This is a genomic window from Bacillus sp. FSL K6-0073 (assembly GCF_038006085.1).
Classification (GTDB): Bacteria; Bacillota; Bacilli; order Bacillales; family Bacillaceae_G; genus Bacillus_A; species Bacillus_A cereus.
The window spans coordinates 155,001-212,671 of the sequence record NZ_JBBOUN010000001.1 but is presented as its reverse complement, the minus strand read 5'-3'; the positions used below and the strand labels follow the sequence as shown (position 1 = coordinate 212,671).

The following is a 57,671-nucleotide window of genomic DNA, read 5'->3' as shown; positions in this document are numbered from 1 at the left end:
TGAAGAGTACTTAAAATCTCAAGGTGATAAATATGGTTTGGAAACAAATCATTTAATTTACAACGGTGCTTTCACATTAGAGAACTGGAAACATGAACAAAGCTTCCAATTGAAGAAAAACCTTAACTATTGGGATGCTAAAACGGTAAAATTAGAAGAAATCAACTTCAATGTCGTTAAAGATAAGTCTACAGAAGTGAACTTATATGATTCAGGACAAATTGATCGCGTTGCTTTAACTGCAGAGTTTGTTGATAAATATAAGAGCGATCCAAACTTCAAGGAACGCGCTGAAGTCGGCATTCAATTCTTACGACTAAATCAGAAAAATGAAACATTAAAAAATCAACATGCACGCCTTGCTATTAACGGCGCAATGAATAAAAAAGCTTACGTAGAAACAATTTTAAATAACGGCGCTGTTCCAGCTGAAGGAATGGTTCCTGCGAAATTCGCAAAGAGCCCAGAAGGCAACGACTTCCGTAAAGAAAATGGAAATCTAGTCAAGGATGATGTGAAAACAGCGAAAGAAAACTGGAAAAAAGCAAAACAAGAACTTGGTACTGACAAAGTAACAATCGAACTATTAACAAGTGACAATGCTTTAGCTAAAAAGACTGGCGAATATTTAAAAGGTGAATTAGAAAAAAACTTAGACGGATTAACAGTGAATTTAAAACCACAACCACGTAAACAACAGCTAAAACTACTATTAAGTGGAGACTATGAAATTGGTATTGACGGCTGGGGCCCTGACTTCGCTGATCCAATTACATTCTTAGATCTATTTACAACAGATAGTGCTTATAACTTCGATAAATACTCTAACAAAGAGTACGATGAGCTAATTCATAAAGTGAAAACAGATTTAGCTGGCGATGAAAAAGCACGCTTTGAAGCAATGAAGCAAGCTGAAAAAATTCTATTACAAGACGGCGCTGTCGCTCCTTTATACCAACAAGGTCGTTCTTACTTACAACGCTCTTTCATTAAAGGACTTGTAACAACTGACTTCGGTGGTGAGTTTAACTACAAGTGGACAGAAGTTGCAAAGTAACAAAAGTAAAAGGTATCCCATGAAGGATACCTTTTTACTTTTATACAACTTTAACTACAGAGCTTCCTCTTCCCTTTGCCATTCCTTTTATAGCTAAAATCATACCTGCTACTAATTGTATAACCAATACAATAACTAATAATGAAATAATATTTCTTTCTAAACTAACTCCTCCAAATATTATTGTATAATAGCCATTTCCTGCATATATTGCAGGAAATAATTCACCGATTGTTTGATATGTTTTAGAAAGCATTTCATGTGGTACAATTACACCCAAACTTACAAGTTGTAACGATAGTGAGATGATATTGAAAATCATACCTGCATCTCCAAAAACAGTTACAAACATTTGTGTTAATGAAAGAAAGGCGAAGAAGACTATTGTCAATAATCCTCTTTTCCTTCTTTTTGCATTGAACCAAAACTCATCATAAATATAAACACAAACATCAAATATGTTCTCCACGTCAAAGAAGGTATATGCCCTGACCAAAGATAGCTAACTAAATAATTAATTCCCATAATACAAGACGATATTACTAAACTAATACTTATTAGTTTTACATATTTGAGCATATCTTTTCTCCTTGTTTTTTATTTTTCTACTTCTTCAAATTGTAGATTCACTGGCTCTTCTAAAAGTGTTTCATAAAAGTTCTCTGCCAAATCTGTTGAAGGAATTTTTTCATCTACTTCATCAAATCGAATACTATCTAGCCACACACAACCTTCTCCTGATAATAAAACACCAAATGCAATACCAAGTGCTTCTTCTTTTATATCTAATACAACCGAGTACGATTGCCAGTTATTCGTATTTTTAATGGGGCGATTTTGCATATTATCCATAGCGAGCGGTTCTGTATCTTTTCCATCTACTCGCATCCACAATCCTGCCCAATCTCTTACATTTTCACTCTTAATAAATGCTGTAAAACGTAATCTCTTTCCTACATATTTATCCGCTCGGAACATTTGCATTAATGTTGAAAATCCTCCGTGCGTAACATTCTCTTTTGCTTTTATGTATGCAGATACTTTCCCCTGATGGACAACTTCATAATCTAAACCCATCTCATATTCAGCAGGATGACTTCCACTTAAGATCCATCCTTTCGGTATACCTTTTTGCATTGAAACACCCTCTCTTTCTATATAAAATGACTGAAAGTACTTTCGATATTTCTTTGGTGGCAATTGAAACATTCTTTTAAAAGCTCTCGTAAATGCCTCTTGTGAGGAAAAACCGTATTGCACTGCAATATCAATAACAGCTCTCTCCGTTGACACTAAAACTTGCGCAGCATGAGTTAACCTTCTCTTTCGAATATAATCTGTTACACTCATCCCAACATATCTTTGAAAGATGCGATGAAAATGGTACATCGATACTGCACTGTGAGATGCCACTCTTTCTGTTGTAAGCTCCTCATGTAAGTGATTCTCTATATATTCAATTGATTTTTTTATTATCTCTTTATATTCTTCATGCATTTTAGCCCCTCCTCACAACTTCAATTTACCATATACATACAAATCTTTTTTGATTTAAATTGCGGATTAGCCCTTGCAACTACAGAATAATAATTTATTTTCAACACATACATAATTACATGTTTTTGGGAAAAACTTGTATAGAACGAATTTACATAAGGAGGAATTTATAATGAGAATTCTACTATCAGTTTTATTAGCTCTTATGCTAGTACCTGCATTAACAGGATGTAAAGCTCCTGCAAAAGAAGACACAACTTCTAATAAAAAGACGACTGAAGAAGCAAAAAATGAGGCTCCTGCAGATTTAAAACTAAACTTCAATGAATTCGATTTAAAGGCAGACTACCAAGATACAAAGAAAGACTACGAAGCAGACTATAAAAATGTAGCAGCTGATAAGAAAATGGAAGCAAAAATTGAAGATCATAAAGCAGATGTAAAATTAACAGGAGACGAGGCTATCACAAAATTAAGCCCACTCTTACAAGAATTAAAATTTGATAAAAATACTGCTGACCAAGAAGTAATCGATCAAGTAGTGAACGTGTTCAAACTTGATAAAGACTATCAAAAATTTGATTTAGAAGTTGTCTTCTCTGATGGAACGAAAAAAGAATACAAAAGAGAAATAAAATAAAGAGGTAGGCGGTAGTAAGAAGAAAAAATAACCTTGCACAGGCAAGGTTATTTTTTCATTTCTGCTTGAAAACGTTTATAGTATGTTGATGCTGTTGCAAAATTAATTTCTATATCACGAATCAACGATGAATCTTCTTCTTTAGCTAACTTCTGTAATTTTTTCATTGCTTGCTCCGATTCATTCAAGAAACCAACATATACTTCATGTTCTTGCTCTTTCGACTTCGGCACACGAATTTCTTTACGTATATGATCAATATCTTCTAACATGCTCGTTGTTACCTTTTGCACATCTTCTTTATATGTAGCAGTCGTTATTTCCTTACCGCCCTTTTCTTTTGCTACTTCAAATAACTGCAGTGCTTTATTAATTTCTTTATTCATTTTCGTATCGTATTTTTCATGTACTGCACGGTATTCTTTCATCTCTTCTGTTTGTTCTGTAGATTGCTCTACCTTTTCTTTCGGTTCTTTCGTATCTTTATTTCCATTACATCCTGCTAGAAGGAGCATTCCTCCCATTACGGCAATACCCAAAACCTTCTTCATCTCTTCTTCTCCTTTTATCTACAACTATTACTCATTATAGTTTCTTTTATCTCCACTTGTTATTATACCGAGAACATCCTACTTTTTACACTTAAGACGACACCGTAATATATATACCAACATGTTTGTCACAGTATCGTCACTTTATACAAATAATTTTTGCAATGCTTTACTACATCACCTTACAAAACTGTATGAGGTATTTCAAAGAAATGAAAAAAGAACTGATTCAAACATTCCCTTTGAATCAGTTCTTTTTTGTTAAGCCTCTAGATTTTGTTTTTGTTGCAGTTCAAACTGTTTCTCACTTCTTCTGGCCATAAATAGATAACATAACACTGCTCCTACTTCACAAAGCGCAATAACAATACCCATCGGTAATGCTGTATTACTTCCACCGATACCTACTAGCGGAGCAACAAGAGCTCCTGAAATAAACTGTAATAAACCTAATAAAGCTGATGCTGTTCCTGCAGCTTGTTTCTGATTTCTCATCGCTAATGAGAACCCAGTTGTTGATACAACCCCGACACTTGATACAACAAGGAATAACGAACATAAAACACCAATTAAACCTATTCCTAGTACGATTGTCAGTAGTAAAGATAGACCACCAACAGCTGCGATAATAATACCCGCAACAAATAATGTCTTCTCATTCACTTTCCCCGCTAAACGACCCGTTACCTGACTAGCAATAATAATACCGATGCCGTTAATCGCAAAGAATAAACTAAATTGCTGTGGTGATGCTCCGTATATGTTCTGCAACACAAATGGTGAGCCCGAAATGTATGCAAACATTGCCGCTGTTACTAATCCTTGTGACAATGCATATCCCATAAACAGACGGTCCTTTAACAATTTTCCGTACGTCGCCAAAGTCCCTGACAAACCACCCGTTTCTCTTTCTTCAGGAGGTAATGTTTCACGTAATACAAAAGTAGCTGAGATTAACATGAATACGCTAATTGCTCCAAGAACGATGAAAACACCGCGCCACGTTGTAAACTGTAACAATTGCCCCCCAATAATCGGTGCCAAAATAGGTGCTGCTCCGTTTACTAACATAAGCAGTGAGAAAAACTTCGTCATTTCAGAACCTGAGTACATATCTCTTACCATCGCACGTGATATAACAATCCCGGCTGATCCTGAAGCTCCTTGTAGGAAGCGCAATAATACTAATGTCCAAATAGATGGCGCAACAGCACAAAGTAAAGAAGAAGCAACATAAATAATAAGAGCAATAATAAGTGGTTTGCGTCTTCCGTAAATATCACTAATTGAGCCAACAAATAATTGCCCTACTGAAAGCCCAAGTAAACAAGCTGTTAATGTAAGCTGCGCTAGGGATGCACCTGTTTGCAAGTCATCCGTTAACTTCGGTAATGAAGGCAAATACATATCAATAGATAATGGCCCAATTGCCGTAAGTGTCCCTAATACAAGAATCATCCACAACCTGTTTGCCTTTACAGGTTTATATATTTCGTGATTAACTTCATTCACTTTTTCAATTCACCCTTTCCTATACACACTGAATCGTAACAATTATAGTTACATCATAAACATACGTCAAGTACAGTGCATTTTCCTCTTTCATAATGTAAAAAAAGCGATAGAAATTCTACCGCTTTACTTTTTCACATTGCTATTCGTAAATTTAGATACCGAGGCCATCGTCTCTCCCGTATCTAAATATGTAATTTGAATTGGATCTCCTACTTCTGTAAACATAGCATATGGAAATTTCTTCACTGGTATCATAAATACCTTTTGTTCATTCTCTAAAAGTACGTACACGATTGTATTTTCACCAGATTTTTCTTTATATACACGTTGTACAATACCTTCTTTTTGCGCTTCTTTTCCTGTTGAGGTTGGTCTAAATGTATCACCATTACCGCTCATTACGTTTTTATAATTCTCAAGCGCTTCTTTCTGCGAAGAACCTGTCGCAAATATTTTTGCATTAGCAGCATATACAACTGTATGCGCACGTACTAGGCCTCCGTCATCAACAACCGGAATAATCCAAGCTGGTTTACCGTATACGTTATAAATGACAGGCATTGTCCCATGCCATTTCTCTCTCTTAAAGGAATTATCCACTACTTCTGTAGCTGCTGAACCATCCATAATCCCCTTTACTTCTTTTCCATTATAATAATATAGCTTGCCTGTGCGTGCATCTACTAATGAATAGCCTAGAGCTGAATCTACTCCTTCTTTTGGAGAAGTAAAGTCTGTAAAATAATACAGTGTTCCATCTTTACCAAAAATCGGGGTCACGCCTTCTTTCGTTCCCCACTCAGTCGGAATTTTCATATCTGTTTGTGAAAATTTCGTATTCCAAAATCCGTGAATATATTTACCAAAGTACGTATTTAACGTAGATGCAGTCTCATGATTTAATACACCATCAACAAATTTAGGTGCCTTTCCTTTATCATATCTTTTCACTTCACCTGTTTGTGCATCTACTACGACAACACCTTCTACCTCAAATCCAGATCTTCCTGAAATAAATTCACCATACGTCATTGTATAATATGGTTTTCCTTTATCATCAACCTCAAATTTAGGTTTTCCTTTAAAGATTAAATTTGGTTCTGCTTGCCTTACCACACGCTCTAAATTATTACCAAAAAACATGCTTGGCACATATTTCATTTTATAACCGAGGTGCAGTTTCGCTTCCGCATCAGGATTCGTACCTGACATCGTTACATACCCTGGAATTGTCTCAGCTTTACGTGCTTTAAAAAAACCTGAAACTTCAATCGGCGCTACATATAAAGCTTCGCCGTTTACCATTTGTGGCGTTAATTCTCCTAGCTCAAAATAAGCTACTTTTGGAATATCACCAAATACTTTTTTCATCTTATTCTCCGCTGTCTTTGGCGGCACTGTAAACGGCTGGTCATTTTCAGTAAATGGCTCTGAAATATCTTTCTCTACCTTAACAACAGAATCATATTTCTTTTGCGAGATTACTATATCGTGCAAATAACCAAAGTAGCCGTAACTTGCGAGTAAAATAAACATTAGAAGTCCTTTTAATGTACCTTCTAATTTCCCTATTTGATCTTGTGAAAATAAAACAAGCCCAATTAAAATTGCTACTGCAACAGAATAATGAGTAAGAATCGAATCTACTCGATCATCAATTAGCCAAAAGTATTCATAGATTGCAATACCTATCCAAAATAAAACAGGAATAACTAAAATAGATGATTTCTTACCCTTTACAACCTTCTTATCTCCCTTCTTATCCACTGCTCGAAGCTTACTACTACTTCTTGTCCATGGAATCAAAAACAAAGTAAGAATAGCTAAAACTACAAATTTCATCAAAGGCACTGTCCCCTTTTCTTTTGTATTCCCTTTTAGTATAACAAATAAAGGGTATTAAGGTGAAAATAGGAATAGTTATTTTTTTTTACTACTTAATACAATCCCGCTCACTACATATAAAATAGATGCAATATAAAAAATTGTACCAATTGTAAAGAAATCTACTAAATATCCCGTGGCAATAACCGCTACTGCTCCGCCAATGGATGTCCACACATGGTATTTTCCAATCTCATAACCAGCCTTTTCCTGCGCAACCTTTCGTGCTAACGAAGTCTTCTCAGTATTACGCTGCACAGCACCTAAAACGCCCATTACAATTTGAAGAATATACACATGCCAAACTTCCGTGGCAATTGGAAAGCAAAGCATTAAGATTGCCATGGACCAAGCGTATATGATTAATAATTTTTTATCCCCTACTTGATCAGATACCTTTCCCACTAGTGGATATACAAGTGCTGATGTTAAAGCAAATAAGCCATACGCCCAGCCAAATTGCGAGAAGCTATTTCCAACGTTTCGAAGCAATAATATATAAAAAGGAAATACCATACTTCCTGCCATCATGATGATACTTTGCGAAGCCACAAATCTTCTATATGTCATTTCGTATACTCCCTATAAAATAAATTCACAAATCTCTCTTCTGAATCTACTTCCTTCTTTTTCTTGAGAAATTCTTCAATGCGAGGATATGCCCTCTTTAACTGCTCTTTCGTTGGATAAGAATAATACGGCAAATAGTAACTACCATTATGCTTTAAAGTAACATCAATCATCTTTCGAATGACATCCTCTGTTTTCTTTATCTCACTCTCTGAGCGTCCCTGGTTAATCAAAAGAACCAGCGCAAACATATCATCTTTCGCATAGGACAAAACTGCATTTTCATTCTTTTCCACGTAACGAATCGTAATGTTGAGTAAATTAAACTCTTCTTCATTTAATACGTTACGTAAATCATCTATATACTCTGTGAAAGCATCTATAGGCACAAAGTATTCTTGTAACACTTCGGTCCTATTTGGATTTTCATATTCCATAAAAGCACTATCTGATCTCATAACATTATTACGCGTCTCATAATTTCCATCTGTACGTTCAAAATAACCTCTTTGTATATCCCAAAATGTATTCTTTCCCCAATCACTATAACGTGATAAACCAAGTAAAAATTTCGGTGCAGCTATAATATTTTCTTCCTTTAATTCACTGTACTCTTCTCTCATATTTTGATTTTGTGCCAAAGTATAATCTGTCACATACATCTCTTTTAAAAATGAATTTGGAGCAACAGAAATACGCGCTAAGTGCATACGAACATTCTCATCTCTTTTCACTTTCTCTTTGAAATAAGATGCGTATTCTTTATAATCTATCATTCTCGTGTGCATTTCATATAATTCATCATCTGTTAACTTCAGCGTCACATCTAAAATAACTCCAAATAAACCGTAACCCCCAATGACATATGGAAATAACTCTGCATTTTCTTCTCTACTTACATTACGTACCGTGCCATCTGCCATTAACAATCTAAATGAATCTACTGTATCAATCAGTGCCTCATGACGAATATCACGCCCGTGTACATTTACACTTAATGAACCGCCAACAGTAAAAATATTTTGAGACTGCATGACCTGTACCGCAAGGCCATAAGGATTTATTTTCTTCTGAATATCATTCCAGGTGACACCACTTTGAACTGTAATCCGCTTCTTCTCTGGATCAAATTCTAATATTTTATTATATCCTTTCATATCGAGCATCGTGCCATTCGGATAATATGTCTGTCCTCCTTGGCTATGTTGCATGCCTGCAATGGAAATTTTCTCTCCTGAAACTTTTGCATCTCGCACTAATTTTATTAACGAGTGCTCTTCCGTAGCACTTTCAACACGTTTTATTTTTGTCGGAAGCAATTTACCTACATCACTCATAATAGGATGATCAATTTGTTTTTTATACGTATGTACAGACGTTGCAAGCAAAACCGTATATGCGACAATGACCACTGCTATCTTTCTTTTTTTCAAAGGACACTCTCCTTATTAGCAACAAAAAGAGATACCCGTTCTTTCAGGTACCTCTCTTGACAGTGATTACTTTGCTGCTGGCAATTGTATTGGATCAAATTTATCATACGATGTAAACTTTGCATCCGTAATAATGTGCGCTTTATCCTCACCATTGCTACTCATAACCATATCTATCTTTGCTGATTCATATTTAAAATCTTTTGTAATAATATATTCCCCATCTATTTCTTCTATCTTTGCATTTTGGCCTTGTAGCATTTGTTTCTGCTTTTCATCCATACTAGCTAACATACTCTCTGTCTCTTGCCCTTTTAATGCAAACTTCAGCTTATAATTATCTCCACTTTTCTCCATCTTCACTTTATTTAAAATTTCCGATGGAATCTCTAAATTATCTACCATTCCTTGAGTCGCGTTCATTCCGTTAGCATTCAATTGTTCCTCTGGTACAGACATAATTTCACCCGTATTAGGATTTTTTAACTGACCAGCAATTTTGCCACCCACATCATAAACAACAACCTCTGTACCAGAAACATTCATTTCAGAACGAGAATTTTTTTTCTTCGGCTCTAGTTGCATTTTAGCCTTTATTACATTCATCTCTGTTCCTTCAGCCTTTATTCCCACATCATATGTCATCGTTACATTTTCTTCGTTTTTAAAAGCTTCATTCGCTTTATTAAAAACATCCTTCGCTGTTAATTCCTTTTCTTTCTGCACAGCTTCTTTTTTCGGTTCGTCAGTCTTTTTTGTTTTCTCATTACTACACCCTACTCCTAGACCGACTGCAAGTACTAAACTTGAAATTAAAATAAGTTTTTTCATAACGTCCCCTCCTTCCCAAAAATAATATCATCTCTTTTCCTATGAAATCTATATAATTCGTAATATTTATCTTTAAATTTATTTCCTATATAACAACATGTTTGAGAAAAAGTTTAAATATGATGTAAATAATAACAACTCATTTCAGGAGGTCATTATGAAAGCGATTATTTGTACAAAGTACGGACCACCTAATGTTCTCCAGCTTCAAAATGTAGAAAAGCCTAAACCTAAAAAAAATGAAGTATTAGTTAAAATTCACGCAACAAGTGTATCGACTGGAGATTGTAGAATACGTGGCTTTAATAGCCCACTCTTATTTTGGATTCCTATGCGGATCATATTAGGTTTCAGAAAACCGAGAAAACCTATACTTGGCGTAGAGTTATCCGGTGAAATCGAAGACATTGGAACAGATGTAACACAATTTAAAAAAGGAGATCAAGTTTTTGCATTAACAGAACTAAACCTTGGTGGTTATGCGGAATACACATGCGTGCATGAAAGTGGATTAATAGCATTAAAACCTACCAATGTGACATATGAAGAAGCTGCCGTTATTCCTTTCGGCGGAACTTCAGCATTGCACTTCCTTAGAAAAGGACAGATAAAAAAAGGGCAACGAGTACTTATATATGGCGCCTCTGGGTCAGTAGGGACAGCTGCCATACAACTTGCTAAATACTTCGGGGCGACTGTCACAGCCATTTGTAGTAGTTCGAATTTCGATTTAGTAACAACTTTAGGGGCAGACAACGTAATTGATTATATGAAAGAAGATTTTACTAAGCGGGGCGAGCACTACGATATTATATTTGATGCAGTTGGAAAATATAAAAAGTCTCTTTGTACAGATGCATTAATGCCTAATGGAAAATATGTATCTGTGAACGGAATGATGGCAAAGGTCAGTAAAGAAGATATGAACCTGCTAAAACAACTAGCTGAAACAGAAAAGCTAAAACCTGTTATTGATAGAACTTACCGATTAGAAGAAATTGCTGAAGCTCATATATATGTAGAAAAAGGACATAAAAAGGGGAACGTTTCGATTACCTTAAAATAAAATATATTCTGAAAATATTATTGACAATTCTTTTTGTAAGATTTACTATTAGTACCATATTCAAAACTACATACACATACTCTTATCAAGAGTGGCGGAGGGACTGGCCCGATGATGCCCGGCAACCGAGCTTATGACGTATAAGCTAAGGTGCTAATTCCTGCAAAACGAGTTTTCGTTTTGGAAGATAAGAGAGGAATCTATTTCGTCTATTCGGCACCTCTCTTATTTTTGGGAGGTGCTTTTTATTTTGGAACGTATATGAAGGGGGATTTATAGATGAAAAAGGTATTATTAAGCATTGTAAGCGGAGCAGTATTATTATTAGGCGCATGTAGCGTGAGTTCAGATAAAGAGGTAAAAGCATTAGACGAGAAAAAGATTACTGTCGGTGTAACAGGTGGACCACATGAACAAATTTTTGAAAAGGTAAAAGAAGTTGCAGCAAAAGATGGTCTCGAAATTGATATAAAAGTATTTAATGATTATGTAGCGCCAAACGTATCTTTAGATGAAAAAAGCCTTGATGTAAATAGCTACCAAACGAAATCGTATTTAGATGTATTTAAAGCTGAACGCAATATGAAATTAGCTGAAGTATTTTCAACAGTAACATTCCCTATGGGCGTATATTCTAAAGATATAAAAGATGTAAAAGACTTAAAAGAGGGCGACGCAATTGCTGTACCAAATGACCCAACGAATGAACTTCGAGCTTTAAAATTATTTGAAAAAGCAGGGGTTTTAAAAGTTGATCCGAAGGCTACAGAAAAAGCGACTGCAAAAGATGTAATTGAAAATCCAAAAAAATTAAAGATTGTCGAATTAGAGGCATCTCAATTACCAACACAACTAAGTGAAGTGAAAGCAGCTGCTATTAACACAAACTTTGCATTAGGTGCAAAATTAAGTCCAGCGAAAGATTCTATCTTCCGCGAAGGAAAAGATTCACCATATGTGAACTGGGTCGTTGTTCGTACTGAAAATAAAGATGATGCCGTTGTAAATAAATTAAAGAAAGCTTATCAGTCTAAGGAAGTAAAAGAGTTTATCGAGAAAAAATTTGATGGTTCAGTTTTACCATCTTGGTAGGAGCTGACGATAATGATTGAATTACAAAACATATCCAAAGTATTTACAACAAAAAAAGGGAATGTTGAGGCTCTTAAGTCTACTTCCCTTAAAGTAGAAAAAGGCGAGGTATTTGGAATCATTGGGTATAGTGGCGCTGGTAAAAGTACATTGATTCGATGTGTAAATTTATTAGAAAAACCAACGACAGGAAATATCATTGTAAACCAACAAGACTTAACAACATTATCGACAAAAGAACTAGCAAAAGCGAGACAAAGAATCGGAATGATCTTCCAAGGATTCAATTTACTTAAAACTGTTACCGTTTATGAAAATATCGCATTACCGTTACGGCTTGCTGGCATTCCAAAAGCAGAAATTGAAAAAAGAGTAGAAAAGTATTTACGCATTGTCGATCTTTTTAATCGAAAAGATGCGTATCCAAGCGAACTTTCTGGTGGTCAAAAACAGCGTGTTGCAATTGCTCGTGCGCTATCACATGAACCTGAAGTGTTATTAAGTGATGAAGCAACGAGCGCATTAGATCCCGAAACAACCGATTCTATCCTTGATTTGTTATTAAAGATTAACGAAGAAATCGGAATTACGATTTTACTCATTACACATGAAATGAATGTCATCCAGCGTATATGTGACCGCGTTGCTGTTATGGAACATGGATCTGTAGTCGAAAGTGGGACTGTAAAAGATATTTTCACAAACCCACAACATGTAACAACGAAGAAATTTGTAAATAGCGCATTTGCAGCGAAAATTCCAGAAGAGGTACAGAAAGAACTACAAAGTACTGGAGAAATTGTAACACTTTCATTTATTGGCACTACTTCAGGGGAACCTGCCTTAGCCGTTGCCACAAAACGTTTCCAAGTGTATCCGAATATTTTATCCGGTAATATTACGCAGTTAAAACATGAAACATATGGGAAACTAGTCGTTCATATGCAAGGGGAACAAAATGAAATCCACCGTGTTTTATCATTTTTACAAGGGCAAGAAATCATCGTAGAAGGAGGTAGAACAGACTATGGGAAACAAGTCCTTTTTGGATGAATGGGGTAAAGTCATATGGGAAGCAACAATCCAAACATTTCAAATGACATCTATTTCATTACTCATCTCGATCCTTATTGCACTGCCACTTGGCGTCACACTTGTTTTAACGAGACCTGGTGGGCAACGTGAAAATAAAATCATCTATCCTATTCTTAATACAATTATTAATATCATTCGCTCTCTTCCATTTATCATTCTATTATTCTTCATCTTACCTTTTACAAAGTTTCTAATGGGAACGTCCATTGGCGTGCAAGGTGTTATCGTACCGCTTGTCGTCTTCACAGCCCCTTATATCGCACGTTTAATGGAGACAGCTTTACTAGAAGTCGATCGCGGTGTCATTGAAGCCTACCAAGCGATGGGCGTTTCTACTATAAAAATCATTTGGCACGTTATGGTGAAAGAAGCACGTCCCTCCCTTGTACTCGGATTAACAATCGCAACGATCGGCTTAATCGGCGCAACAGCAATGGCTGGCCTTGTAGGTGCTGGCGGGCTAGGGGATTTAGCATACCGCTTCGGACATTTACGCTACGAGCCTGAAGTAATGTATGCAACTGTCTTTATTTTAATTATCCTCGTTCAAGGATTACAGTCTTTAGGGAATGGTGTTGCACGAAGATTGAAGAAAGATTAAAAAAGAAGGCATCTCACCCTGGTGAGATGCCTTCTTTTTTATCTTTTAAATCCACCTTCTGAATGAATAACTTGCCCAGTAATCCACTCGGCTTCTTCACTTACTAGAAATTTAATGAGTCTAGCTGCATCCCTTGGCTCACCAATTCTGCCAAAAGGAAACATCGGCTTTAACCCTTGTTTTATCTCTTCAGTCATCCATCCTGTATCGGTTGGTCCTGGATTAATTGCATTCACTGTTATTCCTAAATGAGCTACCTCTGCTGACAACGTACTAGTAAGAGCATCAATAGCTCCCTTCGTTGTCGCATAAGCTAGTTCTCCTGCCATAGGACCTTGAAATTGCCCCGAAGTAATATTAACAATTCTACCACCAGATTTCTTATCAAATCCCCGAGAAAATTGACTACTTAACAGGGTACTCGCACGAACATTTACCATATAATGCTTATCTAATTCTTCAACAGTCAACGTAGAGAAATCATTATTCGTAGAATATGCTGCATTATTAATTAATATATGAGGGTACCCTAATTGTTCAGTAACTTTATTTATAAGCTCTTTTGGTGCATCATTCTGAGTTAAATCTAACTCCATACTTGATACTTTAACACCGTTTTTTAGTAACTCTTCTTTTAATTGTATTTGTTCATTTTTATCAACGCCCCAAGGCATCTCTTTATCGTAAGCTGTCCAATACGTAAAAAATATATCGTATCCTGATTCAGCTAATTCTTTACAAATCGCTGCCCCTATACCATCTAGACGACTTACCCCTGTAATAACTGCTACTTTATTTTTTAATTGGTTCATCATATACTCCTCCAAGTTTAAAGGACGCATATTTTATATAAGAGATATAAACTTTCCCACAAAAAAGACAGATACATAAAATAGACACCTATCCTTATAAAAGGGATGTACAAGCCAAATATGCATTCCTTGAATGATTTACAGATAACTAAATAAACCCTCGCTTATGAGAGCAAAATTTATCTATCTAGTAGTTTCTAATCATTACAAGTTCATCCACATATTGAGTCTTTGTCTCCTTTACATATATCTCTATTCTTAGTTTATCAAAGCAGATAAAATGTTACAAAAAATAAAACAATTATTCACAACCTATCCTTGTTCACATTCTCTCCATTGTGAATCTTTTCACATTGGATATATAATAAACGTGTAAATACAATATTGGAGGGATTTCAATGGTTATCAATTTTTTAAGAACTGATAAACGTGCTACTTTCATATTATTACTTTTACGGCTTTACATAGGATATACATGGTTCGCTGCTGGGATAGGCAAAGTCTTCGGACAATCTTTTGACGCAAGTGGCTTTCTAAAGGGTGCTATTGCTCAAGCATCAGGGGACCACCCTGCAGTACAAAGTTGGTGGGCAGATTTCCTTCAACATTTTGTCCTTCCAAACGCAGACCTATTTAGCTTTTTAGTTCAATGGGGAGAAATTTTAGTAGGTCTAGGTTTAATTTTAGGCGGATTAACAAAAACAGCTGCATTTTTCGGAATCATAATGAATCTTTCATTTTTATTAAGCGGAACTGTTAGTGTAAACCCAAACCTGCTTATTTTGACTATGTTCATTTTAGTTGCAGGGCAGAACGCTGGACGTATTGGATTAGATGGCTATGTTTTCCCTAAACTTTTCCGTAAAAACAACCACGGAATATATAAATTAAGTAAAACTGCGTAGTAACAATTTACTTTTAAAATATAAATAAGAAAAAGAGCCTGAATATAGGCTCTTTTTCTTATTTATCCTAATTTAAACTTTTAACGAACCACGAAAACCTCTGGCAGCATAGTAAGAGTCTGCTCCATTGTGGTACACGAAAACATGTCCAAAGCGATAATCGCAAAATAGAGCACCACCAAGCTCTCTAATATCTGAAGGTGTTTGTACCCAACTCGATGATTTCATATCAAAATCTCCAAGTTGTTGCAATTCCCGATATTGTTCTTCCGTTAATAGTTCAATGCCCATAGCATTGGCAACATCAATAGCGTTATTTTCTGGTTTATGCTTTTTTCTTGATTCTAACGCTTCAAGATCATAACAAAGACTTCTGCGGCCTTTAGGACTCTCCTTTGAACAATCATAGAAAGTATATTCGTCCTTTTCTTCATCATAACCAATAACATCCGGCTCACCACCAGTTACTTCCATTTCGTTAAGTGACCATAATTTTTCAGCATTAGCTTCTATCTTCGCTTCAACTTTAGCCCATTCAAGACCTTCATGGCGGTTCATGTTTTTCTCAAAACGAGCTTGCAATACTTTCAATAACTCTTCACGTTTTTCTACTAATAAGTCATTTTTATTTCCTGTCATATTAGTCCTCCCTGATATATGTACTGATAGTAGTTTAAGTATATATTTTATAATAAATCATCTCAATATGAAGACCGTTTCAATCATATATCTTGTACAAACATCTATTACAAAGTCCTAAAACCCTCCATACTCTCTTCAAGCATATAGTGTGAAAACCACATCAAGTTCTGCTTCATAATAGCCACATGAACTCCTGGTTGGTCAGAACTATATGCCATTCCTTTAAATATAATTAATTCTGTATCAACTTCCATATCCATTAATCCTTGATATAGATCATATGCATTTGTAATTGGAATTCTTGCATCCTTTTCCCCATGTTGAATTAAGGTAGGCGTACAAGCTGATTTAATATACGTCATAGGTGATGTCTTCGTATATATATCTGGATCATTCCATGGAGTATTTCCTAAATACATTCTAATAAAGTAAGGTATATCTGTATTTACATAATGGGTACTCCAGTTAGTTATTCCACCGCCAACTGAAATAGCTTTAAACCTTCTACTAAATGTAGAACAGAAAGCTGATACATATCCACCGTTGCTCCATCCCATAACTCCTACTCTATCTTTATCTACTATCCCTTGATCAACTAGTTTATCAACTCCTGATATAACATCGTCGTAGTCAGCAATCCCCTGTTTTCTATAGTTAGCTTTTAAAAATTCATTACCATAACCTGAACTTCCTCTGTAATTTGGCTCTAAAACGATAAAGCCTTTTTCAACAAACTGTTCAATCGGATATTTCTCATTGAAGCAGTCTGAAAATATCGGAAAAGATGCCCAAGCCGGACCACCGTGAATTACTACTAATAAAGGATATTTTTTATTAGTGTCAAACTCTACTGGCGTTGATAAAACACCTTCTATTTCAAGACCATCACTACTTTTCCATGAGATGATTTCCCTGTTACTTTTAAGTTTCCCTTTGAAAAAGCTATTTTCATCCGTTATTTTTTTATCGTCTAAATAGATTTCAAAGGTTTCATTTGTTATAGCCTTATTATAGGTTATATGATCTCCATCCTTTGTTATAGAGGCATCCATTATAAAGCCATCTGCCTTGTCGCTTAATGCTTCCACAGTGCCATCTTCAGCTAGTAATCCAATACGATAATTCGTTTTATCCTGCCATCTAATTAAAATTCCTTTAGCTGTCCACTGTAATGGCATAACTGTACTATCAAAGTTTGTTAGAGGCTGAATTACCTCTCCAGTATTCATATCATATATCTCTAACGTACTATCTTGTATATGGTTTCTATAGTAATCCTTCTCTCTTATGCTTGCTGTGTAACATATTTTACTGCCGTCAGGAGAAAAGCAAACACTCCCTCCCAACAACTTATCCACATTCAGCTTTTGTAGCTCTCCAGCTTTAATATGGAGTATGTATAGATCTCCATTTATATAATCTGCCATATTTGAGCTTGGTGTCGCCATAAATACAACCTTTTTACCATCATTTGAAATATCAAATTCATGGATATGAAAATCCTTACCATCCGTTAATTGATAAACAACTCTGTTCTCGTGTTCATCTGTATCACTTTGTATCACCTTTTCTATTTCAATGTAATATAAACAATTATTCTGGTGTTCCTTACCTATATGTTGAAAATCTCCATATAGGTCCTTACGTTTCTTTATCTCTTCACATTCTTTTGACTGCGTAACATAATAAAGACCCTTGCCAGTAGGACCCCATTTGAATGTACTGACTCCTTCTTTCTCATCAGTAATTTGAACCTCTCTATAATCATCTAGTGACTTAACAAATATCTGATTTCCCCCATCACCAACTGGACTAAGATATGCGATACACCTAGCATCTGGAGACCATAATGGGTGTGTACTATCTATATCACCATTTGATAATGGGTAACTCTGCTTCTTATCTTTTTCATATATCCATACATGATTCCTATATATATTGTCTTTCCAATCAGCCGTCTTCTTAACAAATGATACGTTTTTACCATCATCACTTATGTTTGTACTTGATACGGTTGGTAATGAAATAATCTCTTCTATACTTAAATATGTTTTTGCTTTCACTTTCATATAATAAGCCCCCTTGTAATGTCCATGAATCTACCGTCTCTTCTTGTCGTAATAAAGGAAATTGTTCACGGATACTTAAAATAGTAACGGAAAATTCAGATAAATAAAAGTGAATCCGATAAAGTAAAACTTTAATCTATAGGGCTCTTTCCGCTTATCAATTTTAGATGTTCTTTTTCGACACAAAAATACCCCTTTTAGATACAAATTTGTAAATTTATTTTAAAGCTATAACTATATGTTGGTTTGGAATAAAATTTGATAAAAATGAAGTCATAAATCTTTATTTAACAACAAAAAAATCCATTTTGAAAAAGCGATTGATCAAAATAGAATTACTCTTTTTAACTAAGTATGAGATTTTTATAAAAAAATTTTAATCAAAACTCACTTAGAATCTTTACTTGAAGAATAAAGCTTCGCATCTTTTTTGTAAACATCGTTAAACTAAGATAAATTTTGACTGCATCTGTAATTAATTGTAAAATATTATACATAGAAAGGTATTATAAAATAAATATAGAAGGGGTATGTTTTTTAGTTTTAAAGGGGCTAAAGCACATCTATTTTATGTTTTTAGAGGGAGAATTGAAAAATCATATGAAGAATTTCAAAAAGAGTACAGGTAAAATTTTACTAGCATCCGGATTAGTAGTTTCTATGTCAGCTTGTAGTGTAACTAGTTTATTTGGAGAAAAAGAAAAAACAAATGCTGAATCTGGTAAACAAGAAAGTAAAGAAACTAAGACAGAAGGTAAATCATCTGAAACAAAGGAAAAATCAACTAACTCAAAAGAAGAAAGTAAAGATGTTAAGATGATTATGGTTTTACCTGAGGATTACCCACAACTTATGGTAGACATTGAAGAAGACTTATTAAGACGTCTAGATTACTATGATGCTTCTGTGAGGGATAATAAAAAGGGAAGTAAGTCAAATGAAGAGGTACGAGATAGTATTAAAGACTTAGATAAAGTATTTAATAAAATAGAGCGTATAGATGCACCAGGAAAATACAAGGAAGATCATAAGGAAATTGTAAAAGCTGTTCAAAAGTTAAAAGAATCTTTCAAAGAAGTATCGAAGTTATTTGATTACTCTAAAACACTTAAAGATACGGATGATGCAATCATAGATAAAGCAAACAATAAATTAGATGAAGCAAAACGCATTTGGAAACCTGTATTTGATAAGTTAAAAGCGGAAGCTAAGGGTGGTTCAACAACTACTTCTACAACAAGTGGTACTAGTTCTTCTAACTCACCGAGTTTATCTAGTGGTAATACAGTTAAAACATACAGTACCCAAGATACAACTGGTATATTCAAAGGAAAAATTGATACACCAGACGAGGATTCCGCTAAGTTTAAGAATGTACAGAACAACTATAAAGACGGTACAGAGCTTGTAGGTAATTGGGGTATTGATTACGGAGACGGAGTCAAAACTACGTTAGTCCTAAAAGCAGATAAGACATTTGAAACATATGCAAATGGTTCTTATCCAAATAAAGATAATTACTTAACAGGAACATACCAAGCAGACGTTTCTTCCCATCAGTTAACGCTAATGGTGGAAAAAGGAACTCAAAATGGTCAAGAAGTGAAATTGGAAAGACCTATTTATTCATCATATGAGGTTAAAAATTTAGATGGTAAAGCATTACAGATTTTCCACATAGACGAACAAGTAACAATTTGTTATGTAAAACAATAAATAACTAAAAGAACTCTGTAAAATGATTTTTACAGAGTTCTTTTCTTAGTTTTAATTTATTATAAACTATCAAAATTTATTTCAAACGCATAACTATTGTGTTGTTACAACATAGTTGTACATTAAGAGGCGTTCTACGCTTTATTTTCTATGTCTCAATTTCAATATAATGACAACATAGTTATTCACAATGTATATTAATTCGATATCAAAAAACAAATTTGGTGACAACATAGTTGTACATCATGAAAAGGTGGATAAAAAATAGAAGCCTTTTTGAGGCTTCTATTCGCATAATTTATATCATTTGAACATTAAATTTGTTTTCATAAGAAATCATATCTCTAATTGATAATCCACTACTTTTCCCTCATGATGCTGCATACTTTCAATCAATGCATAATCTCTATCTTTATTACCACTTAAATTAGTTAGTAATTTCTTATCCATTTCAAAATAAAAATTAAATTCAGATTCTATTCGTTTCTTGAGTATATATTTAGCCACTACATTTTTTTCTTCATTATATATTTTTAATATTCCATAGCAATCTTTTTCATTCAGCGTGTTGTATATTTCTTCTTTTAGTTTATTAGTGACTATACATGTGTAGGTCTCCCCTACTTCTGCTTTATTTATTTGATTCACTAAATTTCCAAAACAAGTTAGAATTCCTTTTCTATCTTCGCTTTGATATAACTTTATTACAAACTGAAAGTTAGAAACTTTAATCGGTAAATTAAATGTAACCTCATGCTCAAAAGTTTTAGAAGCAGGATTTTTATAAAATTCTAAGGTTGGAAAATTCAAAGAAAAAAACTCCATAATATCAGCTTTATTATCAATTAAATAAGCTACATTACAAACCTCATCTATCTGAGGTAAATATCCGTTTCCTAAAGGATCTTTATTCATCCTAATTAGCTTTAGTGCAATAGATATCAACATCAACGCTAAACATACTATAGCAAAAAAAGCTACACTACCAACTTTTAAAAAGGTACCTATAGATAAACTAAATCCCTCCGCATAATCAAATCCTCTATAAAATTTAAGTGTCGTTCCCCAAACCAATATAGAAAAAAAGGTAATAATTAAATACACATAATACAGTACACTTAAAAATTTATCTTCTGACAAATTATTCTCGTAGTTAATCAATGTATTTCTTAAATCTTCCCGATTTAAGGAATATGGCTTTAAAATTCTTTTTAAACTTTTAGAAGCTGTCACTAATTTATTTTCAAATGTGAATGCAATAAATAAAGCTGAGAAAGATACTAGTGACATTATCCCAGTAAATAACCAACTCAATAAATTGGTAAGGTCTTTATAATCATTATAAACTTTAATATTATAAGCATTACCTAAATCTAAGAAAAATAACAATGCAAATGGTATTAAGAAAAAAATCCATAACTTCCACTCTTTAAACAATATCACTAAGGCTTTCAATAACATGATAAACGACCTCTTCTTTTACTACATCAGGAAATGATACTACAGATTCGCTATCCAAATAAAAATATGTTTTCCGTTCATTAAAATAATAAGTAAAACTAGTTACTTCCCCATTTATAAGATGCTTTCTTAATTCTGCAGAACCTATATCATTGATTTTTACTTTCTTCACTCGCGTGCTTTCATAATCGTCAAAAGAATTTGGTTTCTTTTGTAATAAATATATGCTTACTAAATCAGATTCCCAATTATCTTCATTAATGTATTTCTTTTTACATATATCAAACAAATTTATCTTTTCTAGGTGCGTTGCTAATTTTTTTTCTAACTTACTTATGACAAATCCTATATAACTTTCTGAACTTCCAAAACAACAAATAATTTTTCGTTGCACGAAATATATCAGAACGACACTTTTAGGTTCCCTTGATATTATTTTCTCTTGAACCTTAATAGGATCCAACCACTTATACGAAATTCTTATAATTTGATTATTGATATAAGAAATATCATATTTATCATAAGTAATTCTTTTTGGAGTGATAGAATGTAATTTATCTATTTGAAAATCGTTAGTTACCCTATACAATATACAATCCTTTTCCATTAAAAACATTCTATCACTCCCCAATTTTTATTATTTTACTATTGCTGTTTCTTCATCTTCAGAAAGTTCTTGTTCCTTCTCTTCTTCATCATAACCAATATATTCTTTAATTTTTAAAATATCTTCATTAGTATCATCATATCCTACCGAATCTAAAATAACTTTACTCTCTTCATAAAAACTATAAAGCATCTCTAAATTATTTTCATCATCTAAATCCCATTTCTCTAGATTTCTGGAGATGGATTTAATGATTTGTAAGGAACTGTTTTGAATTACTTCATTAACTAGTTTATCCCCATTTATAAATTTTTCATAAATTTGTTTCAATAAATTTGAAGTTTCTTGAACGTTTTTGAGACCAGCACCACATAATTCTATATACTCAGATTGAATAATGTCTATAACTTGTTGTTTAAATATATCATCATCGCTATCGATTACAACGATTTTTAATATATCTTCTTCCTTTCCTTTTAAAGAAAATAAAGTTGTAAAATCCACATCATTATACGTCATATCAACTTTAAATGATAAAATATCACTACCTAAAGTGATATACTCACACGCTAATTGAGAAGATAATAAATTGCGACCATTTATGGTGATATTACGTATACCGTCTGTTGTATGTTTTTTATTTTTCGTATTAAATTTTATCTCTTTGAAACGCGAAAAAATTCCTTGCTCATGTAAACGAGTAAAAATGAAATCTAATAGAACTGCTGTTTTAAAGCTTGCACTCCCAATTTGATTTATTTGATTTATATTTTCTCTAATTCTATAACTTTGGATAGGCCATTTTAGCACTAATCCAAAATAATCTTTAATTACACTTTGTACCTCGTTATTTCCAGAGAAAATTGTTAGCACTCTTGCATTCTTATCCAAACTAATTTTTATTCTATAAACCGCAGAAAGGGTATCTAAACAACGTTCCCCTCTCCTCCAATAATCTGAATATTCTTTCAATCTAACAGTCAACTTTAGCATTGAATCCCCTTGTTCAATGTCTTCAATTGATATTAGATATTTATCTTGGAAAGGCATGTTATTTACATTTTCAATTGAAACAGCGGATTCAGCCTCCGTTAAAAAATTCAAATGATTAACTTTATACGTATAGGCTGGTAATCCAATTGATTTAGTCATTACTGCCATTTCAACAAAATCTTCTACTTCATCAGCCTCAATTAGTTCTGTTAAAGCTAGAAATTCTTCCTTAATTTCATTTTTCTTGTAATTCTTTTTTTCTGGCTCCCAACCTGGACGCTTAAAAGCTATTATGTTAGCAACATGCTCTTTCGGTATCTTATTAAACACTCTTTCTAAAATCCCACTAACATTCATGGCAATTTCCACTCCCTGTACATTACAATTTAAGAATTCATGAGCATTGCAATGTTTTAATATTTTTTATAAGCCTCGCTACTCATTATACCAAAAAAAACAATTAATTCCTTTATTGAACCTTCCTAAATTTACAATCAATACCTATACTTATTACTACTACAAATCTTTTTTGAAGTAATAAATGTTATACTTTTAACGATGAACTCAACTAATACGATGAACATAAAATTGTTATTATAATGAAGTGCCTATCAACATACATAATATTTACATTTTATGAATTATAACCTTCTTGTACAATTGCTCACTATCAAGATACCTATAATACCCTATAAGCTATATTTCTCTTTTAACCCATTCAATTCTTCCTGTAAATCTTTATTAACAAAATATAGCTTTGGTACATTTGCACGCTCCTTAATTTTAGTTTTACTTAAAACCTCTCCTCCCTCAAGCAATTTCTTTATTACAAATTTAATTCTTCTTAACCGAAAAGCTTCAATATCCTCAGCCCGATCATTTAAATAGCCTAAAGTTATTGGCGTCTTTTCTTCATAACCTGAAAAACCCTTAAGACCCAACTCTTTTGCAACACGATTTTTTGTGACTCTTACGGGGGGCTCAAGACCATAAAGATCATCTGCAATTTTTTTAACCCTATTCAAATATTCTTGATCCTTCTCCAGCCAATTTACTTCCCTATAAACATTGTTGTGCTTGCGTTTAATATTTGGCTTATTCTTCATTAGCCAATCCCTATCATGCTTATATAACCAATTAATTAAATTTTGATTAACTTTTTTAAAATGAGAAATTAAGAAATCTGGGTGTTTTTCCTTTAACTTTAAATATTTTTTTCTATTTAGCTGCTTTAATTCTTCTTGCTTTTCCTCATAATGTACATCAAGTTTTAAACAATAGTATATTTTACCTACACTTACATCCAAACGTCTTGATATCTCAGGTACTGACAATTTCTTTACATACTTATATTCATACACCTTATTTATCCAAACATTTCCATATCGTTCGATTTTCCAATAATCTTTTTCATCTCCTATATGATCCGGCACTAATTTAGAATAGCTAAAGCCACATTCACATTCAAAGATACCTTTTATTTGACCTTTAAATTTTTTTATTTTCATATTTCTTATTACTGATTCACCATAATGTTCGGCTGCTTTATTTAAACAAATATATGGTCCTTCTCCAAAAGGAGTTATTAATTTCTTATTATGCTTAGGTAACTGCTTTACAGATTTCCCCAAAAAAATAATTAATAATAAATGTCGAATAGGGTGAAAAGAATTATAATAAGTTCTAATCATCTTAATGAGCCAACATCTATCGCTATCTTCTATTGTCGAATTCATAAGAACTAATAACTCTTCACCATAAAATTCAAGAAAGTCCCTATATAAAATGTATCTATTAATTAAACCATTATTATCTATATATCCTTTTTGCATTAACAAAGAACGATATATTTGATATAAATCTTCGAACTCATATTCTTCATTAGCAAGGAAAAAACTTTCTTGAGCTATCTGTTTAAGATGATTTTTAGTTTTATCAGAAAAATTCACACACTCTTTTGTTATTGGGCAATTTTCTATACTAGCCGCTTCTAAATATTGTGAATTTGTATACTTGCATACCACAGAACTATTTAACAAATAAGTTTCATGCTTCTCGCAAATGAAGACACCGGGTATTTGATGATTTAACCTCCAGTATGTTTCCCCATATCTTTCATAATCATTAACTATACAACTTGGACAGTATCTAAAGTATTGGTTTTCTAGTGTAGGATATACCCTTGATCCCATCAAACTTTTTATATTTACGTTCCCCCCGTTTAACATAATATCCCATACCTTTTTCTTTATTACTTTGCTAAAAAAATTAGTATAGTAGTAATACATCGTATTTCTTTTTATCCAATCATCTACAGTGGGATATAAAAATATATGTAGCTGCTTCGCTAGGCTGTTTAAAGAGGTCGGTAAATGCGGGCTAATTGTCCAGCTCTTTCCTGGAATCAACTCTTTTCTTCTTATATTCAACTTCTTACTTGGATTCCCTGTATGATTATAGTAACGCGCAAACACACTATAGATAAGCTCATTCTCATATAAATAAGGAAAATAAGCTAACAAATAATCTCCTCCTTATGACTAATACATTTTAGCCATTTTTTCTATGGATACGTGCCAATATTTCATCTTGTAAACTCTTATCAATATCAGCTCTTAATCCTACCATTCTTAAAACTTTCCAATAAGCTAAATCATCTTCTTTTTTTATAAGTTGTTCAAAGACCCATTCAATTCTGCGCTTTTGAAACTCAATAACTGATTCAGTAACTGAGTGTAATAACTTTCTTGTTAAAGGCAATTTATTGAGCTTTTTTTCTAATAGGGATGACTTCTTTATTTCCCTTCCTATCCTCCCGATCGTTAAGCGGATTGGTTTTTCTGCATTCATAAGAGATTTGATTGCTATATTTACTTCTTCTACAATATCCATATCTCTCTGTCCCCAATCTATTCTATTCTGCACCTTCACTCTTTTCTTTAGCTTAGGAGAATATTCCCTCAACCAATCTTTATCATTGCGATATAAACGCATATACAAGTTAGGATAAAGATTTCTCAATTCGGTTTTCGTCATATCAGAATTTTTATTCATTACACTTTTCCATTCATCCTTCCATTTATCTAACAAGTTGTTCTCTTGCATTTTCTTGCTATTAGATAACATATCCTTAGAGTACTTAATGACAGTCTTTACATCTACCTTTAGTCTTCTAGCACACTCACGATAACTTAAGTTTTGAATAAAAATATACTCATGCAATCTTTCTTTCCAATAATATCCGAATGATTTAATACGACTAATTTTCATTTTATCTTCTTCAAATTTATCGGGCCCTTTACGAGAATATATAAAACCACAAGTACAACCAAAAGTTCCTATGGGTCGTTTTGTTCTACTACATCTTGAAATTTTCACTTCCTTAATTACCGGTTGAAGATAATGTGGAGTAGCAGGATTTAAACATGGATATGGCCCTTCTCCAAAAGGCTTATAAGATTCTTGACTATAGTTACTAATACTGTCAACTGACTCTTCTAAAAAATAAATCAATAATATATGTCTAATTGGATGAAAAGACTTTCTGTGTTTCCTAGTAATAGCTTTTAACCAACAACTCTCATCAGATTTCAACATTGACTGCATACAATGCAGTATTTTCTCCCCAAAATATGAAATAAAATCCCGCGCTAATTTACCTTGTTTTACGTTGCCCTTAACTGAAGTATACCCCCTTTTTTGTAACAAATATCGATAGCCTTTCTGTAATTTATTCAAATTGTATAGATAGTCTGTGTTTACTAATTTTCGGCTTTGTTTAGCGATATAAATTAAATGTTCCATTTCTTGTTTAGACCAATCATGATCGTTATTGTTTATCGTTCTCTTCATATGGACTGTATCTAATGGTGCAACAAGGGTTGAACACCCTCTCCGAAATTGTCCAGAGCTCTCTTGAAGTAAACATCTATGCTTTAAGCAAACAAAAACACTTGGCAATTGTTGATAAACACGCCAATAAGTTTCTCCATATCCCTGTAAATCTTCTTGTAAACATTGTGCACAAAACCGAAAATATGGAGCTTCCTTTACTGTACTTGTTATATAACCAATTTGATAATGCACATTTACTCCCTGCTCATTACTTAATATTGCTTTTTTTACCTTATTACGAACCTCAGCATTCAAAAAATTTGTATAATAATGATAGAATGTATGCTGTTCCCAACAATCATTAATATTAAATTGATTAAAATATTTAAGCCTATTTTGTAAAACTTTTAAATCTGGTATTAAATCTGGCATAATATATGTTCGCGTATCACCATATAAATCCCTTAACGTATCTTTAAATTCCTTATTACACGAACGGTTATGATATCTAGTCAATGCGCCATACAATAATTCTTCTTCATATAAACTTGGAAAAAATGTCAACATAATCTCTCTTCCTCATAAAAAGATTCTTCTAATGGTTTTTTAATATAACCGTTATCATATAATGCTTCATAAGCCGATTGTTTGGTCTTCTTTCCTTTATTAATGAGAAGCTGTAACATATTCATATTCATATTCAATGCCTTATTATTTTTCTTTCTCTTGTCAGTTTCACGTTCATTAATATACTTCAAAGCTTCTTTCATTAGTTCTGCAATCGTTAAATTTGGAAGTTTATTCAGTACTCTTTTAGCTATCTTTTCTGCATGCTTTTCATTTACATCTAAATTAATAAGGGATAAAATTAACTTTTCTAACTTACTTGATTCATTTGCTTCACTATCTTTTTTAATTTTTTCCTTTTGAGCTTGAATCCTGGCTCTCATATCAATTACTGGTATTTTATTTAACATGTATTCTTTTATATCTAAGGCAATAATATCTTCATACTTTGCAATTTCTGACTCTACTCCAGATTTAAGTGCTTTCAACATTGGCTGAACAAGTTTCAAATCTTCTTTTACTACTTTTTTTATTAATTCTATTGAAATTTTCTCTGCACTTGTTTCAATTGCTCTCCCCTGTGCCAATATAAAAATCTTTATAGCTATATCAATAATTCCCTGACTCTCCTCATAAATTAGCTTAATCAATTCTTGATTAAGTTCGACATATTCTTTTGTCCACTGATAATCCCAAATACTTGTAAGTAACACTTCCCAATCTTCCGAGTTATCCATTTGTTGCCAAATCATATCTCCTTGTCCACTTCCACGACGTGCCTGCCTAAAATCCTTCTGTAAAATTGCTCTTGCTCTCATTGTCCCAATCATCATAACAGGTATACCAATTTCATTAATAAGTGTCACAAAGAAATTCATCATCTTTTCAGAGGCATCTCCCTTTGTTGATAAAAGGTGCTGTATCTCATCAATAATTACGGCTCCGACACAATGCAACCTTGCAATCTGCCCCATCCTTGTTACCATTGAGCTGACTGAAATATGTGACTTACCGTATTTATGTAAATAATTTGTTCCAATTAATGTATCTATCTTTTCAAAAAAATTTTGACATAAAGATTTTAATGATCCATCATGTGGACAGTTTAATTTTAGCCAGACAATTTGAATTGTATTAATGGGATATTGATGAACAATTAGCTGTGGATATAATGAAAGAACCCTCTCTATAGCTGTAGACTTTCCAACACCAGAAAATCCCATCAAAGTAAAACTAGAAGCTGTTGCTCTTATATCTGGTGATAAACCTAACTCTTCTTTTTTCACCAACTTTTGATGTAACTCATTTAAAGCTTGAATATGCTGTTTTTGTAATGGATTCCGATTAACATATCCATAACGTAAAAAACGAGAAAACCTTCTCTCTAAATCTAACGTTTGTCCAATTGGCTGAAAAAAACGGGTTAATCGTAACAGGGCGTGGTAACGATGATGCTCAGATAAGTTTTTTTCTTTTTCATGATACTCCGGAAAAAAACTAAGTTGATCAAATGCTTCTTCATAGGAGAGTATAGGGGGTAGTGCTTCAATTAAAGGATTTCCTTGATATTCAACTAACTGTTGTTCTTTATAACTAGCAAGTAAGGCGTATGTCCCATTTTCTAATTGAACCATGTCGGGGTTCTTACTCATTTTTTCCCTCCTCTACGCTTATTAAACAAATCTTTAACTGAATGACGATCATATATATTTTTTTGATTTTCATTTACCGAAATTACATTTTGTGGAACACCATTTTTCATACCGTCTAATTTAAACGCTTCTTCCCTTCTTCTCATTTCTTTTTCAAATTTGGTATGTTCTTTTATTTTCTCTATGTTTTTTGATTCGCTAAAATTTACCGTTTGTTTCTCATCTGCTTCTTTGATTGCTTCATTGACAATAGACTCTATACTATCAAAAAGATTAATGTCATTTTGTAACAAAACATGCTCTTCTTCCTTGAATTTTTCACTTTCTACTTTATGCAGCTGTTCCACTTCCTCAATTGATTTATCTTTATATCTTTCTTGGTGTTCTAGTAAATTGCATGTTTCAAATATTTTTTCATCCTTTGTATGAATATAAATCTGATTCATATCACGAGGATCAAAAGAAATATCTACCTTCCAACTTTTCTTTGTTCTAGCAATAGCAAACCATGAATTTTGCAATGCTGTTTCACAACTATATAGCATTTTTTGAAATCGAATTCCCTTTGCCGTTACCGTAGCACTCCCTCTAGGCATTAAATAAAACTTCATGATATCAGGTTGTACAATTCGTAACTTTCCAGCACGATTTTTAATACCCCATTTCCATAATTCGATAGGAGTTGGTTTCACATTATCCATTATCATATCCGAATCTCGTATATAGTCTTTCATATAGAAATTCTTGTTGTAATGTAAAATAAAACGAATGATAATTTTTGTATATTGCTCTATATTTAATTTCGCTTGTAAGCGTGGATCTTTAGCCCCTCTCTTCCCCCAATCTTTTGCTACATAACCAGGTAAAAAAGGACGTATTTTTTCTTGTGATATATCAAACAATTTCTCCACAATCCCTTTCCAATCTGGACGATAGGCTGGATTGTTCTCAACTGTAACATTAAGACCTTGTATTAAGTGATTAACATTAAATCCTTCTAATTCTCCTCGATCTCCTAAAATAACTTCAGGTAAATGAGCTGCTGGCCAACAATCTTCTGTAATATGAACACCATATTTCTCACAAAACACTTTCTTATTTGTGGTTGCATTAAGAAGAGCCATCATCATACCCAGCCAAGATGGACTTTCTAATCCTACATAAAATCCTGCTATTAAATGAGTATATACATCTGTAACATAATAAACCGTCGGCCTCTCTAAAACCCAATCTGAATTATACCTAGATACTATATATACATTAGCCTTTGTAGCATCAATTTGATATCTAGAACCTGGACCAAATACTTCAAAGGATGAAGAACCTAAAATTGCCCTATGATCTCGCTCGAATTTTTTCCTTCCATACTTTGATGAAATAATTTCTTCTGTCCCATATCTCTTATTAAACCAATAACGAAATTGCCGAAGTGTAGGAATATTATTTTCATCCTCGATAATAGTGTAATTTATTCCATCCTCATAGTAAGTATCCACTTGAAAGGATTTCCTAATCATCATCTTATAAGTATGTGTTAACGTATTATCCGGATTTACAAAATAATAATTTTGAACAGCCTTTTCAAACAGTTGTTGAATTTCTGGCGTCACATTTATACCCGCACTATTTCTCATTCGTGGTCTACCAGTCTTATTCTCCCCCCAATTTTTTTCAACTCCCTTATTGCCACAATTTTTATAATCAGGGATTAATGCATCCTTCACTTTTCCACGTTGCCAATATCTCTTTAAATACTTATAAATTGTCTTATTAGAGACATCTTGTTGGTCTATTATTCCCTTAATTAATTCCCCCCTTTCTTTCCTCTTATAAATTTCCGGTTCTCTCTTAACTAATTCCTTAATCTTATTCCATGCTTTATCTCTAATCAAAATCTCCTTTTCACTCAACTCTTCACAGGCTATAACTGAAATAAGGTTAGGTGCTACTACTTTTGAAAATCTACCACTCACGAAACCATCAAAGAGATTTTTCATACTCTCTCCAAAAGGCAGAGCATTGTCATGATATATATCAATTAAATATGCGATTACATTTCCATCATCAATCCAAAGTACCCTATATACCTTTGAACTATCTACATCCTGAAATACTTCATTTACTGATAGCATAATCACAGACCTCATACTCCCCTTTTGCAAAAACTAAATTCTTAATATTCAGATTTCTTAGATTAACCCTTTTTGTTAATATATCTATAAATATATATTTTCTAGCTACTAAATGCTTAAAATAAACCATAGCTTGTCCCTGATCCAAGTTATACTGATTATCAAATTGATTAAGAGCATCAATTAGGGGGGTATTAGACGAAGTGTTCATAAGAGATTTAAGAAGAAGCTTAATAAAGCTCACATCCCTTATATCCTCTACATAATAAGACTTATGAAGCCAAAAAATATTATCTGCCATTTCTGCAGGAATATCCTTTTCCGTTACAATACCCCAATCAATATTTTTCCTTTTCCAATATTCCCTTTCAATCTCAAACTTTTCAATTACCCTCTTATCTTCTAATTCCTTACTTGATTTTACGGTTCTAGCTATATATTTAATTTCTTTCTCCTTATGAATCGTCAATAAAAAATCTGTAGTCATTACAATTAGTGTTTTATTCTTTGGATCAATAGGATGTGATATACCTTTTTCTACAGCAATTTGATATGTAAGCTCCCGATCTAAAGGGAATTGTTCTCTGATATCAATAATATTATCTGCCCATTCCAAGATAAAAAAATAATCCCTTTCTAAATTAGAAAGAAATTCATGTTGTCTGTTTGTTTTCCAACCTTTAGGACGAGTTTCATTGCCATTAGAAGATAGATTTTGTATCGTTAACCAAGGTTTATAATCACCTACTTCCCCATGTCCCCTACCTTCTTTTATGTATTTTTCTATTCTTTTTTCTGTCCATTCATTTTTTCGTTTGGCCATCTCTACCCTCCTTAAAAATTTCATCATTTCTAGTATGGAATATTTTTATGTGCATAATACATAGAATCCTTCTAAAATACTATTTATCTCATTTGGTATTTCTGCTTCAAACTATTCAATGCTTTTTTAGAACCAATAACGAAACAAAAAAGCTGTATTATTCTCTATATTTTTCTACTGTACCTATAACCAAACATTTGTTGTACTTTCATTCTTCTTTATAAAACTCTAAAAACCTTATAATTTTATAAAGTATATAACTTTATATCTAAGATCTCCTTAAATTCTATATATTCCTCCATCATGTCACTTAAATACTCAATACCTTTACACTTTAAGAAACCACTATTATATTCTAACTTTACTACTTGTTTTCTTTGATCCCAATCAGTTATTTTAATCAATTGACTATCCATTAAATTATAAAGATACACATTTCCTCCATCACTGAAAGTGCCAAAACCAATAATAAGTGCAAGATATGAGTTATCTACCCATATTGCCCCTTTCGGCATATATGCTCCATCTATATCACCTATTAATTGAATATTATCACCATTCCTTAAATCAAAGAGATACAATTTGGTGATACTTTCCCATTCGCAAGGTGATAAATATATGGCTTTTAATCCCCCTGGTGAAATAGTTGGTTTTGAGGAAATGCTATCATTTAGTAACTTTTTTTCACCATACTCTGTAATTAATTCTATACGGTTATCTGAACGCCTATATTTTAATTGATACATACCTTCCTCCCGCTCTCCCTCAAAACTAAATCTAACATCTTAATTTTACAAAATAAGTTTTGGAAATCTGCCACTATCTTGTTATTTTATTCATCTATATTTAATCAATAACCACCTCCTTTATATCAGATAACCGGTGTATTTTTATAGTAATTCACAATATATTTGTAAGTATTATCTACAAATCCATTGTATCATGATACAACACCGTAGACTATAGTCTACAAAGAAAGGATGTTATTATGTATTTTAGTAAATTACCTATAGGATTCTTCGATTTAAATACAGATACAGAAACACTTCACTCCCTTTTATATGAACATTTTAATAAAACAATAAAAAAAGGTACCGAAATACAATTTCAAGATTATGAAAACCAAAGTTATTTTTTTGTACCTTCACCTGTCTTCACAGAAGAACTGATGGGTAATATAAGTGGCATTGATTTAATTATCTATGCGTATTTATGCAAAGATGCATACCTCAATAAAACAGGAAAAGTTAAAGTAGATATCCCTACTATCTCAAAAGAAACTGCTATTAAGAAAACTGTAATTCGAAACTCTATTAATAGCTTGAATCGAGTGGATTTAATTGTTAAAGACTCTAAAGATACATACTATGTTATAGAAGAATTATTTTACTACTTCACAGATAATGAATTTAAAGAATTTGTTGAAGTAGTTAACAACTCAATACCTTACTAAAAAACGGCTATAATTTAGTAATAGGAGTCACCATATCAAAAAAAGAAAATTGTACGTTTAGACTATATTTCTTATTAGATGTATTTTTTATAAAGAAAAGGCACCCTTTCGGGTGCCTTCCACTATGAGTCATGTTATTTTTAATAATATAGGCTCGAATTTATTGAGTTAATATTTTTATACATTTTGATAGTAGTTACAATAAAATGTATTTAGTTTTAAAACAGCTTGTAATACTTCTTCCGGATCATTTTTTTCAAGCATCTGTGTAATTGATAAATAATACAACTTGTCATTTAATTGGTTTGATTCTATGGTCATTCTTAATCCTTTAAGTTCGTTTAACATTAAATGATATCTTTTCGCATCGTCGGGATTACTAGGAATGTTTTGTTTTATAATACGCTCACAATCTAGAGCTAAACTTATAAATTCATGATGATTTGTCATGTTATCCTCCTAATAATTTTTTATTGTAACCAACTGTTATCTATCTTATTAATCCAGTATTGCATAGCTCCGCCTTCTCTATATTCTTGAATTATACTTGTCCCTTTAAGATATTGAGTTTGAGCAGCTGTAAATCCTTTAAGTATTCTTGTCCCTTTAGGTACCTTGATTTTATATTGTATATTAAGCGGATTTCCCCAAGCTTCTAATACGGCTAACTCATTTCTAGTTTCTTCAATATTTCTTTCTTTATCTCCCCACCAATAACCCAGACCGTATTTAGATCCCAGTTCACCAGCCTTGCTTCTTCTATATAAAGTAAGTAACTGATCAGTCTCTATAATTTCTATTTTTAATTCCTTAAATGCTAATACATCAGAATTTGTTTCTTTAAAATCAAAATTAGAAAATCCTGAAGAACGTATTACCTCTCTCTTTAAACTTGCTCGTTCCATTATACTCAGATTTAAATTATCTATTTTATCTAGGGCCTGGTTCATTTCTTTAACTGACCAATTATTCAAATCACTATTTCTAATATAACTGATTTTTTCTCCTAGGCTAGTATTATCATTAAAAACACTAGACATTTGCTCAATATTGCTTAAATTGATGTTTTTTTCCTTTGCATATGTAACAGATAAAGGAAAAGAACTCATTAATAAAATCAACATGATTACAATAGAAAAACACTTTTTCATACTTAATTATATCCCCTTATATGATTTTATTTCTAACTATTTCAATTAGAAATAAAATCTAATTTTCTTAAAATAAATTTCCATACTGGTTCTTCTCCTGTAATGACAGAAGCTCTACCAACCATTCCTATATGTAGTTCTTGTAAATCTTTTGTATCAATTGTGGCTTCTAGTTCATACATATACCCCTTCGTATTTTTATCAAAAGTAGGATATGCTGATACATATGTTATTTGTCCCATTTGTTTATCCGTTTTCTGTAACTTAAACGAATATTGTACTTTATCTCCTTTTTTTATTCCTTTTATATCTTGAGCTGGTAATAAGATTCTTACTTTTTTTTGGTCTTCTTTTGGGATAATCGAAACAATTTCTTGGCCGGGATTAATTAAATCCCCTTGTTGTAAGATGGCAGGAAATTGTACAATCCCGTCTTTTTCTGCTTTTATAATTGTCGTTTCATTTTGATGACGCAGTCCATCTAACTCTTGCTTTTTAATAAATAGTTCCTGTTCTAGGGATTGAATACGTTGATTCACTGAAATCATAGATTCTTCTTTATATTGTTTTAAAGCATCTTTCTTTTGTACTTGCTTTCCTTCTTTAGTAACATCCACTTTTGTTCTTTCATGTTCTAAAGTTTCTTTTCGTTGTTGAATACGCTTTTCCACACTATTTTTTTTGGATTCTAAATTTCCTTTTTTATCATCCATTACTTGTTTTTGTTCTTCTAATATATTTTCTTTTGTCTTTTGTTTTTCAATTATGTCTATTTCTCTTTGGATATTTTCGTTTTCTGCAATTAATCCTTGTAAAACTTCATCTTGTTCGCTTGAAATTTTACTATTTTCTATTGTTTTTATTTCATTGTCTTTTTCATTTTGTATAGATTGATATCTTTGATCATAAGCCTGATATTCTTCTCTTATTTTTTTATCCACATCATCAAGAAAAGAAGATTTATGGGACTGGATACTCTCTTTCAACTGTTCTAACATCCCTTTTTGTTTTTCTAAATGTTCCACAATTTGATTCATCTGACTTTGTTTATCTGTTAATTCCTGATTTTTTAATTGAATTAAAATATTTCCTTTTTTCACTTCATCACCAGGCTTAACAGCAACCGTATCAACCACACCTACAATTTGAGTACGAGACACACTTACATCTGATTTTCCTTGTATCATTGCTGTTCCCTTACTTACAATATCTATCTTACTGACATAAGCCCAGATTAAGAAAACAAATAAGCTCATCAAAAGAAAAACAATTAATCCAGCAATAAAACGAGGTGGTTTTCGTTCTAATAATTCCTTACTATCAATTAATTGATCAAACGAATAAAGCTTACTCATCTTGGACACCTCGCATTGCATAAGATTGAGATTCTATGTGTTCTATATGAACAGTTTGATTCTTCCACAAACGGTAATACTCTCCTTTATGGAATAATAATTCTTCATGAGCGCCTTGCTCTTTAATATTTCCTTGTTCCATCACGAAAATTTGATTTGCATGCTGGATTGTACTTAATCGATGCGCAATCATAATTACAGTAACTCCTTGTAACCCCAACTTCTTTAACATATCCGTAATATGTTTTTCAGTTGTAGAATCTAAATTACTTGTCGCTTCATCTAAAATTAAGATATCTGGTTGTTTTAATAACGCTCTTGCAATTGCCAAACGTTGTCTTTGTCCACCAGATAAATTAGACGCATTTTCTTCTAAGAGAGTTTCATAACGTAACGGTAATTCACTGATAAACTCATGTATACAAGCTTGCTTACATACGTGTATAACCTCCTCTAAAGTAACTGGTCGTGCTAAACCAAAACACAAATTCTCATAAATAGAAGCACTAAAGAAGAATGACTCTTGAGAGACATATGCAATTCGATCACGCAATGCAGTACGGCTTATCTCTTTGATATGATAATCATCATAATATATATTTCCTTGTTGGGATTCATAATAATGCATTAATAGTTTTGAAATGGTTGTTTTACCTGATCCACTCTCTCCTACAAATGCTACTTGACTACCTGATTCAATTGAAAAACTTATGTTATTTAGTACATTTTTACGTGTTCCATAACGAAATGTAACATTTGAACATTGGATTTTGCCTGATAATTTTTTAGGAGATACTTTATTATCCTCTTTTTCACTTTTTTCTTGATCTAAATCAAAAATTTCATTTAATCGTTCTCCAGCGACTAGTGCAGATTGCATGGTAGGCTGAATACCAATCAAATTTTCAATTGGATTTAAAAAATATACTAAAAGTGCATTATATGTAATTAACTCACCTATCGTCATATTTCCTTTTAATACTTGCATGGAACCAACCCAAAGGATGATAGTTCCACCAATTAATTCAAGTCCCATTTTAATAGAACCTTGTAAATTGGATAGCATTCCTCTTTTAAATACATGCCTTAATAGATTAATAAAACGACTTTCAGTTTGAAAAAACACTTCTTTTTCTGCGTTATAAGATTTTACAGTTGCAATTCCATTTAAAGATTCCACTAAATAGGAATTTAATTTCGCATTACTTTCCATTTCTTTGCGATTAATGGATTGATACGGCTTATGGAAGGCAAAAATAATACCAATATAGAACGGTATTAATAATAAAGTCACACCAAATAAAATGGGACTATGGATATATAACAAAACAGCTCCTATTGTAACCATTAATGTATCAATCATTAAAGTAACTGTTATGGTTGACAAAGCATCTCGTATTTTACTTGCGTCCATAAATCGAGAAATAATTTCGCCCACTTTTCTTGTTTCAAAGAAATTCATTGGTAATCCTACAACATGACGATAGTACCCAAGCATTAAATGAATATCTATTCTTCTACTTAAATATAGGATTAAATGAGTGCGAAAATAAGAAAGAAGTATCTTAAATATATACAATATAATAATTCCAATTGATACAATATGAAGTGTCTGTATCAATTGATTTGCCACGATATCATCAATTAAAAATTTAAAATAAAATGCTCCCAATAACCCAAATAAATTAAAGAAAATAGAAGCAAAAAACAATGGTATTAATAAATTTTTTTGTTGTTTTAATAATAAGAGAAATCGTGAAAATGTTCCCTTTGATTCTTTTCCTTTTTGAAAATTTTGTCCAGGAGACATTAATACAAGAATACCTGTCCACATTTGGCAGAATTCTTCTAACAAGTACGTAACCAATCCCTTTTCTGGATCAGCAATATAAATTTTATTATCTTTAACCTTATGAATTACTACATAGTGTAACAAACCACCATTGACTACAACATGAGCAATTGAAGGTAATGGAATTTCTTTTAAATCTTCGGGTTTTGTTGCTTTTACAGCTTTTACTTCAAACCCTAGTTTTTCACCAGCCTCCATCAAACCTTTAATATTTGTTCCCGCTAAATCTGTACCAGCCACTTCTCTAATCTTTGAAATAGAAGTAGTAAACCCATAATGGCGAGAAATCATCGCTAGACATGCTGGACCACAATCTTTTAAATCCTGTTGCCTAATACAAAAAAACTCTTTTTTGAACAAAATCGTAGCCTCATTTCCTTAATATTTAAATATGACAAGTTAAATATTATATCTAAATATAATAAAAAAATAGATAATATGTAATTTTGCATATTATCTATCATTCCTGGAAATAAGTGTTATTATAAAAAACATGATTGTTATATCGCGATTAAACAATAGTAATAATAACATTTTTATAATATTAACTAATTAATTACGTGTAATAATCAAAAATATAATAATAAGGGGTATGAATCATTATGAAATTAGAATTACTTACAGAAAAAGAACTTTTAGAAATTTCAGCTGGTGGAGCTGGTAAATGTGTAGCAGGTATCGCTTCTGGCGCAGTCGGTGGATTCCTAACAGGAGCTAGCTACACTTGGGAATTTGGTCCTGCTGTAATTTACGGTAGCGGCGTAGGTGCTTTAGCTGGCGGCGTTGCTGGCGGAATTGCTGGTTGCTAATAAAAAATAAAAGGAGAATCATATTATGAACTTAGAGACACTTACAGAAAAAGAACTTTTAGAAATTTCAGCTGGTGGAGCTGGTAAATGTGTAGCAGGCATCGCTTCTGGCGCAGCATTAGGATTCCTGAATGGTGCTAGCTACACTTGGGAATTCGGCCCTGCTGTAATTTATGGCGGCGGCGTAGGCGCTTTAGCTGGTGGCGTTGCTGGCGGAATTGGTAGTTGCTAATAAAAGATAAAAGGAGAATCATATTATGAACTTAGAGACACTTACAGAAAAAGAACTTTTAGAAATTTCAGCTGGTGGAGCTGGTAAATGTGTAGCAGGCATCGCTTCTGGCGCAGTTAGTGGATTCCTAACAGGAGCTGGATACACTTGGGAATTCGGTCCTGCTGTAATTTATGGCAGCGGCGTAGGCGCTTTAGCTGGCGGCATTGCTGGCGGCATTGGCGGTTGCTAATAAATTATATATCTAATAATGATTAGAATGAAAAAAGCGATTAAATTGGGTTTTTAATTTAATCGCTTTTAATTTATATAGGCTAGAACTAGCAATTGTAATATGTATAAAATTTCTTACTTTCTAACAGTATGCTTAAAATATATGTTATCCAATTTTAGAATTTACAGAAAGAAAGGTTTAATTCTATAGATCGTATTTCACTTATATTCTAATTTCAACTAATATAACTTTTTTAAATTAAATAATGAAATTACATACATGCTAGAACCAAAGAATAAGCCTGCACAAACCCATATAATAATATCAGAGAAAGAAACTGATATTTTCCCTGAGCTTAAATAAGGAAAAACATAGCACATTAATATAAACATTTCAAAGGTCCAAAGTAAACCAGCTCTAATACTAGATTTTTTAATCTGTTTTTTCTTTTTAAAAAATTCTTCTTTTGTAGAGCATTCTATATCATTCAATCTTTTCTTTTTTAATTTCCACATTAGATAGTTAGCGTAAAGCATATTGACCACAAAGGTAATTATAGTTCCTATAGATAAGGTGTGATTAATAGTATCAACTACTAGCATAATAAACATAGCTAGTATATTTGCATACCATAACATTAACCCTGCAATAGCAAACTCTTTGTTTATTTCTTGTATTTGATATTCATCTCTTTCGCTTACCTTGTTTATAAATCTCAAGTACATTTTTTCTAAGATATTTTTCATTATTACAACTCCTCCCAAAATAAATCATTTAAAGTAACTCCAAGGGTTTGACAAATCTTAATACAAAGATTTAAAGATGGATTATATGCGCCTTGTTCAATTAAACCTATTGTTTGCCTGCTAACATTTGTCAATTTTGCTAATTCTCCTTGTGTCATACCTTTTTCAAGTCGAATCCGCTTAACTTTGGTAAGCATCTAAAAACCCTCCTATACTATAGTTTACTTTTGTTATTTATATATTACATTTGTTTTTTATATACGTCAAGTTTCATATATATTTATGAGATCCCAGTATGAATTTCGACATGAAATAAGCCGAATCACGAATACATAAATCTCCTGGTCGTAAAGTATTTAAGCACTTCGTGCCAAATATTTTGTCGTTATTTTTTTCTGGTCCAACTTGAAAGTTAAGAAATTTTCTACTGTGCAGATCATATCCTAATTGAATTTTGATTTCGGCTGTTTGAGCACAGCCTCCAGAGCCTGGATATACATCCTCTAAAGCATTCGGCACCTGAAATACAGTAGCATCTAAGATACGTATTCGTTGAAAATAAGAGAAGAGAAGGTTAGAGATTTGTGTTTGTTCACATACTTTTTGTTGTAACAGTAAAGAGAAAATATGTTGTGAAAACAAAACTGCTTTAGCATTTAAACATTTATTTAAGCCCTCAGGGCTGAGTAAAGTGCAAGTGGCTGCATGAAGCTTACTACATAATCATACTAAGGGATCCACCTGCTACTCGTTGACTGATTCAAATACAAATCGGGGCTAAGTCTGAGCCAGAAAACTTACGTTTTCGCTTTATAAATCCCATTTCTCTTGCAAGTTCTTCTAAAAATACAGGTGTCACATATCGTTGTAATTCCTTTGCAAATGGTTGTAGTTCATCTTGAATCGAGGGGTTCATCAAAAAACGTCATTCTTTCTAAACAAGCTAGATTAGAAAGAATGACGTTTTTGAGTAATTAGGGGGTATTAAAATCTCTTAAATTGATGGACATGTATGGTGAGGCCTAATAACTACATTATGGCCGTTTTCTTTATACTTCCTCCTAAACATTGGCTGTATATTACAAGTAAATGCAGACTATAGTCTGTAGTTAAAAGAAGATTACTCTCTCAAAATTATCTTATAAATATAAGGAGAGTGATTTCTTGAAAATCGAAGAAGCCTTTGGAATTACCCTACAAAAATACCGGCATATCACTAATATAAGTCAAGAACAGCTCGCACTTAACTCTAGTTTAGATAGAACATATATTAGTCTTCTTGAACGTGGTAAAAGAAAACCCACAATCAATACTATATTTGCATTAGCTGAAACTCTTGATGTCAAACCCTCCCTGTTAATTCAAGAAGTAGAATTTTTAGTCTCAAAGTCCAAAGAGTAATACCACCTTATTAATATTAATATTAAATAACTATAGAAAATACAAACTTTAAGCAATTATTTTAGATTGAGTAACAAGCAAAAGAAATAGTATCATTATATTTCTTCTTTTGCTTGTTATAAAAACTACACAGAATAAAAAAGCATAATAAATTAATTTTTTATTCTGCTATTGTTCCCCATGCAAAACTAGTAATAGTATAAAGAATAGCTTCCTCACATCTTTTTAGAATGTTTTTAAACATTTTGTAATAGTTCACTTGGTCGAAATTCATCTTGATCTAATATTTCTATAGGTTCAATTAGAACCCGTTGTTTCCCCGTTCTCCCCATATATTCAACCTTTGTAGCTCCATAGGTATCGATAAGATAAGCTATTATTTGCTTATGTTCCTGTTCACTACATTCACCACTGCACCCTAATTGCGTACATAAAGGATATGCCCTTTTCCTCGTTCCCCCATGGTAAGTAAATAACTCTCTTTTTTCTTCTTCATCTTGATATGGAAAACACTTCCTTAAATAAGACACATCCTTCCAATTACTGTATAGTTCATCATATACTACCTTATAAGCATCGTTTACTTCTCTCTTTATAGAACCTGTTATTCCTTCCTGTTCCATGAGATTCTTTAAAAATTCTCTTTGGTCTTTATTTACTCTGTTTTTTGCTGTCTTCACTTCATTTTCCCTATAGATTTCTTCTACCGTCTTATTAGCTACTTTAAAATCTAAATATTGACTAAGCTTTTCTTTCTCTTCAATATCTCTATATGGAAAACCCTTCATTGTTTGAGGAATAGGAAGCTTATCCATAGCTAAACTAATACAGACTTCTTTAAATACAAGCTCTGTAGTTCCATTTAGAATAATTTTAAAGTTAGCATCTTTACATACCTTTTCTAAGAATAACTTTTGATCTTTTTTTATCTTCTTAGGTTCATACATTTTCACTTTTATATGTTTTCTCTTCTGTGTTTTAGCTAATAATTTACGGTTAGGACGGCTTAACAAATTTCCAATATCTAATGCTTCTTTGTTATATGGTTTATATTCAGCTTCCGCTCCTTTTCCTAACTTTTTAATATAAAAAGATTCTACCTCTTCCCATGATCTAGTCAATACATACCCTTGTTCTTTTAATAACTCTCGCACATCCTTACCATACCCTTGAGATGTATAAATGCGCTCATCAAGTATTGTGACAATTCCATAATCCTCAATACTTCTAATTAAGCGCCCTACCGCTTGATCTAACTTATTTATCATCATTGGATAACTAACTTTTTTAAACCTATCTTCCTTTTTAATTCCCATACTCATTAACTCTATAATAGGATCATTAAAAGCTGGAAATGGTAACTTATTTATAATAACTGATGTTAAAGAAGTTCCTGCTATTGAAAACCCAGAGAAAAAACTACCGGATCCAACTAACACACTCTCTTCTAATTCTTTAAAACGTTTAGTTAAATTTTCAACTCCACTTTCTCCTTGTTTGTATAATGGAACGTTAGAAGTCGCTAATTCTACTTTGATTCCATTATAAAATTCATCCATATGGTCCTTAGAGGTATTTAAAAGAAGCGTGCGTCCCCCTGTCAACCTCAGTAATTTACGAATCTCTTTTAATGCATTTTCTATAAACTCATCTTTATTAGGATTACCTAATTTCTTAGGTATGTAAATAAGTGCTTGATTCTTGTAATCAAATGGACTATTTAAAACTTTTGTTACCGCTTCTCCACTTTTAATATTCCACTGATTTTTAATATAAGAAAAATCTTTATTCACCGTAAGGGTACCCGACATAAATATAATTTTATTGGAATTCTTGATATAATCTAACATCTGTCGGAATACCTCTTTATAATTATTTTCTATGACATGAAATTCATCATCTTCTAAGCTTATCCAAGACGTATACTTCTCCTTCTGTAAAAATCTATGGAGAATACCAGACAATTCGTCCAATATTTCAGCCCTTCGGTACTTTGCCTGAAATAGATTTTCATTTAAGATTTTTTGTAGCGTTTTTAAAATAGAAAATACAAAGTCTGTTAACAAGTAGCGCCCCGCATCTGACTTCTTATTATATTCTTTGTTCCTTTTTACCCATGCTCTTAATCTATCTACGGCTTTTTTCCACTTATAATTGTCACGTTCTATATATTTTTCAAGATTCCTCAAGTAAGACAGAGTAAACGTTTTTTCTAAACGACCAATAAATGTTTCCAAAAAATCGTGAGCTTCATCAATTATCACTAGCCCCATATCAGTTTTTAGTACTGGCTCATAAATACTATCCATATCCATTGCATTTAAAAACGAATTAATTAGTTGATCATGATTGGTTATAACTACATCATTTTCAATTGCTTTAAATCTTCTCCGATGTATAATCGTCGGACATACCATTGAAAATTGACAAGCCCTACAATTAGACTTATTAGATAACTCAACTCTTTTCCATTTTTTATCCTCTATATTAAAGCCATGTTCCTCTTCTAATTCGCTCCTTTGCCCCGTCTTACTTAATCGAAAAAACTTTTCCAAAACATGTTGATCTGCACGCGAAAATAATTCATTTTCTATTTTTTGACTTGAATTCTTCATCCTAAAGTGACAATAATAATGTGATTTTCCCTTTGCAACAATTGGGTTATTTACTAACCCCAGTTTACGTAATAGTGGAATTTCACTCCTCATTAACTGTCCTTGCAAATTAATAGTAGCAGTAGCATACATAACATTCCTTTTATCGAATGTATTATATTTCCGATCTACTAAGACTGGAACTAATGCTCCTAATGACTTTCCTGTTCCTACTGGTGCCTCAATAATCATTACTCTCTTACTAGACTCCAAAAACTCTCCAATATCTAATGCCATTTGTAACTGAGATGCCCTAATAATACTAGTACCATAGTGTTTGAGTAGCTTTTCTTCAAATATGTCTAAAATTACATCTGCTTTAGAATTCATCTACTGCCCCCTCTACTTTTCTAACTTGCAATCTCTCTTTTATATAACTCTCTCTTGTTTAGAATAGTTTTACTTTCACTATAACCCTTTAATATTTTATACAATATCTTCCTTACACAAAAACTTATTATATCACTGAACAAACAACATATCAATATATGGACTTTAAAAACTATTGTAAAACTACATATTGATTTCTTACCTTTTATCCCTATAAAAACCTAGATAAAATAAAAAACACGATAAATTTATATCGTGCTTTTTATCATATACTTCATAATAATAAGGTAAATTCATATATTGTATATACTATGTTTCCCATCCACTCTAAAGCTGAAATTAACACACCTAATAGCATTCCAGTCCCCAATAGTGACTAGAAGCGCCAAAATTTAATCTTCTTTTTTACTGCTTTCCCATTTAAATTCAAGTGCATTAAGTACCGGAAATTCTTGATACATGCTTTTCTTTATGTTTTCTTTTCCCATTTCCACTATTGATTTAACTTTTTCGCTTAAAAAAATTATTACAATACCGGTCTCTTTTAACATTTGTATCTCAATAGTATTTTCAGCGATTAATTCACCAACAATAGCAGACCACTTGTCTTGAATATCATTAATATTAGGTAACTCATTGTAGATATCAAACTTTTTTAAATCAAAAGATTTAAGTATACGCTTACTCTCACTATTATTACCTTGTTGAATTTCTAAAAAGAACTCCTTTGTTGTCTGTTTTATTTCTTCTTTCAAGCGCTCATAATCCATTGAAGGGCTATAGCGAAGGCGAATTAAAGGTAGACCACTTGTTTGGAAAATTATATTTTTCTTTATGGCATTGCTTTTTTGAGGCTCGTGGTCTTGATAAGTACTGTCACGTTCATATGTCATAATAGGAAAATAATTTGTTGTATCAACAATTGCAAAGTCTACATGCGCCTTAAAGAAATAGTCTAATATATCATTATCAAGGTAATCACGGATTTTTTCAGCATCAATTATAGTTTTTAAATCCATATTCGGAAATACTAAGTGCATTGGAAACAATTCCTTTAAAACCCTATATAAATTGATCTCTGCTTCATGATAGAAAATAGGACGATAAAAACAATTATTATCCCATTTAATAATTTGTCGCTCCAACTTAGGATTTATATAGCTCTCTACATTTTCTTTAATTGCATGATCAATGTACCATCCTCTTCCAGCATCAAAATAAATCAGTTCTAATGATTGCAAGTGCCTTATAAGTTTTTCAAAATAACGTCCTTTAAAATTAGTAGCATTCATAAGTAATTCATTAGATACATATTCCTGACCTTGAAAACGATAAATTGTAAAAATGATTTTTTTATGTTGACTATCCGTCTTTTTAAAATAGCGCTCAACTATTTTTTGCGGATGAGATTTTTGCTCATCAATCATTTTTTTTGTAGTATTTATATTTTGTATTATTATTTGATCATTGGGTAATATCTTATTCGCTTTGTTAAATAAATCTAAAGCTTTCATGTAATTTTTATCTATATCTCGGTAAATGACTCCCAAGTTATTAAAAACTCCTGATCCTTCTTTTCCCTTTTTAATCATAGCCTCATATATTTCCTTAGCCTGTTCTTTTTCACCACTTTCAGATAAACAATATGCTAATTCAAAAGAAAGTCCATTCTTAACTTGTTCTTTTAATTTTTCATTTTCACATTTATTGTATAATAAAGCAAACTGACGATACATTTTCTCTTCATAAAACTTCATAAAAGAATATGATGTTATATTTGACAAAATATATTCTTCCGCGAATTTTTTCTTATATTTTGTATGCTTTGATTCATCTAACAAATCAAAAAAACATGTAATATCTTGTTGCGAACAAATAAAATTTTGACCATAATCATCTATCTCACATATTTTTTTAGTTAGAGTCCCTAAAACCTCCCTATATTTCATTACAAAATCTACTTTCCATTTTTTAAAAAAAGTTTTAAACTTCGGTAGAACACCTTCAATTGGTTCACGAAATTCAAAATAAATGTATCCCTTAAAAACTGGTTTTATAAAGTACAAAAAACGAATTACTAAATCATTTAATATTAGTTCTTCTACTCCACTATAAAATTCATCCCACTCTTCAAGGAAATTTTGAGTACTACTTTTCCAGCCATTAATCGAATCAAAGAAATAAAATTTCTTATTAAGTAATAAATGAGAAAAATTCATTACTACATGTTCAAACTTTTGTTTCCCAACTTTACTATACAAATGTTGGTAATTCATAAAAAATAACCTTGCAATGTAATAAGTATCAACTCTATAGTAATTAATATTTTGAAGTTCTATCCGGTTATCTATGCATAGTTCAAATAAATTTATAGTTATCTCCTTATCTTCTTCTAAAAATTCTTCATTTTCCTTCTTAGTAATTAAATATAAGAAGACAAAGTAATAATAATTTACTAATTCTTGTTCTCTTGCCTCCTCATCTATTTTTAATAAAGCTTTTGAACAATTCCCTACCCCTGCAACTTTTAATAATTCTGAAGCTCCTTTAAAGTCACCTAAAGTATGATATAAATACATAATTCTTGATATAACCATCAAAAAATGCGTTGCTTCAACGTTTGCTTTACTTAACTTCCCACACTTACCATATATATACTTTAATAATAAACTTAAATTATCTTTCTCATAAAATAATTTTTCTACCGCAAAACGGTGCTTAATTTCTTCCTCAGAAATACCTTCTTCATGAATTTCCTTTGGATACAATAAAGACATTAGTTTATCATATGTATCTGGCTCAAATTTTTCATTTACGGAGTATTCCCAATGAATATCTTCAATAGATAATTCATCATTATCTTTTTCTAATACCTGAGTCGATGCTGCAATCTTCATATCTCTTTTTTTAAAATTCCGTTTTTTCTTCATTTCATATCACCTTATCTTTTTTATTTACTATTTTATCATTGTATGTTACAACTACTGTTTTTTTATAAACCGTTCGTTTTATTCCCTAAAAAATCACAATCTCCCTTAGTAAGTTACTCTTTTAATTAATTTCTTTTTTCACTAAACTATTTGGTTAGAATTATAAAAAGACTGCTGTATTTAACATATGTTTTATCAAATTTAACAATAAATCTACACATATTATGTACAATGAACGAAGTTCATTATCTTCATTACCAATTAACCATTCTTAACACAAAAAGCATGACATTTTTATGTCATGCTTTTTCTCCTATAATCTAACAAGTCACTTCATTTCTAAATGTACAACTTTCTTGTAGTATGAATAACTTTGTTGTAAATGGTACAACTTTCTTGTCACTTCACAACTATATTTATTAACCTACCAATCTCCTACTCAACAGTAACAGACTTAGCTAAGTTACGTGGCTTATCAACGTCACACTCGCGGTGAAGTGCTGCGTAGTACGAGATAAGTTGTAATGGAATAACTGCTACTAGCGGTGCTAGTGCTTCGTGTACAGCTGGTAATACGAAGCTGTCACCTTCCATTTCTAAGCCTTTCATTGAGATGATACATGGGTTAGCTCCGCGTGCTACTACTTCTTTCACGTTACCACGAATTCCAAGGTTTACGTGCTCTTGTGTAGCAAGTGCGATAACTGGTGTACCATTTTCAATTAAAGCGATTGTACCGTGTTTTAACTCTCCTCCAGCGAATCCTTCTGCTTGGATGTAAGAGATTTCTTTTAGTTTTAACGCACCTTCTAATCCTACGTAGAAGTCTACGCTACGTCCGATGAAGAAACAGTTACGCGTTGTTGCTAAAAATTGTTTTGCTAATGCGTCCATTTCTTCTTTTTGATCACAAAGTTCTATCATTGCATTTGCTACAAGTCCTAGTTCGTGTGTTAAATCGAAATCAAGAACTTCACCTTTTGCTTTAGCAATATCAGCCGCTAAAATTGAAAGTACTGCAAGCTGTGCTGTGTAAGCTTTCGTTGATGCAACTGCAATTTCTGGTCCAGCGTATAACGGAAGTGTATAATCAGCTTCACGAGAAAGCGTAGAACCAGGCACGTTTGTAATTGTTAATGCTTTATGGCCCATTTCATTTGTTTGTACAAGTACTGCACGGCTATCAGCTGTTTCACCACTTTGTGAAATGTAAATGAAGAATGGTTTTTCTGTTAATAATGGCATGTTGTAAGAGAATTCACTTGCCACGTGTACTTCAACTGGCATTTTTGCAAACTTCTCGATAAATTGTTTTCCAACAAGACCTGCATGATAACTCGTTCCACATGCAATGATGTAAATACGATCGCTATCTAAAATCGCATTGCGGATGTCTTGATTTAATTCAATTTCGCCATTTTCATCTTGATACTTTTGAATTATATTACGGATTACAAGTGGTTGCTCATCGATTTCTTTAAGCATGAAATGAGGATATGTTCCCTTTTCAATATCACTTGCGTCTAATTCCGCTGTAAACGGTGCACGTTCAATCGTTTCACCTTGTAAGTTTTTAATTGTAATACTTTCTTTCGTTACGATTACGATTTCTTTATCCATTAACTCAATGAATTGATCTGTAACTTGTAACATCGCCATAGCGTCGCTTGCCACAACATTAAAGTTGTCACCAACACCTACTAATAGCGGGCTTTTGTTTTTAGCAACATAAATCATGTTTGGATTTTCAGCATCAAGTAATCCGATTGCATAAGAGCCATGTAAAAGAGATAGCGTATTACGGAACGCTTCTTCTACACTTAATCCTGTGCTCACTTGTTGTTCCATAAGCTGTACGATAACCTCTGTATCTGTTTCACTTACGAACGTTACATCTTGTAAATATTCCTTTTTCACTAATTCATAGTTTTCAATTACACCGTTATGAACTAATGTAAAGCGTTTTGATGTACTTTGATGCGGATGCGCGTTTACTTTACTTGGAACACCGTGTGTAGCCCAGCGTGTGTGTCCGATACCTACGCTTGCTGCTACGTTCTCATCTACGATTTCACGAAGTTTTGCGATACGGCCTTTTTCTTTGTATACAACAACACCGTTCTCTGCTTGTACTGCAATACCTGCTGAATCATATCCACGATATTCTAGCTTTTCTAAACCTTTTAATAAAATTTCCTTTGCATCTTGCTCTCCAATAAATCCTACGATTCCACACATGTTTAGTCGCCGTTACAAATGCTTACACTGCTCTGCGAACATGTAACGACATAGTCCGATACCATTTTTATTTATACTAAAAAACGGATTACATATTGCTAGCCCTGTAAGCTTGTAACGGCTTTCACCTTCCTCTCGATTGGGTTTAAGTCCGTATATACTTATACAGCTAGTTTTCATCCGTTCCTCTTCTCTCATCACACTTTCACCTTTGTCCACTAAGTCACCTTAATGATTTAAGTAAAAGCTTGCGGTTGTGATGAACAACCGGGAGTCATCCGCCGAAATCTCGATAAACCCCACCTCGTCAACTACACTATTTGTAGTTCTGGCGCTTTTATAATTTACAATATTTCCTTTGAGAAAAAGAACAAGACCATCTTATAACAAACATGGATAAACCGTCAATGAAATTTTTTTCATCGTCTATAAAACATATGAAAAAGGAGCACTTTTTGTGCTCCTTTTTCATATAAATTCAGCTAATTATTCAGCGCCAACTTCGGCTTTCACAACTTCTACAATGCGATGTACATATGCATCACAAACTTCTTGTGTTGGTGCTTCTGCCATTACACGAATAAGTGGCTCTGTTCCAGATGGGCGAACAAGAATACGGCCATCACCGTTCATTTCTTCCTCTACAACACGAATAATTTCTTTAATTTTTTCATTTTCTAATGCTAATTTTTTATCTGTTACACGAACGTTTACTAGCAATTGTGGGAATTTCGTCATTTCTCCTGCAAGCTCAGATAATGGCTTTTTCGTCATTTTCATGATGTTTACAAGTTGAAGTGCACTTAACATTCCATCACCAGTTGTAATGTAATCAAGTAAGATAATATGGCCTGATTGTTCTCCACCTAGGTTGTAACCTCCGCGCTTCATTTCTTCCATTACGTAGCGGTCACCAACTGCTGTTTTATCACTTGTAATATTATTTGCTTCAAGTGCTTTGTAGAAACCTAAGTTACTCATAACAGTTGAAACAACTGTATTATGTTTTAATTGACCAGTTTCTTTCATGTACTTCGCACAAATGAACATAATTTGATCACCGTCAACGATGTTTCCTTTTTCGTCTACAGCAATTAAACGGTCGCCATCGCCATCAAAAGCAAGTCCGATATCCGCACCTTTTTCTTTTACCAATTCAGCTAAGCCTTCTGGATGTGTAGATCCTACACCCTCATTAATATTCATACCATTTGGAGAAGTTCCCATCGTTGAAATATCAGCTTCTAGGTCTGCAAATAAGTATGGAGCTAGAGAAGAAGTTGCACCATGTGCACAATCTAAAGCGATATGTAGGCCAGAGAAATCTTCTTCAACAGTTTGTTTAATGTACTGTAAATATTTTTGTCCACCTTCAAAGTAATCACTCACTTGTCCAAGATTAGTACCTGTCGGACGTGGTAGTTCATCAACTTCTTTGTCTAATAAAGCTTCAATCTCAGCTTCTTGCTCATCTGTTAATTTAAAGCCGTCTGAACCAAAGAATTTAATACCGTTATCTTGTACTGGATTATGAGATGCAGAAATCATAACACCCGCTTGTGCGTCTAGTGCTTTTGTTAAATAAGCAACGCCCGGTGTAGAAATAACGCCAAGGCGCATTACTTCTGCTCCAGTTGATAATAGCCCTGCTACTAAAGCTCCTTCTAACATATGGCCAGATACACGTGTATCACGACCGATAATTACTTTTGGACGATCTGTATCTTTTGTTAATACATAACCACCAAAACGTCCAATTTTGAAAGCTAATTCAGGTGTTAACTCCTTATTTGCAACTCCGCGTACTCCATCTGTACCAAAATATTTACCCATTATGATTCGCTCCTTTTTCTTGCTCTTTTTGATTGTGATTATCTACTGTTGGTTCTTGACTCGTTTCTTTATCTTTATCTTGATTTTGATTTTGGTTTTGATTCTTTTCCTGTTCTTTTTCTGAATCAGGTTCAGGATTTTTTGGTTTCTCATTTTGATTTTCTTGATCGGTGTTTGAATCCGGTTGTTGACCGTTACCCTGTACTTCTTTATCTGGTTTTTCTTTCTTCACAATAGTAACTTTAGCACTTTTTTGTTTTGGCTCTATTGAAATATTACCAGGACCACTCACTTGAATGGAAATATCTTTCGTTCCTGGAGATACATTTTGCAGATTAATTACCGCTGTTATTTGAGCAGCTGTTATTTTATCTACTATACTTGCTTCTCCTGAAATATCAACACTTATCTTTCCATCTTGCGGCGAAAGTAGCTGAGCAGTAACATCTTTAGAAAGTCCATTTTGCTGGATTGGGATACCATCAATCGTTTTTGTTTTCGTTTGTTTTGTTTTTTGCACTCCCACCGAAACCTTCACTTGATTCGGTTTTGCACTTGTTACACCCTTGGGTAATAAAACAGAGGCATCGAATGTTGTAGACTCTGTCAATTGACTAAGATCTACTTCGACCCCCTCTAGCGATTGTATATTATCCAAAATATCTTTTGGACCAACTATAGTTACTTCTCTCGGCTCAACACTGATATTTGTAACTGCCAACCCTTCTGCTAAACTCCCCTTCTTCGTATACGTTACAGGAACAGTTTTTTCAGTATTATTGGCTGTAGTTTGCGTTGCCACATTCAACGTTACACTAATCTTAGATGGACTTGTTCTTACATTTAAACGTTTTCCTTCTTTATTGTATAATGTAACTTCGGGCGTTTTTGTAACAGTTTTATTAACACCTTTTAAATCAACATACGCTTTGGCAGATGAAATACTTTCAATTTCTTCTTTCGTCCCAACTACCTCAACAGTATCCGGTTTAAGGCTTGATTTTTCTAGTGTAGTCCCCGCTGGCATCTGATCCTCATTTGATAATTTCAGATCTACATGAACATATTTTCTCGCCTTTTCATGAAGAGTAACTTTAATTGTTGATGGCTGAACTGTTCCTTTCACATCATCTGGAAGCCCGTTCGTTTTTAAAGAAATCTCATAAGTTCCTTTTGGACTATCTCGCAAATCAATCGGTATATCAAATTGTTTTTTTGCTTTTGCTGTAGCAACTGATGCTTTTGGGCCTTCTAATTTCACCTTAACGCCCTCTGCTGGAATACCACTTACAATATATTTCTCCTCATCATACTTAAGATTAATAGCATAATTAGTTAATGTTTCTTTTGTATCATTTGCAAAAGGTAATATACCTGATGTCGTATTTTTTTCAGTTAACGTCGCTGACATAAAAAGCATACACGCCAATAGTAATGAGATCCCTTTTAAAAACCAATGATTCTCCATTAACTTATCCATGACGCTTTCTCCTCCAATTCCATAAAGACGAAGAAGTCGTTTTTTCGTTTCCACTAAATTCAGCTAATAACATATCCTTCAGCTGTTCTGTCTTCAAATCACGATGCAACTTACCATTTTTCGTTAAAGAAATTTGACCAGTTTCTTCAGACACAACTACTGTAATACTATCAGTAACTTCACTAACTCCCATGGCAGCACGATGTCTAGTTCCTAATTCTTTAGAAATAAACGGACTTTCTGATAATGGAAGATAGCATGCTGCTGCTTTAATTGTACTTCCTTGCATAATTACCGCTCCGTCATGAAGAGGTGTATTTGGAATAAAAATATTAATAAGTAATTCCGATGATACGTTTGCATTAAGCGGAATACCCGTTTCCACATAATCACCCATACCGGTCTCTTTTGACAAAGTAATTAATGCACCAATTCTACGTTTCCCCATATATTCGGTTGCTTTTGCTATCGCTGTTGCAACCATTTCAGGTTCATCATCCTCATTTGTTCCAACACGCGAAAATAAACTTCCGCGCCCTAGCTGCTCAAGTGCTCTTCGCAATTCTGGCTGAAAGATAATAATAACGGCTAAAAATCCCCACGTTAATACTTGTTCAGTTAGCCAAGATAGCGTACGCAATTCAAGGAAAATACTTATCATCTTAACGACGATAATAACTGTAATCCCTTTTAAAAGTTGAACAGCTTTCGTCCCTCGGATTATAAGAATTAGCTTATATATAATAAACCATACAATGGCAATATCTAATGCCGTACTAAGATATTTCAAAATGGTCGTATCTTCAAAAGGCATGCTATCCCTTCCTCCTACTTACGAGCAATTCTATCCATATATTGAAATATTGTTTTATGCTCTATCTGTATGTATTTCCAACAACTAGTTAATTATACCATACATGAAACAAACGACAATTACAAACAACCCCCTTTAGCTCAAATTGGTAAGATGTCAAACATTTTTATTGTACAGTATAATATAAATCATTATTATACGCCTATTTTCAAATAAAAAAAGCAACTTCTCAGTTGCTTTTCTTACATTTATTTTAGTTTTTCACCGAATAAAGAACCCATTAAAGCAACTGCTGTTGTTGCCGTTCTATTTCTCTCATCTAAAATCGTATTTACCTCAACAAATTCAGCAGATGTGATAATATCAGCTTCTGCTAACATTTCCATCGCCAAATGACTTTCACGATAAGATAGACCGCCAATTACAGGCGTTCCAACACCTGGTGCATCATGAGGATCAAGACCGTCTAAATCTAATGATAAGTGTACACCATCAGTATGAGATAAATATGCGATTGTTTCTTCCATAACAGCCGTCATCCCCATACGATCAATTTCATGCATTGAGAACACTTTAATACCTTCATTGCGAATGAAATCTTTTTCTCCTTCATCCAATGCACGCGCACCGATAATTACGACATTCTCTTTTTTCACCTTTGGATATGCTCCGTACAAATCTACAAGTGAAGAATGTCCATAACCTAAACTTGCTGCAAGTGACATACCATGAATATTTCCAGATGGTGAAGTTTCCTCTGTATTTAAATCACCGTGTGCATCATACCAAATAACGCCTAAGTTTTTATAATGTTTTGCTACACCAGCTAATGTACCGATAGCAATACTATGGTCACCACCTAATACAAGTGGAAAACGACCTTCTTCTATAATATGATCCACCTTACTTGCTAATTCATTACATACAGTTGCAACTTGTGTAAGGTTTCTTAATTTTGTATTTTCATCTATCTCTTTTTCTCTCTCTATACATATATCTCCCATATCTTTAACGTCATATCCAATTTCTTCAATTCTTTCAATTACCCCTGCATAACGGATCGCGCTCGGTCCCATATCAACTCCACGACGCATCTGTCCTAAATCCATTGGAACTCCAATAACTGAGATTTCTTTTTTCATAGATAGTATCCCCCTTTTATGCCTTCACTAAATATTTTAAATCTTTTATATAGTCTGACTCAACTCGACATTTTTCTGTATGGATATACAATTTATTCACTTATATTCATACTGAAAACCAAATTTCAAGACTATTCTATGTATAAAGTTAACTTAATGAAACAATCGCAATCACTATTATTAAATAATAATAATAAAACACTCCTACATTTAGAAGTGTTTTTCTGATGCTATTTTCCATACTATTGCAATATTTTTTGTTGTCATTTCGATATTTTCTTCTGCTACTTTATATGCTTCTTCTAGTGTCATCGGTCTCGTTGTAATACTAAATACCGCATCTATTCCTTTCTCGTACACAGCTGAATAATCAGATGATACAGACCCTCCAATAGCAATTACAGGCACAGAAAAACGTTTTGCACGCCCCGCAACACCCACAGGAGCCTTTCCATATGCAGTTTGTTTATCTATTCTACCTTCACCAGTTATAATGAGATTTGCATCTTCTATATGTTTATCGAAATTTGTATAATCTAATACAATTTCAATGCCCCTCCGCAAGTCTCCCTTTAACACTGAAATAACAGCCGCTCCCATTCCTCCCGCTGCCCCTGCACCAGGTATTTCAGATACATCAAAAGATACATATCGTTTAAGCATATTCGCATAATGTTGTAAATTCTCATCTAGCTCTTTCATCATCTCTACATTTGCACCCTTTTGTCTCCCAAATATGAAAGATGCTCCCTGCATTCCGACTAATGGATTATCCACATCACATGCCGCTTCTATCTTTACCCCCTTTAAGCGTGGGTCCATTCGTGAAAAATCAATAGCAACAATCGAATGTAATGTGCCTCCAGATGGATCTATTATTTCACCCTTGTCATTTATAAATCTTACTCCTAAAGCTGCTAACATACCTGCCCCACCATCATTTGTAGCACTTCCTCCAAGTCCTAAAATTATGTACTCCACTCCTTGATCTAACGCATGTAATATAAGTTCTCCTGTTCCTTTTGTCGTTGTAATAAGTGGGTTGCGCTTTTCAACTGGAACGTGCTGTAATCCTGATGCTGCTGCCATTTCAATAAACGCTGTCTTTTTATCTTTAGAAATGCCATAAAAAGCTTGTATACCTTCTCTAAGCGGTCCTGTCACACTAATTGATATAATTCTCCCCCCTGTAGCATCAACAAGTGATTCAACCGTCCCTTCTCCTCCATCTCCAATTGGTATTTTCACATACTCTGCATTAGGAAAAATTGCTCTAAAACCTCTTTCAATAGCTCCACATACTTCTATAGCTTTTAGGCTTTCTTTATATGAATCAGATGCAATAACAACTTTCACAATTATCTCCCCATCCCTTATTTTTACGTTTTCTTCATTTTAAACGACAAGTATAAAAGTTGTCTTTTTAAACACAAAAAAAGCTTACATCGTATGATGTAAGCTTTTTTATTTAGATGGAGCCTAGCGGGATCGAACCGCTGACCTCCTGCGTGCAAGGCAGGCGCTCTCCCAGCTGAGCTAAGGCCCCTTATTAATTAAGCGGAAGACGGGATTCGAACCCGCGACCCCAACCTTGGCAAGGTTGTATTCTACCACTGAACTACTTCCGCAAAAATGATGAGCCATGAAGGACTCGAACCTTCGACCCTCTGATTAAAAGTCAGATGCTCTACCAACTGAGCTAATGGCTCGTAAATGGCTGGGCTAGCTGGATTCGAACCAGCGCATGACGGAGTCAAAGTCCGTTGCCTTACCGCTTGGCTATAGCCCATTAATATTTACTAGTATGGTTATCTTTTCAAAAAAATAAACCCTCTCAGGTTATTTTAAAGAAAATGGTGGAGGGGGGCAGATTCGAACTGCCGAACCCGAAGGAGCGGATTTACAGTCCGCCGCGTTTAGCCACTTCGCTACCCCTCCGACATTTTAAATATATATGGTGGAGGATGACGGGATCGAACCGCCGACCCCCTGCTTGTAAGGCAGGTGCTCTTCCAGCTGAGCTAATCCTCCAAAAGTGGTGACCCGTACGGGATTCGAACCCGTGTTACCGCCGTGAAAGGGCGGTGTCTTAACCACTTGACCAACGGGCCAAAAAAGTTTTAAACCTATTCCCAAGCTTCCAACCGGGCTTGAACCGGTGACCTCTTCCTTACCATGGAAGTGCTCTACCAGCTGAGCTATGGAAGCATAATGGCTCCGCAGGTAGGACTCGAACCTACGACCGATCGGTTAACAGCCGATAGCTCTACCACTGAGCTACTGCGGAATAATATTAGCCTGGCAACGTCCTACTCTCACAGGGACAAGGTCCCAACTACCATCGGCGCTAGAGAGCTTAACTTCCGTGTTCGGTATGGGAACGGGTGTGACCTCTCTGCCATCATTACCAGACTTTTATCATTATAAACATTTCTTTCGAAATGTCAAGAAGAAATTTCAATGCATATTCCTTCAAAACTAGATAACATTGCTACATATTATATGGTTAAGTCCTCGATCTATTAGTATTCGTCAGCTCCACATGTCACCATGCTTCCACCTCGAACCTATCAACCTGATCATCTTTCAGGGATCTTACTAGCTTACGCTATGGGAAATCTCATCTTGAGGGGGGCTTCATGCTTAGATGCTTTCAGCACTTATCCCTTCCGCACATAGCTACCCAGCTATGCCCTTGGCAGAACAACTGGTACACCAGCGGTGCGTCCATCCCGGTCCTCTCGTACTAAGGACAGCTCCTCTCAAATTTCCTACGCCCACGACGGATAGGGACCGAACTGTCTCACGACGTTCTGAACCCAGCTCGCGTACCGCTTTAATGGGCGAACAGCCCAACCCTTGGGACCGACTACAGCCCCAGGATGCGATGAGCCGACATCGAGGTGCCAAACCTCCCCGTCGATGTGGACTCTTGGGGGAGATAAGCCTGTTATCCCCGGGGTAGCTTTTATCCGTTGAGCGATGGCCCTTC

General features: G+C 33.4%; 49 protein-coding genes, 9 tRNA genes, 2 rRNA genes, 1 pseudogene and 1 riboswitch (2 of these 62 cut by a window edge). Of the genes and pseudogenes, 13 read left to right on the top strand and 48 right to left on the bottom strand.

From position 1 onward, the window contains the following. Positions 1 to 1,057 carry the 3' portion of a peptide ABC transporter substrate-binding protein gene (locus MHB52_RS01185; protein WP_023520842.1) on the top strand. It extends 584 nt beyond the left edge of the window, so only the last 1,057 of its 1,641 coding nucleotides appear in the window; its start codon lies off the left edge, out of view; the stop codon is at positions 1,055 to 1,057. Between the two features lie 40 nt (positions 1,058 to 1,097). On the opposite strand, the gene MHB52_RS01180 is transcribed toward MHB52_RS01185, so the two are convergent. The 3 genes from MHB52_RS01180 to MHB52_RS01170 are packed head-to-tail and all read right to left on the bottom strand — an operon-like array spanning position 1,098 to position 2,554. Next, the gene (locus tag MHB52_RS01180; RefSeq protein WP_016118996.1) at positions 1,098 to 1,448 is read right to left on the bottom strand and encodes a hypothetical protein; all 351 of its coding nucleotides are present in this window, start codon (positions 1,446 to 1,448) and stop codon (positions 1,098 to 1,100) included. After that, positions 1,445 to 1,636 (bottom strand): hypothetical protein, encoded by a 192-nt coding sequence (locus tag MHB52_RS01175; protein WP_000922547.1) that lies wholly within the window; start codon positions 1,634 to 1,636, stop codon positions 1,445 to 1,447. Before MHB52_RS01175 ends, MHB52_RS01180 begins: the two co-directional genes overlap by 4 nt. A gap of 18 nt (positions 1,637 to 1,654) precedes the next feature. Then, positions 1,655 to 2,554, bottom strand: coding sequence for a helix-turn-helix transcriptional regulator (locus MHB52_RS01170; protein WP_000544203.1), 900 nt, complete (start codon positions 2,552 to 2,554; stop codon positions 1,655 to 1,657). Between the two features lie 172 nt (positions 2,555 to 2,726). On the opposite strand from MHB52_RS01170, the gene MHB52_RS01165 reads away from it, so the two are divergent. Next, a complete protein-coding gene (locus MHB52_RS01165) occupies positions 2,727 to 3,194 on the top strand; it encodes a YusW family protein (RefSeq protein WP_001221553.1) in 468 nt (155 codons plus the stop codon). A gap of 47 nt (positions 3,195 to 3,241) precedes the next feature. On the opposite strand, the gene MHB52_RS01160 is transcribed toward MHB52_RS01165, so the two are convergent. The 6 genes from MHB52_RS01160 to MHB52_RS01135 form a co-directional block, all read right to left on the bottom strand. Beyond that, positions 3,242 to 3,745 carry a hypothetical protein gene (locus tag MHB52_RS01160; protein ID WP_000756518.1) on the bottom strand — a complete coding sequence of 168 codons (504 nt, stop codon included), beginning with the start codon at positions 3,743 to 3,745 and terminating at the stop codon, positions 3,242 to 3,244. A 261-nt stretch (positions 3,746 to 4,006) separates the two neighbouring features. Beyond that, positions 4,007 to 5,266: a multidrug effflux MFS transporter gene (locus tag MHB52_RS01155; protein ID WP_223153447.1), complete on the bottom strand. Its 1,260-nt coding sequence runs from the start codon at positions 5,264 to 5,266 to the stop codon at positions 4,007 to 4,009. Between the two features lie 117 nt (positions 5,267 to 5,383). Next, entirely contained in the window at positions 5,384 to 7,102 is a 1,719-nt protein-coding gene (locus MHB52_RS01150) for a DUF3981 domain-containing protein (RefSeq protein WP_000674048.1), read from the bottom strand. Between the two features lie 78 nt (positions 7,103 to 7,180). After that, positions 7,181 to 7,714, bottom strand: a complete 534-nt coding sequence (locus MHB52_RS01145) for an MFS transporter (protein ID WP_061663590.1) — start codon at positions 7,712 to 7,714, stop codon at positions 7,181 to 7,183. After that, positions 7,711 to 9,147, bottom strand: coding sequence for an FAD-binding oxidoreductase (locus MHB52_RS01140; RefSeq protein WP_061663589.1), 1,437 nt, complete (start codon positions 9,145 to 9,147; stop codon positions 7,711 to 7,713). Before MHB52_RS01140 ends, MHB52_RS01145 begins: the two co-directional genes overlap by 4 nt. Positions 9,148 to 9,213: 66 nt before the next feature. After that, positions 9,214 to 9,978 carry a DUF6612 family protein gene (locus MHB52_RS01135; RefSeq protein ID WP_000733612.1) on the bottom strand — a complete coding sequence of 255 codons (765 nt, stop codon included), beginning with the start codon at positions 9,976 to 9,978 and terminating at the stop codon, positions 9,214 to 9,216. A gap of 157 nt (positions 9,979 to 10,135) precedes the next feature. Here MHB52_RS01135 and MHB52_RS01130 point away from each other — a divergent pair, with 157 nt between their 5' ends. From MHB52_RS01130 to MHB52_RS01115, 4 genes are all read left to right on the top strand, one after another. Further along, positions 10,136 to 11,044 carry an NAD(P)-dependent alcohol dehydrogenase gene (locus MHB52_RS01130; RefSeq protein ID WP_000643864.1) on the top strand — a complete coding sequence of 303 codons (909 nt, stop codon included), beginning with the start codon at positions 10,136 to 10,138 and terminating at the stop codon, positions 11,042 to 11,044. Positions 11,045 to 11,123: 79 nt separating this feature from the next. After that, a riboswitch (SAM riboswitch) is annotated at positions 11,124 to 11,238 on the top strand. Positions 11,239 to 11,323: 85 nt separating this feature from the next. Beyond that, complete coding sequence (locus MHB52_RS01125) at positions 11,324 to 12,136, top strand: MetQ/NlpA family ABC transporter substrate-binding protein (RefSeq protein WP_000756992.1); 813 nt, start codon at positions 11,324 to 11,326, stop codon at positions 12,134 to 12,136. 12 nt (positions 12,137 to 12,148) lie between these two features. Continuing rightward, positions 12,149 to 13,189, top strand: coding sequence for a methionine ABC transporter ATP-binding protein (locus MHB52_RS01120; protein WP_061663588.1), 1,041 nt, complete (start codon positions 12,149 to 12,151; stop codon positions 13,187 to 13,189). Next, entirely contained in the window at positions 13,164 to 13,832 is a 669-nt protein-coding gene (locus tag MHB52_RS01115) for a methionine ABC transporter permease (protein WP_000527151.1), read from the top strand. Before MHB52_RS01120 ends, MHB52_RS01115 begins: the two co-directional genes overlap by 26 nt. A gap of 38 nt (positions 13,833 to 13,870) precedes the next feature. Here MHB52_RS01115 and MHB52_RS01110 read toward each other — a convergent pair whose 3' ends face one another. Beyond that, positions 13,871 to 14,647, bottom strand: a complete 777-nt coding sequence (locus MHB52_RS01110; RefSeq protein ID WP_001987627.1) for an SDR family oxidoreductase — start codon at positions 14,645 to 14,647, stop codon at positions 13,871 to 13,873. Positions 14,648 to 15,042: 395 nt separating this feature from the next. Between MHB52_RS01110 and MHB52_RS01105 the strand changes: the two genes are divergently transcribed. Beyond that, a complete protein-coding gene (locus MHB52_RS01105) occupies positions 15,043 to 15,549 on the top strand; it encodes a DoxX family membrane protein (RefSeq protein ID WP_000236358.1) in 507 nt (168 codons plus the stop codon). A gap of 72 nt (positions 15,550 to 15,621) precedes the next feature. Here the strand turns inward: MHB52_RS01105 and MHB52_RS01100 are convergent, their stop codons facing one another. Together MHB52_RS01100 and MHB52_RS01095 are read right to left on the bottom strand one after the other, a co-directional pair. Continuing rightward, on the bottom strand, positions 15,622 to 16,188 hold the full coding sequence (locus tag MHB52_RS01100; RefSeq protein WP_000147389.1) for a DUF4256 domain-containing protein: 567 nt from the start codon (positions 16,186 to 16,188) through the stop codon (positions 15,622 to 15,624). A 107-nt stretch (positions 16,189 to 16,295) separates the two neighbouring features. Continuing rightward, entirely contained in the window at positions 16,296 to 18,260 is a 1,965-nt protein-coding gene (locus MHB52_RS01095) for a S9 family peptidase (RefSeq protein ID WP_061663587.1), read from the bottom strand. A 588-nt stretch (positions 18,261 to 18,848) separates the two neighbouring features. On the opposite strand from MHB52_RS01095, the gene MHB52_RS01090 reads away from it, so the two are divergent. After that, the gene (locus tag MHB52_RS01090) at positions 18,849 to 19,976 is read left to right on the top strand and encodes a DUF3994 domain-containing protein (protein ID WP_016118993.1); all 1,128 of its coding nucleotides are present in this window, start codon (positions 18,849 to 18,851) and stop codon (positions 19,974 to 19,976) included. Between the two features lie 336 nt (positions 19,977 to 20,312). Here the strand turns inward: MHB52_RS01090 and MHB52_RS01085 are convergent, their stop codons facing one another. From MHB52_RS01085 to MHB52_RS01045, 9 genes are all read right to left on the bottom strand, one after another. After that, complete coding sequence (locus MHB52_RS01085; RefSeq protein ID WP_000924690.1) at positions 20,313 to 21,437, bottom strand: hypothetical protein; 1,125 nt, start codon at positions 21,435 to 21,437, stop codon at positions 20,313 to 20,315. Continuing rightward, positions 21,406 to 22,053, bottom strand: a complete 648-nt coding sequence (locus MHB52_RS01080) for a hypothetical protein (protein ID WP_061663586.1) — start codon at positions 22,051 to 22,053, stop codon at positions 21,406 to 21,408. Before MHB52_RS01080 ends, MHB52_RS01085 begins: the two co-directional genes overlap by 32 nt. A gap of 21 nt (positions 22,054 to 22,074) precedes the next feature. Continuing rightward, complete coding sequence (locus tag MHB52_RS01075) at positions 22,075 to 23,394, bottom strand: hypothetical protein (protein ID WP_061663585.1); 1,320 nt, start codon at positions 23,392 to 23,394, stop codon at positions 22,075 to 22,077. A 332-nt stretch (positions 23,395 to 23,726) separates the two neighbouring features. Continuing rightward, on the bottom strand, positions 23,727 to 25,559 hold the full coding sequence (locus MHB52_RS01070) for a TnsD family Tn7-like transposition protein (protein WP_061663584.1): 1,833 nt from the start codon (positions 25,557 to 25,559) through the stop codon (positions 23,727 to 23,729). Between the two features lie 28 nt (positions 25,560 to 25,587). Then, a complete protein-coding gene (locus tag MHB52_RS01065; protein ID WP_061663583.1) occupies positions 25,588 to 27,438 on the bottom strand; it encodes a TnsD family Tn7-like transposition protein in 1,851 nt (616 codons plus the stop codon). Next, a complete protein-coding gene (locus tag MHB52_RS01060; protein ID WP_061663582.1) occupies positions 27,432 to 29,090 on the bottom strand; it encodes an AAA family ATPase in 1,659 nt (552 codons plus the stop codon). The genes MHB52_RS01065 and MHB52_RS01060 overlap by 7 nt, the downstream gene beginning before the upstream one ends. Next, positions 29,087 to 31,237: a Mu transposase C-terminal domain-containing protein gene (locus MHB52_RS01055; RefSeq protein ID WP_061663581.1), complete on the bottom strand. Its 2,151-nt coding sequence runs from the start codon at positions 31,235 to 31,237 to the stop codon at positions 29,087 to 29,089. Before MHB52_RS01055 ends, MHB52_RS01060 begins: the two co-directional genes overlap by 4 nt. Further along, positions 31,206 to 32,045 (bottom strand): heteromeric transposase endonuclease subunit TnsA, encoded by an 840-nt coding sequence (locus MHB52_RS01050; RefSeq protein WP_061663580.1) that lies wholly within the window; start codon positions 32,043 to 32,045, stop codon positions 31,206 to 31,208. The genes MHB52_RS01055 and MHB52_RS01050 overlap by 32 nt, the downstream gene beginning before the upstream one ends. A gap of 245 nt (positions 32,046 to 32,290) precedes the next feature. Continuing rightward, complete coding sequence (locus MHB52_RS01045) at positions 32,291 to 32,791, bottom strand: DUF4652 domain-containing protein (protein ID WP_061663579.1); 501 nt, start codon at positions 32,789 to 32,791, stop codon at positions 32,291 to 32,293. Between the two features lie 242 nt (positions 32,792 to 33,033). Here MHB52_RS01045 and MHB52_RS01040 point away from each other — a divergent pair, with 242 nt between their 5' ends. After that, positions 33,034 to 33,498 carry a hypothetical protein gene (locus MHB52_RS01040; protein WP_061663578.1) on the top strand — a complete coding sequence of 155 codons (465 nt, stop codon included), beginning with the start codon at positions 33,034 to 33,036 and terminating at the stop codon, positions 33,496 to 33,498. A gap of 177 nt (positions 33,499 to 33,675) precedes the next feature. Here MHB52_RS01040 and MHB52_RS01035 read toward each other — a convergent pair whose 3' ends face one another. The 4 genes from MHB52_RS01035 to MHB52_RS01020 are packed head-to-tail and all read right to left on the bottom strand — an operon-like array spanning position 33,676 to position 38,216. Continuing rightward, positions 33,676 to 33,948: a hypothetical protein gene (locus tag MHB52_RS01035; protein WP_061663577.1), complete on the bottom strand. Its 273-nt coding sequence runs from the start codon at positions 33,946 to 33,948 to the stop codon at positions 33,676 to 33,678. A gap of 20 nt (positions 33,949 to 33,968) precedes the next feature. Beyond that, positions 33,969 to 34,649, bottom strand: a complete 681-nt coding sequence (locus MHB52_RS01030) for a hypothetical protein (RefSeq protein ID WP_061663576.1) — start codon at positions 34,647 to 34,649, stop codon at positions 33,969 to 33,971. Positions 34,650 to 34,690: 41 nt separating this feature from the next. Beyond that, entirely contained in the window at positions 34,691 to 36,004 is a 1,314-nt protein-coding gene (locus tag MHB52_RS01025; RefSeq protein WP_061663575.1) for an HlyD family efflux transporter periplasmic adaptor subunit, read from the bottom strand. Further along, the gene (locus MHB52_RS01020) at positions 35,997 to 38,216 is read right to left on the bottom strand and encodes a peptidase domain-containing ABC transporter (RefSeq protein WP_061663574.1); all 2,220 of its coding nucleotides are present in this window, start codon (positions 38,214 to 38,216) and stop codon (positions 35,997 to 35,999) included. Before MHB52_RS01020 ends, MHB52_RS01025 begins: the two co-directional genes overlap by 8 nt. Positions 38,217 to 38,458: 242 nt before the next feature. Between MHB52_RS01020 and MHB52_RS01015 the strand changes: the two genes are divergently transcribed. Genes MHB52_RS01015 through MHB52_RS01005 form a run of 3 tightly spaced genes read left to right on the top strand, consistent with a single transcriptional unit; the run spans position 38,459 to position 39,129 of the window. Next, positions 38,459 to 38,665 carry a Blp family class II bacteriocin gene (locus MHB52_RS01015; RefSeq protein ID WP_000764228.1) on the top strand — a complete coding sequence of 69 codons (207 nt, stop codon included), beginning with the start codon at positions 38,459 to 38,461 and terminating at the stop codon, positions 38,663 to 38,665. A 25-nt stretch (positions 38,666 to 38,690) separates the two neighbouring features. Further along, complete coding sequence (locus MHB52_RS01010; RefSeq protein WP_001047700.1) at positions 38,691 to 38,897, top strand: Blp family class II bacteriocin; 207 nt, start codon at positions 38,691 to 38,693, stop codon at positions 38,895 to 38,897. 25 nt (positions 38,898 to 38,922) lie between these two features. Beyond that, entirely contained in the window at positions 38,923 to 39,129 is a 207-nt protein-coding gene (locus MHB52_RS01005) for a Blp family class II bacteriocin (protein WP_001047701.1), read from the top strand. A 221-nt stretch (positions 39,130 to 39,350) separates the two neighbouring features. Here MHB52_RS01005 and MHB52_RS01000 read toward each other — a convergent pair whose 3' ends face one another. The 3 genes and pseudogenes from MHB52_RS01000 to MHB52_RS00990 form a co-directional block, all read right to left on the bottom strand. Beyond that, a complete protein-coding gene (locus tag MHB52_RS01000; protein WP_080451740.1) occupies positions 39,351 to 39,857 on the bottom strand; it encodes a DUF3278 domain-containing protein in 507 nt (168 codons plus the stop codon). 2 nt (positions 39,858 to 39,859) lie between these two features. Beyond that, entirely contained in the window at positions 39,860 to 40,054 is a 195-nt protein-coding gene (locus tag MHB52_RS00995; RefSeq protein WP_000956454.1) for a helix-turn-helix transcriptional regulator, read from the bottom strand. A gap of 112 nt (positions 40,055 to 40,166) precedes the next feature. After that, a pseudogene (locus MHB52_RS00990) lies at positions 40,167 to 40,773 on the bottom strand (IS4 family transposase); the annotation flags it as partial. Between the two features lie 248 nt (positions 40,774 to 41,021). On the opposite strand from MHB52_RS00990, the gene MHB52_RS00985 reads away from it, so the two are divergent. Next, on the top strand, positions 41,022 to 41,258 hold the full coding sequence (locus tag MHB52_RS00985) for a helix-turn-helix domain-containing protein (protein ID WP_000687419.1): 237 nt from the start codon (positions 41,022 to 41,024) through the stop codon (positions 41,256 to 41,258). 236 nt (positions 41,259 to 41,494) lie between these two features. Here the strand turns inward: MHB52_RS00985 and MHB52_RS00980 are convergent, their stop codons facing one another. From MHB52_RS00980 to MHB52_RS00885, 20 genes are all read right to left on the bottom strand, one after another. Next, the gene (locus tag MHB52_RS00980; RefSeq protein WP_061664885.1) at positions 41,495 to 44,242 is read right to left on the bottom strand and encodes an ATP-dependent DNA helicase; all 2,748 of its coding nucleotides are present in this window, start codon (positions 44,240 to 44,242) and stop codon (positions 41,495 to 41,497) included. A 392-nt stretch (positions 44,243 to 44,634) separates the two neighbouring features. After that, positions 44,635 to 47,172 (bottom strand): DUF2726 domain-containing protein, encoded by a 2,538-nt coding sequence (locus MHB52_RS00975; RefSeq protein WP_061664884.1) that lies wholly within the window; start codon positions 47,170 to 47,172, stop codon positions 44,635 to 44,637. A gap of 435 nt (positions 47,173 to 47,607) precedes the next feature. Further along, the gene (gene glmS / locus MHB52_RS00970) at positions 47,608 to 49,410 is read right to left on the bottom strand and encodes a glutamine--fructose-6-phosphate transaminase (isomerizing) (protein WP_061664883.1); all 1,803 of its coding nucleotides are present in this window, start codon (positions 49,408 to 49,410) and stop codon (positions 47,608 to 47,610) included. Positions 49,411 to 49,422: 12 nt separating this feature from the next. Then, on the bottom strand, positions 49,423 to 49,608 hold the full coding sequence (locus MHB52_RS00965; protein WP_001206405.1) for a hypothetical protein: 186 nt from the start codon (positions 49,606 to 49,608) through the stop codon (positions 49,423 to 49,425). Positions 49,609 to 49,896: 288 nt separating this feature from the next. Further along, complete coding sequence (gene glmM, locus MHB52_RS00960; RefSeq protein ID WP_000521476.1) at positions 49,897 to 51,243, bottom strand: phosphoglucosamine mutase; 1,347 nt, start codon at positions 51,241 to 51,243, stop codon at positions 49,897 to 49,899. Then, a complete protein-coding gene (locus MHB52_RS00955) occupies positions 51,236 to 52,723 on the bottom strand; it encodes a CdaR family protein (RefSeq protein ID WP_044797174.1) in 1,488 nt (495 codons plus the stop codon). Before MHB52_RS00955 ends, glmM begins: the two co-directional genes overlap by 8 nt. Then, positions 52,716 to 53,537 carry a diadenylate cyclase CdaA gene (cdaA, locus tag MHB52_RS00950; protein ID WP_001115698.1) on the bottom strand — a complete coding sequence of 274 codons (822 nt, stop codon included), beginning with the start codon at positions 53,535 to 53,537 and terminating at the stop codon, positions 52,716 to 52,718. The genes MHB52_RS00955 and cdaA overlap by 8 nt, the downstream gene beginning before the upstream one ends. Positions 53,538 to 53,785: 248 nt before the next feature. Continuing rightward, positions 53,786 to 54,679 (bottom strand): arginase, encoded by an 894-nt coding sequence (rocF, locus tag MHB52_RS00945; protein WP_000711563.1) that lies wholly within the window; start codon positions 54,677 to 54,679, stop codon positions 53,786 to 53,788. Positions 54,680 to 54,889: 210 nt separating this feature from the next. Further along, a complete protein-coding gene (locus MHB52_RS00940) occupies positions 54,890 to 56,035 on the bottom strand; it encodes a glycerate kinase (RefSeq protein ID WP_061664882.1) in 1,146 nt (381 codons plus the stop codon). A 117-nt stretch (positions 56,036 to 56,152) separates the two neighbouring features. Next, positions 56,153 to 56,225 (bottom strand) — tRNA-Ala (locus MHB52_RS00935). A 10-nt stretch (positions 56,226 to 56,235) separates the two neighbouring features. Next, positions 56,236 to 56,307: transfer RNA gene (locus MHB52_RS00930), tRNA-Gly, on the bottom strand. Positions 56,308 to 56,315: 8 nt separating this feature from the next. After that, positions 56,316 to 56,388 (bottom strand) — tRNA-Lys (locus MHB52_RS00925). A 5-nt stretch (positions 56,389 to 56,393) separates the two neighbouring features. Then, positions 56,394 to 56,468, bottom strand: a tRNA-Gln gene (locus MHB52_RS00920). 65 nt (positions 56,469 to 56,533) lie between these two features. Continuing rightward, positions 56,534 to 56,617, bottom strand: a tRNA-Tyr gene (locus tag MHB52_RS00915). A gap of 17 nt (positions 56,618 to 56,634) precedes the next feature. Continuing rightward, a tRNA-Val gene (locus tag MHB52_RS00910) sits at positions 56,635 to 56,710 on the bottom strand. Positions 56,711 to 56,715: 5 nt separating this feature from the next. Next, positions 56,716 to 56,790: transfer RNA gene (locus MHB52_RS00905), tRNA-Glu, on the bottom strand. Between the two features lie 24 nt (positions 56,791 to 56,814). Continuing rightward, positions 56,815 to 56,887 (bottom strand) — tRNA-Thr (locus tag MHB52_RS00900). Between the two features lie 4 nt (positions 56,888 to 56,891). Further along, positions 56,892 to 56,966: transfer RNA gene (locus MHB52_RS00895), tRNA-Asn, on the bottom strand. Between the two features lie 9 nt (positions 56,967 to 56,975). After that, positions 56,976 to 57,091: ribosomal RNA gene (gene rrf, locus MHB52_RS00890) — 5S ribosomal RNA — on the bottom strand. A 90-nt stretch (positions 57,092 to 57,181) separates the two neighbouring features. Further along, positions 57,182 to 57,671: ribosomal RNA gene (locus MHB52_RS00885) — 23S ribosomal RNA — on the bottom strand (it continues 2,433 nt past the right edge of the window).

Excerpts from the sequence above, each read along its gene's own strand:
- MHB52_RS01175 (WP_000922547.1), bottom strand. The coding sequence starts at position 1,636 with ATGCTCAAATATGTAAAACTAATAAGTATTAGTTTAGTAATATCGTCT.
- MHB52_RS01170 (WP_000544203.1), bottom strand. The coding sequence starts at position 2,554 with ATGCATGAAGAATATAAAGAGATAATAAAAAAATCAATTGAATATATA.
- MHB52_RS01165 (WP_001221553.1), top strand. The coding sequence starts at position 2,727 with ATGAGAATTCTACTATCAGTTTTATTAGCTCTTATGCTAGTACCTGCA.
- MHB52_RS01160 (WP_000756518.1), bottom strand. The coding sequence starts at position 3,745 with ATGAAGAAGGTTTTGGGTATTGCCGTAATGGGAGGAATGCTCCTTCTA.
- MHB52_RS01150 (WP_000674048.1), bottom strand. The coding sequence starts at position 7,102 with ATGAAATTTGTAGTTTTAGCTATTCTTACTTTGTTTTTGATTCCATGG.
- MHB52_RS01145 (WP_061663590.1), bottom strand. The coding sequence starts at position 7,714 with ATGACATATAGAAGATTTGTGGCTTCGCAAAGTATCATCATGATGGCA.
- MHB52_RS01135 (WP_000733612.1), bottom strand. The coding sequence starts at position 9,978 with ATGAAAAAACTTATTTTAATTTCAAGTTTAGTACTTGCAGTCGGTCTA.
- MHB52_RS01130 (WP_000643864.1), top strand. The coding sequence starts at position 10,136 with ATGAAAGCGATTATTTGTACAAAGTACGGACCACCTAATGTTCTCCAG.
- MHB52_RS01125 (WP_000756992.1), top strand. The coding sequence starts at position 11,324 with ATGAAAAAGGTATTATTAAGCATTGTAAGCGGAGCAGTATTATTATTA.
- MHB52_RS01120 (WP_061663588.1), top strand. The coding sequence starts at position 12,149 with ATGATTGAATTACAAAACATATCCAAAGTATTTACAACAAAAAAAGGG.
- MHB52_RS01115 (WP_000527151.1), top strand. The coding sequence starts at position 13,164 with ATGGGAAACAAGTCCTTTTTGGATGAATGGGGTAAAGTCATATGGGAA.
- MHB52_RS01110 (WP_001987627.1), bottom strand. The coding sequence starts at position 14,647 with ATGATGAACCAATTAAAAAATAAAGTAGCAGTTATTACAGGGGTAAGT.
- MHB52_RS01105 (WP_000236358.1), top strand. The coding sequence starts at position 15,043 with ATGGTTATCAATTTTTTAAGAACTGATAAACGTGCTACTTTCATATTA.
- MHB52_RS01100 (WP_000147389.1), bottom strand. The coding sequence starts at position 16,188 with ATGACAGGAAATAAAAATGACTTATTAGTAGAAAAACGTGAAGAGTTA.
- MHB52_RS01095 (WP_061663587.1), bottom strand. The coding sequence starts at position 18,260 with ATGAAAGTGAAAGCAAAAACATATTTAAGTATAGAAGAGATTATTTCA.
- MHB52_RS01085 (WP_000924690.1), bottom strand. The coding sequence starts at position 21,437 with ATGTTATTGAAAGCCTTAGTGATATTGTTTAAAGAGTGGAAGTTATGG.
- MHB52_RS01080 (WP_061663586.1), bottom strand. The coding sequence starts at position 22,053 with ATGTTTTTAATGGAAAAGGATTGTATATTGTATAGGGTAACTAACGAT.
- MHB52_RS01075 (WP_061663585.1), bottom strand. The coding sequence starts at position 23,394 with ATGAATGTTAGTGGGATTTTAGAAAGAGTGTTTAATAAGATACCGAAA.
- MHB52_RS01065 (WP_061663583.1), bottom strand. The coding sequence starts at position 27,438 with ATGTTGACATTTTTTCCAAGTTTATATGAAGAAGAATTATTGTATGGC.
- MHB52_RS01060 (WP_061663582.1), bottom strand. The coding sequence starts at position 29,090 with ATGAGTAAGAACCCCGACATGGTTCAATTAGAAAATGGGACATACGCC.
- MHB52_RS01055 (WP_061663581.1), bottom strand. The coding sequence starts at position 31,237 with ATGAGGTCTGTGATTATGCTATCAGTAAATGAAGTATTTCAGGATGTA.
- MHB52_RS01050 (WP_061663580.1), bottom strand. The coding sequence starts at position 32,045 with ATGGCCAAACGAAAAAATGAATGGACAGAAAAAAGAATAGAAAAATAC.
- MHB52_RS01045 (WP_061663579.1), bottom strand. The coding sequence starts at position 32,791 with ATGTATCAATTAAAATATAGGCGTTCAGATAACCGTATAGAATTAATT.
- MHB52_RS01040 (WP_061663578.1), top strand. The coding sequence starts at position 33,034 with ATGTATTTTAGTAAATTACCTATAGGATTCTTCGATTTAAATACAGAT.
- MHB52_RS01035 (WP_061663577.1), bottom strand. The coding sequence starts at position 33,948 with ATGACAAATCATCATGAATTTATAAGTTTAGCTCTAGATTGTGAGCGT.
- MHB52_RS01030 (WP_061663576.1), bottom strand. The coding sequence starts at position 34,649 with ATGAAAAAGTGTTTTTCTATTGTAATCATGTTGATTTTATTAATGAGT.
- MHB52_RS01025 (WP_061663575.1), bottom strand. The coding sequence starts at position 36,004 with ATGAGTAAGCTTTATTCGTTTGATCAATTAATTGATAGTAAGGAATTA.
- MHB52_RS01015 (WP_000764228.1), top strand. The coding sequence starts at position 38,459 with ATGAAATTAGAATTACTTACAGAAAAAGAACTTTTAGAAATTTCAGCT.
- MHB52_RS01010 (WP_001047700.1), top strand. The coding sequence starts at position 38,691 with ATGAACTTAGAGACACTTACAGAAAAAGAACTTTTAGAAATTTCAGCT.
- MHB52_RS01005 (WP_001047701.1), top strand. The coding sequence starts at position 38,923 with ATGAACTTAGAGACACTTACAGAAAAAGAACTTTTAGAAATTTCAGCT.
- MHB52_RS01000 (WP_080451740.1), bottom strand. The coding sequence starts at position 39,857 with ATGAAAAATATCTTAGAAAAAATGTACTTGAGATTTATAAACAAGGTA.
- MHB52_RS00995 (WP_000956454.1), bottom strand. The coding sequence starts at position 40,054 with ATGCTTACCAAAGTTAAGCGGATTCGACTTGAAAAAGGTATGACACAA.
- MHB52_RS00980 (WP_061664885.1), bottom strand. The coding sequence starts at position 44,242 with ATGAATTCTAAAGCAGATGTAATTTTAGACATATTTGAAGAAAAGCTA.
- MHB52_RS00975 (WP_061664884.1), bottom strand. The coding sequence starts at position 47,172 with ATGAAGAAAAAACGGAATTTTAAAAAAAGAGATATGAAGATTGCAGCA.
- glmS (WP_061664883.1), bottom strand. The coding sequence starts at position 49,410 with ATGTGTGGAATCGTAGGATTTATTGGAGAGCAAGATGCAAAGGAAATT.
- MHB52_RS00965 (WP_001206405.1), bottom strand. The coding sequence starts at position 49,608 with ATGAGAGAAGAGGAACGGATGAAAACTAGCTGTATAAGTATATACGGA.
- glmM (WP_000521476.1), bottom strand. The coding sequence starts at position 51,243 with ATGGGTAAATATTTTGGTACAGATGGAGTACGCGGAGTTGCAAATAAG.
- MHB52_RS00955 (WP_044797174.1), bottom strand. The coding sequence starts at position 52,723 with ATGGATAAGTTAATGGAGAATCATTGGTTTTTAAAAGGGATCTCATTA.
- cdaA (WP_001115698.1), bottom strand. The coding sequence starts at position 53,537 with ATGCCTTTTGAAGATACGACCATTTTGAAATATCTTAGTACGGCATTA.
- rocF (WP_000711563.1), bottom strand. The coding sequence starts at position 54,679 with ATGAAAAAAGAAATCTCAGTTATTGGAGTTCCAATGGATTTAGGACAG.